At 61.9% G+C, this 56,203-nt stretch carries 54 protein-coding genes, 2 tRNA genes and 1 pseudogene (1 of these 57 cut by a window edge); 32 read left to right on the top strand and 25 right to left on the bottom strand.

What is annotated here, in order from left to right; all coding sequences use genetic code 11:
• The 4 genes from ABMA32_RS16830 to lptF form a co-directional block, all read right to left on the bottom strand.
• A protein-coding gene (locus ABMA32_RS16830) for a SurA N-terminal domain-containing protein (RefSeq protein ID WP_349014970.1) crosses the window boundary here: on the bottom strand, nt 1-471 show its start. It extends 471 nt beyond the left edge of the window; only the first 471 of its 942 coding nucleotides appear in the window; the start codon lies at nt 469-471; the stop codon falls past the left edge of the window.
• A 149-nt stretch (nt 472-620) separates the two neighbouring features.
• Nucleotides 621-3,014 (bottom strand): LPS-assembly protein LptD, encoded by a 2,394-nt coding sequence (locus ABMA32_RS16835; protein WP_349014971.1) that lies wholly within the window; start codon nt 3,012-3,014, stop codon nt 621-623.
• A gap of 39 nt (nt 3,015-3,053) precedes the next feature.
• Nucleotides 3,054-4,142, bottom strand: a complete 1,089-nt coding sequence (lptG, locus tag ABMA32_RS16840) for an LPS export ABC transporter permease LptG (protein ID WP_349015465.1) — start codon at nt 4,140-4,142, stop codon at nt 3,054-3,056.
• Entirely contained in the window at nt 4,139-5,335 is a 1,197-nt protein-coding gene (gene lptF / locus ABMA32_RS16845; RefSeq protein ID WP_349014972.1) for an LPS export ABC transporter permease LptF, read from the bottom strand. The genes lptG and lptF overlap by 4 nt, the downstream gene beginning before the upstream one ends.
• 368 nt (nt 5,336-5,703) lie before the next feature.
• Between lptF and ABMA32_RS16850 the strand changes: the two genes are divergently transcribed.
• Nucleotides 5,704-7,251, top strand: coding sequence for a leucyl aminopeptidase (locus ABMA32_RS16850; RefSeq protein ID WP_349014973.1), 1,548 nt, complete (start codon nt 5,704-5,706; stop codon nt 7,249-7,251).
• On the opposite strand, the gene ABMA32_RS16855 is transcribed toward ABMA32_RS16850, so the two are convergent.
• Complete coding sequence (locus tag ABMA32_RS16855; protein ID WP_349014974.1) at nt 7,239-9,125, bottom strand: acyltransferase family protein; 1,887 nt, start codon at nt 9,123-9,125, stop codon at nt 7,239-7,241. The genes ABMA32_RS16850 and ABMA32_RS16855 overlap by 13 nt on opposite strands.
• A 193-nt stretch (nt 9,126-9,318) precedes the next feature.
• On the opposite strand from ABMA32_RS16855, the gene ABMA32_RS16860 reads away from it, so the two are divergent.
• The 6 genes from ABMA32_RS16860 to ABMA32_RS16885 all read left to right on the top strand — a co-directional run bounded on the left by ABMA32_RS16860 (nt 9,319) and on the right by ABMA32_RS16885 (nt 13,195).
• A complete protein-coding gene (locus ABMA32_RS16860; protein ID WP_349014975.1) occupies nt 9,319-9,768 on the top strand; it encodes a DNA polymerase III subunit chi in 450 nt (149 codons plus the stop codon).
• A 35-nt stretch (nt 9,769-9,803) separates the two neighbouring features.
• The gene (locus ABMA32_RS16865) at nt 9,804-10,433 is read left to right on the top strand and encodes a hypothetical protein (protein ID WP_349014976.1); all 630 of its coding nucleotides are present in this window, start codon (nt 9,804-9,806) and stop codon (nt 10,431-10,433) included.
• Nucleotides 10,430-11,290 (top strand): 23S rRNA (adenine(2030)-N(6))-methyltransferase RlmJ, encoded by an 861-nt coding sequence (locus ABMA32_RS16870; RefSeq protein ID WP_349014977.1) that lies wholly within the window; start codon nt 10,430-10,432, stop codon nt 11,288-11,290. The genes ABMA32_RS16865 and ABMA32_RS16870 overlap by 4 nt, the downstream gene beginning before the upstream one ends.
• 61 nt (nt 11,291-11,351) lie before the next feature.
• Nucleotides 11,352-11,789, top strand: a complete 438-nt coding sequence (locus ABMA32_RS16875; protein ID WP_349014978.1) for a hypothetical protein — start codon at nt 11,352-11,354, stop codon at nt 11,787-11,789.
• Nucleotides 11,755-12,528, top strand: a complete 774-nt coding sequence (locus ABMA32_RS16880) for a ribonuclease T2 family protein (protein WP_349014979.1) — start codon at nt 11,755-11,757, stop codon at nt 12,526-12,528. The genes ABMA32_RS16875 and ABMA32_RS16880 overlap by 35 nt, the downstream gene beginning before the upstream one ends.
• A 70-nt stretch (nt 12,529-12,598) precedes the next feature.
• On the top strand, nt 12,599-13,195 hold the full coding sequence (locus ABMA32_RS16885; RefSeq protein ID WP_349014980.1) for a glutathione S-transferase family protein: 597 nt from the start codon (nt 12,599-12,601) through the stop codon (nt 13,193-13,195).
• Nucleotides 13,196-13,257: 62 nt separating this feature from the next.
• Here the strand turns inward: ABMA32_RS16885 and ABMA32_RS16890 are convergent, their stop codons facing one another.
• Nucleotides 13,258-13,929 (bottom strand): outer membrane protein, encoded by a 672-nt coding sequence (locus ABMA32_RS16890; protein ID WP_349014981.1) that lies wholly within the window; start codon nt 13,927-13,929, stop codon nt 13,258-13,260.
• Between the two features lie 400 nt (nt 13,930-14,329).
• Here ABMA32_RS16890 and ABMA32_RS16895 point away from each other — a divergent pair, with 400 nt between their 5' ends.
• The 6 genes from ABMA32_RS16895 to ABMA32_RS16920 all read left to right on the top strand — a co-directional run bounded on the left by ABMA32_RS16895 (nt 14,330) and on the right by ABMA32_RS16920 (nt 19,414).
• Complete coding sequence (locus tag ABMA32_RS16895) at nt 14,330-15,094, top strand: SDR family oxidoreductase (protein WP_349014982.1); 765 nt, start codon at nt 14,330-14,332, stop codon at nt 15,092-15,094.
• Nucleotides 15,091-17,163, top strand: coding sequence for an excinuclease ABC subunit UvrC (gene uvrC / locus ABMA32_RS16900; RefSeq protein WP_349014983.1), 2,073 nt, complete (start codon nt 15,091-15,093; stop codon nt 17,161-17,163). Before ABMA32_RS16895 ends, uvrC begins: the two co-directional genes overlap by 4 nt.
• A 97-nt stretch (nt 17,164-17,260) precedes the next feature.
• Nucleotides 17,261-17,851 carry a CDP-diacylglycerol--glycerol-3-phosphate 3-phosphatidyltransferase gene (gene pgsA / locus ABMA32_RS16905; RefSeq protein WP_349014984.1) on the top strand — a complete coding sequence of 197 codons (591 nt, stop codon included), beginning with the start codon at nt 17,261-17,263 and terminating at the stop codon, nt 17,849-17,851.
• A gap of 1 nt (nt 17,852) precedes the next feature.
• Nucleotides 17,853-18,107 (top strand): molybdopterin converting factor subunit 1, encoded by a 255-nt coding sequence (moaD, locus tag ABMA32_RS16910; RefSeq protein WP_349014985.1) that lies wholly within the window; start codon nt 17,853-17,855, stop codon nt 18,105-18,107.
• Between the two features lie 4 nt (nt 18,108-18,111).
• The gene (locus ABMA32_RS16915) at nt 18,112-18,576 is read left to right on the top strand and encodes a molybdenum cofactor biosynthesis protein MoaE (RefSeq protein WP_349014986.1); all 465 of its coding nucleotides are present in this window, start codon (nt 18,112-18,114) and stop codon (nt 18,574-18,576) included.
• 64 nt (nt 18,577-18,640) lie between these two features.
• Nucleotides 18,641-19,414, top strand: coding sequence for a YbaY family lipoprotein (locus tag ABMA32_RS16920; RefSeq protein WP_349014987.1), 774 nt, complete (start codon nt 18,641-18,643; stop codon nt 19,412-19,414).
• Between the two features lie 88 nt (nt 19,415-19,502).
• On the opposite strand, the gene ndk is transcribed toward ABMA32_RS16920, so the two are convergent.
• Nucleotides 19,503-19,925, bottom strand: a complete 423-nt coding sequence (gene ndk / locus ABMA32_RS16925) for a nucleoside-diphosphate kinase (RefSeq protein ID WP_349014988.1) — start codon at nt 19,923-19,925, stop codon at nt 19,503-19,505.
• A 94-nt stretch (nt 19,926-20,019) separates the two neighbouring features.
• Nucleotides 20,020-20,709: a glutathione S-transferase family protein gene (locus ABMA32_RS16930; RefSeq protein ID WP_349014989.1), complete on the bottom strand. Its 690-nt coding sequence runs from the start codon at nt 20,707-20,709 to the stop codon at nt 20,020-20,022.
• Nucleotides 20,710-20,774: 65 nt separating this feature from the next.
• Here ABMA32_RS16930 and ABMA32_RS16935 point away from each other — a divergent pair, with 65 nt between their 5' ends.
• Nucleotides 20,775-21,287, top strand: coding sequence for a DinB family protein (locus ABMA32_RS16935; RefSeq protein ID WP_349014990.1), 513 nt, complete (start codon nt 20,775-20,777; stop codon nt 21,285-21,287).
• Between the two features lie 5 nt (nt 21,288-21,292).
• On the opposite strand, the gene purN is transcribed toward ABMA32_RS16935, so the two are convergent.
• Nucleotides 21,293-22,006: a phosphoribosylglycinamide formyltransferase gene (purN, locus tag ABMA32_RS16940; protein ID WP_349014991.1), complete on the bottom strand. Its 714-nt coding sequence runs from the start codon at nt 22,004-22,006 to the stop codon at nt 21,293-21,295.
• Nucleotides 22,003-23,061 (bottom strand): phosphoribosylformylglycinamidine cyclo-ligase, encoded by a 1,059-nt coding sequence (gene purM, locus ABMA32_RS16945; protein ID WP_349014992.1) that lies wholly within the window; start codon nt 23,059-23,061, stop codon nt 22,003-22,005. Before purM ends, purN begins: the two co-directional genes overlap by 4 nt.
• Nucleotides 23,062-23,222: 161 nt before the next feature.
• Between purM and ABMA32_RS16950 the strand changes: the two genes are divergently transcribed.
• The 4 genes from ABMA32_RS16950 (at nt 23,223) to ABMA32_RS16965 (ending at nt 25,864) form a co-directional block, all read left to right on the top strand.
• Nucleotides 23,223-23,783 carry a CDP-alcohol phosphatidyltransferase family protein gene (locus tag ABMA32_RS16950; RefSeq protein ID WP_349014993.1) on the top strand — a complete coding sequence of 187 codons (561 nt, stop codon included), beginning with the start codon at nt 23,223-23,225 and terminating at the stop codon, nt 23,781-23,783.
• On the top strand, nt 23,752-24,966 hold the full coding sequence (locus ABMA32_RS16955; RefSeq protein ID WP_349014994.1) for an AI-2E family transporter: 1,215 nt from the start codon (nt 23,752-23,754) through the stop codon (nt 24,964-24,966). Before ABMA32_RS16950 ends, ABMA32_RS16955 begins: the two co-directional genes overlap by 32 nt.
• Before the next feature lie 8 nt (nt 24,967-24,974).
• The gene (gene hdaA / locus ABMA32_RS16960) at nt 24,975-25,670 is read left to right on the top strand and encodes a DnaA regulatory inactivator HdaA (protein WP_349014995.1); all 696 of its coding nucleotides are present in this window, start codon (nt 24,975-24,977) and stop codon (nt 25,668-25,670) included.
• Between the two features lie 117 nt (nt 25,671-25,787).
• Nucleotides 25,788-25,864: transfer RNA gene (locus ABMA32_RS16965), tRNA-Pro, on the top strand.
• 94 nt (nt 25,865-25,958) lie between these two features.
• Here the strand turns inward: ABMA32_RS16965 and ABMA32_RS16970 are convergent.
• Nucleotides 25,959-26,774, bottom strand: coding sequence for an FkbM family methyltransferase (locus tag ABMA32_RS16970; RefSeq protein ID WP_349014996.1), 816 nt, complete (start codon nt 26,772-26,774; stop codon nt 25,959-25,961).
• 292 nt (nt 26,775-27,066) lie between these two features.
• Here ABMA32_RS16970 and ABMA32_RS16975 point away from each other — a divergent pair, with 292 nt between their 5' ends.
• The 4 genes from ABMA32_RS16975 to ABMA32_RS16990 all read left to right on the top strand — a co-directional run bounded on the left by ABMA32_RS16975 (nt 27,067) and on the right by ABMA32_RS16990 (nt 28,752).
• Nucleotides 27,067-27,372 carry an ETC complex I subunit gene (locus tag ABMA32_RS16975; RefSeq protein WP_349014997.1) on the top strand — a complete coding sequence of 102 codons (306 nt, stop codon included), beginning with the start codon at nt 27,067-27,069 and terminating at the stop codon, nt 27,370-27,372.
• Nucleotides 27,373-27,409: 37 nt separating this feature from the next.
• A tRNA-Arg gene (locus ABMA32_RS16980) sits at nt 27,410-27,486 on the top strand.
• 300 nt (nt 27,487-27,786) lie between these two features.
• Entirely contained in the window at nt 27,787-28,047 is a 261-nt protein-coding gene (locus tag ABMA32_RS16985; protein ID WP_349014998.1) for a DUF2188 domain-containing protein, read from the top strand.
• A 447-nt stretch (nt 28,048-28,494) separates the two neighbouring features.
• Nucleotides 28,495-28,752, top strand: coding sequence for a DUF768 domain-containing protein (locus ABMA32_RS16990; protein WP_349014999.1), 258 nt, complete (start codon nt 28,495-28,497; stop codon nt 28,750-28,752).
• Nucleotides 28,753-28,763: 11 nt separating this feature from the next.
• On the opposite strand, the gene ABMA32_RS16995 is transcribed toward ABMA32_RS16990, so the two are convergent.
• Nucleotides 28,764-29,939 (bottom strand): cystathionine beta-lyase, encoded by a 1,176-nt coding sequence (locus ABMA32_RS16995; RefSeq protein WP_349015000.1) that lies wholly within the window; start codon nt 29,937-29,939, stop codon nt 28,764-28,766.
• 372 nt (nt 29,940-30,311) lie between these two features.
• On the opposite strand from ABMA32_RS16995, the gene ABMA32_RS17000 reads away from it, so the two are divergent.
• The 5 genes and pseudogenes from ABMA32_RS17000 to ABMA32_RS17020 form a co-directional block, all read left to right on the top strand.
• A complete protein-coding gene (locus ABMA32_RS17000; protein WP_349015001.1) occupies nt 30,312-31,340 on the top strand; it encodes an amino acid ABC transporter substrate-binding protein in 1,029 nt (342 codons plus the stop codon).
• A 63-nt stretch (nt 31,341-31,403) separates the two neighbouring features.
• The gene (locus ABMA32_RS17005) at nt 31,404-32,594 is read left to right on the top strand and encodes an amino acid ABC transporter permease (protein ID WP_349015002.1); all 1,191 of its coding nucleotides are present in this window, start codon (nt 31,404-31,406) and stop codon (nt 32,592-32,594) included.
• A 3-nt stretch (nt 32,595-32,597) separates the two neighbouring features.
• Complete coding sequence (locus ABMA32_RS17010) at nt 32,598-33,755, top strand: amino acid ABC transporter permease (RefSeq protein WP_349015003.1); 1,158 nt, start codon at nt 32,598-32,600, stop codon at nt 33,753-33,755.
• A gap of 9 nt (nt 33,756-33,764) precedes the next feature.
• Nucleotides 33,765-34,568 carry an amino acid ABC transporter ATP-binding protein gene (locus ABMA32_RS17015; protein ID WP_349015004.1) on the top strand — a complete coding sequence of 268 codons (804 nt, stop codon included), beginning with the start codon at nt 33,765-33,767 and terminating at the stop codon, nt 34,566-34,568.
• An 81-nt stretch (nt 34,569-34,649) separates the two neighbouring features.
• Nucleotides 34,650-35,237, top strand: a pseudogene (locus ABMA32_RS17020) (TIGR02117 family protein); the annotation flags it as partial.
• A gap of 32 nt (nt 35,238-35,269) precedes the next feature.
• On the opposite strand, the gene ABMA32_RS17025 reads toward ABMA32_RS17020, so the two are convergent.
• A complete protein-coding gene (locus tag ABMA32_RS17025; protein WP_349015005.1) occupies nt 35,270-36,484 on the bottom strand; it encodes an FAD-dependent monooxygenase in 1,215 nt (404 codons plus the stop codon).
• Nucleotides 36,485-36,493: 9 nt separating this feature from the next.
• Nucleotides 36,494-36,739: a zinc-finger domain-containing protein gene (locus ABMA32_RS17030; RefSeq protein WP_349015006.1), complete on the bottom strand. Its 246-nt coding sequence runs from the start codon at nt 36,737-36,739 to the stop codon at nt 36,494-36,496.
• Nucleotides 36,740-36,898: 159 nt separating this feature from the next.
• Here ABMA32_RS17030 and ABMA32_RS17035 point away from each other — a divergent pair, with 159 nt between their 5' ends.
• Entirely contained in the window at nt 36,899-39,106 is a 2,208-nt protein-coding gene (locus ABMA32_RS17035; RefSeq protein WP_349015007.1) for an RNA degradosome polyphosphate kinase, read from the top strand.
• A complete protein-coding gene (ppx, locus tag ABMA32_RS17040) occupies nt 39,103-40,614 on the top strand; it encodes an exopolyphosphatase (protein WP_349015008.1) in 1,512 nt (503 codons plus the stop codon). The genes ABMA32_RS17035 and ppx overlap by 4 nt, the downstream gene beginning before the upstream one ends.
• Here ppx and ABMA32_RS17045 read toward each other — a convergent pair.
• The 8 genes from ABMA32_RS17045 to groES form a co-directional block, all read right to left on the bottom strand.
• Nucleotides 40,536-41,021: a DoxX family protein gene (locus ABMA32_RS17045; protein WP_349015009.1), complete on the bottom strand. Its 486-nt coding sequence runs from the start codon at nt 41,019-41,021 to the stop codon at nt 40,536-40,538. The two genes, ppx and ABMA32_RS17045, sit on opposite strands and share 79 nt — an antisense overlap.
• 129 nt (nt 41,022-41,150) lie before the next feature.
• Entirely contained in the window at nt 41,151-41,567 is a 417-nt protein-coding gene (locus ABMA32_RS17050) for a DoxX family protein (RefSeq protein WP_349015010.1), read from the bottom strand.
• A 115-nt stretch (nt 41,568-41,682) separates the two neighbouring features.
• Nucleotides 41,683-43,080 (bottom strand): class II fumarate hydratase, encoded by a 1,398-nt coding sequence (fumC, locus tag ABMA32_RS17055; protein ID WP_349015011.1) that lies wholly within the window; start codon nt 43,078-43,080, stop codon nt 41,683-41,685.
• A gap of 184 nt (nt 43,081-43,264) precedes the next feature.
• Nucleotides 43,265-43,453, bottom strand: coding sequence for a CsbD family protein (locus ABMA32_RS17060; RefSeq protein ID WP_349015466.1), 189 nt, complete (start codon nt 43,451-43,453; stop codon nt 43,265-43,267).
• A gap of 211 nt (nt 43,454-43,664) precedes the next feature.
• Complete coding sequence (locus tag ABMA32_RS17065; RefSeq protein WP_349015012.1) at nt 43,665-44,411, bottom strand: hypothetical protein; 747 nt, start codon at nt 44,409-44,411, stop codon at nt 43,665-43,667.
• 31 nt (nt 44,412-44,442) lie between these two features.
• Nucleotides 44,443-45,081, bottom strand: a complete 639-nt coding sequence (locus ABMA32_RS17070; protein WP_349015013.1) for a hypothetical protein — start codon at nt 45,079-45,081, stop codon at nt 44,443-44,445.
• 169 nt (nt 45,082-45,250) lie between these two features.
• Nucleotides 45,251-46,900, bottom strand: a complete 1,650-nt coding sequence (groL, locus tag ABMA32_RS17075; RefSeq protein WP_349015014.1) for a chaperonin GroEL — start codon at nt 46,898-46,900, stop codon at nt 45,251-45,253.
• 54 nt (nt 46,901-46,954) lie between these two features.
• On the bottom strand, nt 46,955-47,251 hold the full coding sequence (gene groES, locus ABMA32_RS17080) for a co-chaperone GroES (protein ID WP_292772959.1): 297 nt from the start codon (nt 47,249-47,251) through the stop codon (nt 46,955-46,957).
• A gap of 309 nt (nt 47,252-47,560) precedes the next feature.
• On the opposite strand from groES, the gene ABMA32_RS17085 reads away from it, so the two are divergent.
• Genes ABMA32_RS17085 through ABMA32_RS17095 form a run of 3 tightly spaced genes read left to right on the top strand, consistent with a single transcriptional unit; the run spans nt 47,561 to nt 50,786 of the window.
• Complete coding sequence (locus ABMA32_RS17085) at nt 47,561-48,040, top strand: MarR family winged helix-turn-helix transcriptional regulator (RefSeq protein ID WP_349015467.1); 480 nt, start codon at nt 47,561-47,563, stop codon at nt 48,038-48,040.
• The gene (locus ABMA32_RS17090; protein ID WP_349015015.1) at nt 48,037-49,209 is read left to right on the top strand and encodes an HlyD family secretion protein; all 1,173 of its coding nucleotides are present in this window, start codon (nt 48,037-48,039) and stop codon (nt 49,207-49,209) included. Before ABMA32_RS17085 ends, ABMA32_RS17090 begins: the two co-directional genes overlap by 4 nt.
• A 35-nt stretch (nt 49,210-49,244) precedes the next feature.
• Nucleotides 49,245-50,786, top strand: a complete 1,542-nt coding sequence (locus tag ABMA32_RS17095) for a DHA2 family efflux MFS transporter permease subunit (protein WP_349015016.1) — start codon at nt 49,245-49,247, stop codon at nt 50,784-50,786.
• Nucleotides 50,787-50,810: 24 nt separating this feature from the next.
• Here the strand turns inward: ABMA32_RS17095 and ABMA32_RS17100 are convergent, their stop codons facing one another.
• The 3 genes from ABMA32_RS17100 to ABMA32_RS17110 all read right to left on the bottom strand — a co-directional run bounded on the left by ABMA32_RS17100 (nt 50,811) and on the right by ABMA32_RS17110 (nt 56,109).
• A complete protein-coding gene (locus tag ABMA32_RS17100) occupies nt 50,811-52,769 on the bottom strand; it encodes a TadE/TadG family type IV pilus assembly protein (protein ID WP_349015017.1) in 1,959 nt (652 codons plus the stop codon).
• A 33-nt stretch (nt 52,770-52,802) separates the two neighbouring features.
• Nucleotides 52,803-54,758 (bottom strand): pilus assembly protein, encoded by a 1,956-nt coding sequence (locus ABMA32_RS17105; RefSeq protein WP_349015018.1) that lies wholly within the window; start codon nt 54,756-54,758, stop codon nt 52,803-52,805.
• A 187-nt stretch (nt 54,759-54,945) separates the two neighbouring features.
• Entirely contained in the window at nt 54,946-56,109 is a 1,164-nt protein-coding gene (locus ABMA32_RS17110) for an EAL domain-containing protein (protein ID WP_349015019.1), read from the bottom strand.
• Between the last annotated feature and the right edge of the window lie 94 nt (nt 56,110-56,203).

Raw genomic sequence — 56,203 nt, forward strand, 5'->3', positions numbered from 1 at the left:
CTGCTCGGTTACCTTCTTGCCGCCGACGCTGCGGCCGCTGCGGCTGAGCACCTGGCTCCAGCCCATCTGGCTGCGGATGAACTCCTTGAAGTGCGCCTTGGTCACACCCGACTGGTTCATGATGCCGTCGAGTTGGGCCTGTGTCATCTTGTTCGACTTGGCGAAGTTGGCATAGGCGGCAGCCACCTGGTCGTCGGTGATCGTGATGCCCAGTCGCCGCATTTCTGCGATTCTCAAGGTCTGGTCGATCATCTGCTGTTGAGCCTCGGCGTTCGCGTTTCCGCCCCGGCGCTGCAGCTTCAGGAACGCCGCACGGCGCTGGATATCGTAACTCGTGATCGGAATGTTGTTGACGACGACCTTGATCTCGCTTGCCGACGCAGGCGAGGAGAAGATGACAAGGCCAGCCGGGGGGGCCGCCAGCGACAGCGCCAGGCTCATCGTCGTGAGGTATTTTCTTATCGAAAACATGAGGTTGTATTCCCGTCCTCTGTTTTGATCCGGTTTGAAGGCTCCATGCCTTCCCTATACGGCAAAAGAATGTCGTCCCGTAAGGGTACAACCATACACGTTGCCGCGATTGCAGATCGGGATCATGCGCTGCAGATCGGGATCATGCGTTAAAGGTCGGAGAACGAGTCCGATGCCGTGCCGAACGCACCCAGCGTGCGGAAGGAGACGTTGAAGCCGATGGTCGAGCTTGTCTCGCGGCTTTCGACGTCGCGATTCTGGGAATAGGTCATCAGGTAGGTGAAGCAGTCGTCGTCATAGGCAAAGCCGACAGCGCTCTTGGCCATGATGCTGTTCTCGAAATCGTAGGTGCCCGAGCCGAACGCGCGCCACGATTCGTGAAGGCGGGTAGAAGCGCCGAAGGACAGTTCGCGGCGATCCTCGTCGAAACCGTAGAGCTCCTGCGCCTGGATGAACGCGTATTTTGCACCGACGAAGACCCTGTCGGAGGAGTAACCCGCCTTCAGTTCGCCACGGCGAAGCTCGAGCGACTGTTCGTCCAAGCGAGCGCTGGCCGAGCCGGAGAAACCGTTCGGGGTCGCGAAGCCGAGCAGTCCCACAAAATCCGACGTATCGGTTTCCAGTCCGGAATAGGCGCCGACGTTGACGAGATCCGGATCGGAGAAGGAGTTCTCGCCTCCGAGGTGATAGGATTGGCCGACGATGCCGTTGGTGGTCCAGCCGTTGCCGAGAATGCCGGAATAGCGGAAGCCGACATTGGCGCGCGTGCCGCCCTCGATGCGGTCATAGCCAGCGAACTTGTCCCGTTCGAACAGCGAGGTGGCGTCAAACACGAAGCTCTGCGCGTCCTCGTTGGGCATGCCGAGCGTCTTGCCATAAGGCTCGTCGTTGCGAGCAAAGACCTGCGCCATCGGTTCGAGAACGTGGCTCGATCCTTCCGAGGCAAAGAGGAGCGGTAAGCGCAGCTCCAATCCGGCCGTCGCGAGCAAGCGGTTATAGGCGTCGCGGATATCGGTCATGAAGCTTCCGCCAGGATGGCTTGCCGCCATGTTCTGGATGGCTGCAACCGATTCCGAGGAATAGTCGACGCCCGTCGTGTCGGCCTGGAAGGCGAGCAGCGGCGTCATTACCAGGCCGCCGTCCGACACGAAGGAGCGTTTCCACTCGCCTTCTGCCGTCAGGCGAGCCGACGAATTCTTGATGCCGTTTACGGTCTCGATGTTGGTTGGTACGTCCGGATCGAAATATTGGATATCCAGCTTCTCACGCAGAATGACCCGCGAATTGACGTCGAAGCTCAACTCGCCGCCGAACACTGGCTGGTCGAGCGTCTTGGAATAATCGAAGCTGGGCAGGACCCACGGCTGTTCCTTGTCGCGAGCGTCAAAGTTCTCCGTTCCGTCGGGATTGGTATCAAGAGTCCGTTCCTGGACGTCGAAATGCATGCCGCGCAGGTCGAAATAGTTGCGGTCGTCGAGCCCCGTCAGGAACACCTCGGAGCGCTGGATAAAGTTGTTGTAGTTATCGATGCCATAGGTGCGCGAGAAATTCTTGTCCGTCTGCGCAAGGATGTTCCAGCCGAAGTCCCAACGTGAATTGATGGCGAAAAGACCCTTCGTCCCCATCATGGCGCGGAACTCGTTCGGATCACCGGCCGGTCCAGAATCAACCGTGTTGTAGTCGAATTTCTCCGGCTTGGCCTGGTTGATCGCAGCAAAGGTCACGCTGTACTCGCCATTGTTGAAACGCTGGCGCCACTCGGCTTCGCCAAGGAAGCCTTGTTGGGTGTATCCCGTGCCCGTGACCGTCAGGTCGTAAGTGGGCGACAGAGCGAAATAGTAGGGAACCGAGACACCCATGCCCAAGTCAGTTGTGAAACTGACCCCCGGGATGAGGAAGCCGGATTTGCGCTTCACGGTCGGGTCGGCGATCTCGAAAGACGCCAGCTTGCCGAGCGGCAGTCCGAAAAACTCGAAGGTCGAATCCTCGAAGCGAACCGTCTTCGTCTTGCTGTTCCAGATGATCTTCTTGGCCTTGATGCGCCATGTCGGCGCTTTGTCAGGCTTTTCGGCGCAAGGCTCGCAGGCCGTGTAGACGCCATTGTTCAGCGTGGTCAGGAACCCGCCGCGCCGCTCGCCGCTTTCGGCGGCGAAATAAATCTTGTCGGCGGTCTCGACGCGCAATGCGTTCACGAAGCCGTCACCGAAATCGTCGGTCACGTCGATCGTATCTGCGAAGACCTTGGTGCCGTCGGGGTTGATGACCTCGACATTGCCGGATGCGATCAGGCGCCGCGTACTCCGGTCGTAGCTCACTTGATTCGCGACGAGCTTGTTACCGCCATAATCGATCCGGACGCCGCCGGACGCCGTAACGGTCTCGTCGTTGTTATCGTAGACCAGCGTGTCGGCCTCGAGCAGCATCTCGCTGCCTTCAGGCACGGTCGACGCAATGTCTTCAAGGCCTTGCGCGAAAGCCGATTCGGGAAGCACCGCGGCGTAGACGAGGCAGGACAGGGCAGTCGCGCCAAGCAGGCGCGCCATTCTGGCCGATTTGCGGTCTGAATGTGCCGCAACCCCCAACTAACCGTCCTCCTTGTACAGCAGGAATGTTACCCCGAAAAACATCGCCACGACAACTGGAATCCAGGCCACGACGAAAGGCGGCACCAGTCCCGCATTGCCGAACGCTTTAACAAGAACAGAAACAACATAAAGCAGAAAGCCGGCGAGGACGCCACCCAGAATCATCGTCGCCGATTGCCCCATTCGCTGAAATCGCATCGACGTGGTTGCGGCGATGAGAGTCATTGCGACCAAAAGGAAAGGCAGCGCCATAAGTGTATGGAATTGCGTGGCGAAAGCGCTTGCCTTGAGGCCGAAAGATTGCGCCACCTCGATCTTCTCGGGAAGCTCGTAGAAGGGGATGGTTTCGGGCCGCGCCAGCCTTTCCTGTACGAACTCGGGCCGCAGGTTGGTCGCCACCCGGTCGGTGTCCATGTGCGGCAGCTGTTCGCCGGCGCGAATGCTGCGCACGTCGTGCAACTCCCAGTAGCCGTCGCGCAGGTAGGCGCGCGCTGCGTCGCGCCGCTCGAAGATGTTGCCGTCGCTATCAAGCGAAAACATCGTGACGTCCGCCAGTTCCAGTCCCTGGTTCAGGACGGTGCGGGCGCCGATGATCGTGTCGGTGTTGCCGGTCTTCTGCCGCAGCCAAGGCGCGGCGTCGCTGGACGTCGCGCCGGCTCGTCCCGCGCGGAACTCGTTTTCCAGGCTTTCGGAGCGCGAGACGGCATGCGCGGCCAGGGGGTTCAGGACACCCACCGTGAACAGCCCGAACAGCAGCGCGCCAATACAGCAGGGCAGAAGGAACTGCCACGCCGAGATGCCGGCCGCCCGCGCGATCACTAGTTCGGACTTGCGATTGAGGGAGACGAGCGTCGTTATCGCGGCCACCAGTGCCACGAACGGCACCGCCTGCTGCATGATGATCGGCACCCGCAGCGCCGACACCGTGAACGCCAGCCGAATGCTGTAGCCCGGAAGCCCGACGGTGCGGCTCGAGAACTCGGTGAAGTCGATCAGCATGATCAGCGCGTAGATGCCGACGAAATACCAAACCGCGATCGTCAAGTAGCGGAAGAGGAAATAGCGGTTGAGCGTCCAGCCCATCAGGCGGACCCTCCCGATGCCGCGTCGGGCCGGCCGGTGCGCATCATCATCATGCGGTCGCCAATCGCCCGGAACAGGGAGATAAGGCGGTCGGCCCAGGCGACCGGCAGTTCCATCGGCCGGTTGGTGGCGATGAACCAGATCGGGATCGCCGAAAAGACCAGCGGGACCGCATAGACCAGCGGCCACACGGCCGGCGCCGCCTGCACTTGGTTTGCCGCGACATAACCCAGCCAGCGCACGATGAGCGCGATGATGACCGTGGTCGCCAGCGGGTTGAGGCGGCTGTCACGGTGAGACCGCGCATTGCCGATCACCGCCAGTGCAATCAGGCCGAACACGGCCGGATAGGTCCAGTCGGTGAAGCGGCGATGCAGCTCGGCGCGAATCGACTGCGGATTGTTCTTGTAGAAGGAGTCGTCCGGATCGGGATCGAGCAGATAGCCGATCGTGCGGTCCTTCGGATGCAGCGTCGGCGCCTTTGATGAAGCCGTGAAGGCGGAAAGGTCGAAAGCGTAGGATGAGAAGCGGATGATCGAGATCTCGTTTCCATCCATCTTCCTCTGGATCTCGCCCTCGTCCATGACCAGCACCGTACCGGCTTCGCCTTCGCTGACCTGGCCGTACTTGGCGTAATAGATGAGGTCGGTGCCTTCGGTGCGCGAATCAGCGACGAAGATGCCCGAAAGCCGCCCGTCAGGCAGCCTTTCGCTGATCTGGATGTAGAGCCCTTCCTCAATCTTTCGGAACGTTCCCTCCTGGATAACCAGAGACAGGAAGTCGGCGCGCGCGGCGGCCACCAGTTCGCGGCCTCTCTGGCGGGCGTAGGGCTCGGCCCCGTTGTCGATGGCGAAGCTGGCGATGGAGGCGACGATCGCCAGTGTCATTACGGGGCGGATGACGCTTCTGCGCCCGGCGCCGGCAGCGCTCATGACCACCAGTTCCGAATCGTTGTTCATCACCGTCAGCGTCTGCGCAATGGCGATTACCGTGGCGAACGGGATGACTACCGGCAGCACCGACGGCAGGATCAGCGCGGCGATCTCGAAGAACGCAAGCGCGGACTGGCCGCTGTCGGTGACCAGGTTGATGCGGGTCAGCACCTGCGTGGTCCACACGATCGCTACCGTCCAGATGAGCGAGGCGAGGAACAGCATCAGCGTGCGCCGTAGGATATAGCGTTCGAAGACCTTCATGCGGCGCGGAGGTGTCCTCGGGCAGGATGGATGACCGTCATACGGCCTGTTGGCCCGCCTCCTACGGAGCGGGAAGTTGAGGCACTAGTTAATCGCACACGACGCGGCGCACAACCTTCAGGGTGTTACGTTTTATTCGGCTCCGCACGTTCCCGCCACGCCTCACCATGCGGCCGAACGGCTAACGAATCGCCAAGAAACACAGTAAACGCCTCCATCATGGCATATCCGTGCGGCGTTTCGCTTGCCAAATGCCTGAAAACCGCGAAATGTCCGCACCGAAATTTCGGCACTCCGAGAAACAGATCGGAGAACGCAGACATTCAAGACAAATACGTGCCGCAAGGCCCCAAATCCGCAGGACGATCATGGCGACCAGACCCGCAATCAGCTTTGCCAAGTACTCCAGCCCAAAGAAGGGCGTCGTCGTTCTGCTCGCCGCGGACGAGGGCAAGCTCGGCAAGGTGGCGGCCGCCTATGACGAGGCGAAAACGTTCGCGCGCGTCTTCAAGATCGCTGATTTCTCGGGCAAGGCGGGCTCGTCGGTGGACATCGTCGCGCCGCAGGGTTCCGCGCTCGACCGTCTATTCGTCGTCGGCGTCGGCAAGCCGGCCGCGTTGAAGGAATATGACTGGCTGAAGCTCGGCGGTTCGATCGCGGCGCAGGTCCGCAAGGCCGCTGAGGTCGCCGTCGTGCTCGACCTGCCTGGAACGAGCGTCGGCGCGACCGAGGCAGCCGGTGTTGCATCGGGCATACTCCTGCGCGCTTACGCCTTCGACAAGTACAAGACGAAGAAGGACGACGCCGACGCCAAGGGCGGCGACGAGGGCGCGCCTGCGAAGGCGGCCAAAGCGCCCGCTGCGAAATCCACCGAGCGCAAGCCATCGAAATTCGTGATCCAGTGCGCCGATCCGGCCGCCGCGAAGAGGGCGTTTGCTGCCGCCGAAGCCATCGCCGACGGCGTCATGCTGGCCCGCGACCTCGTGAACGAGCCGGCCAACAAGCTCGGCCCGGTCGAATTCGCGGCCGTCGCAAAGGATTTGACGAAGCTCGGCGTCACCGTCGAAGTGCTGACCGAGAAGGAGATGACGAAGCTCGGCATGGGCGCGCTACTCGGTGTCGCGCAGGGTTCGCCGCGCGGCGCGCGCCTCGCGGTCATGCAGTGGAACGGCGGCAAGGCCAAGGACAAGCCGGTCGCCTTCATAGGCAAGGGCGTCACCTTCGATACCGGCGGCAACTCGATGAAACCCGCTTCCGGCATGGAGGAGATGAAGGGCGACATGGGCGGTGCTGCCGCCGTCACCGGCCTCATGCATGCGCTTGCCGCCCGCAAGGCCAAGGCCAACGTGGTCGGCATCATCGGCCTTGTCGAGAACGCGGTCGATGGCAATGCGCAGCGGCCCGGCGACATCGTCACCTCGATGTCGGGCCAGACCATCGAGATCCTGAATACGGACGCCGAGGGCCGCCTCGTGCTGGCCGACGCGCTCTGGTACTGCAACCAGCGCTTCGAGCCGAAATTCATGATCAACCTCGCCACTCTGACGGGCGCGATCATGGTGGCGCTGGGCCAGAGCCACGCCGGTCTCTTCTCCAATAACGACGAACTGGCCGGCCGCCTGACCGAGGCCGGGCTCGCCACGCAGGAAAAGCTGTGGCGCATGCCGATGGGCCCGGAATACGACAAGCTGATCGATTCCAAGAACGCCGACATGAAGAACATCGGCGGCCGGTACGGCGGCTCGATCACTGCCGCCCAGTTCCTGCAGCGCTTCGTCAAGGACACGCCCTGGGCGCATCTCGACATCGCCGGCACTGCCATGGGCTCGCCATCGAGCGAGATCAGCCAGTCATGGGCCTCCGGCTTCGGCGTCCGCCTGCTGGATCGTCTGGTGAAGGATCACTACGAGGGGTGAACGGCACGCGCTTGCGCGATGAGGTTTGCAAACAGTCCGTCGGACCGCAATTGCCTGACGACAAAATCCGCTCCCTCCGAGGTGAAGTGGTTGTCGTCGTACATGAGCGGGACGCCGGGAAAAACAGTCCTTCGGCATACTTTTTTCGGGCAGGTATATTCCAGGACGTCGTAGAACCTGGCGCTTGTTCCCTCGAGCGCTTCTTCCAGATTTCTTGACTTGTTGGCGACGAAGCGAAGCCGCTCGTTTTCGGAGACCAAGTCGACCCCGGTGATGCTGGAGCGCGCCAGAAGCGCCGGAAGCGGTGCTTCGTATTCAATGCTCGGTCCAAGCACGACAACGGGTGCATGCTTCGCGAGCGCAGCGACGCTGGCACCGATGGTCTCGCGGTCTTTGATGGACCGTCGCGCGGAGATGACAATCACCTCGAAGCCGTCAAGATATTGATCGAACGCGATTTTCATCAGTCGCGTGCAGCGTTCTGCGCCTTTGGCGGGAACAAGCGGGTGGCATCCCGACGCAGATGCCTGCGCAAACGAAATTTCGGGAAATATCCGCCTGAAAGCCCCCATGAAATGGGCCGCGTGGCTGTCGCCGATCACGAGCACATTCGGCTGGGAAGTGCTCTTCGCAAGGCATTTGGCTTCATCGAATGCGATCTCGGCCTTGGCGGTCCATGTCGTAAGCAGGCATCCCGTACGTTCGGCTGCTTGCGACTTGCGGTATCTGTCCAGAGACTGGATTTCTGCCGAGAAGCGTGTCGGGAGGCCATCGGTGAGAGCCAAGGGCAGGGCGCATGCCGCGACGATAACCACTCCCGTCGCGCCTGCCGCGAGCCCGGCGCCCCGGCGTGGACGCCAGCGCCTGAATGGTTGCTCGATGAAGCGCCAGGAAAAAACGGCGAGAACGAATGTGAGGGCGATGAGAACGGCTTGCTCCCCGGTAGTCAGCGTCTCATCCATACTAACGTGTCTGTAGAGCGCAAGAAGCGGCCAATGCCAAAGATAGAGGGAAAAGCTGATCGTGCCGACGAAAACCGCGCCGGAGATTCGCAAGGGCAAGGTAGCAACTGGACCGAACGTCTTGGGCCATACGATGAGCGCGGCTCCCACGGTCGGCAAGGCTGCGATCCATCCCGGAAAAGCGTATTTCGGATGGAGGTACAGGATCGAAAAAACGATCAAGATCGCGCCGCCGAGTGCGGCTGCCTCGCCGATAGGGCGGTGCCCGATCTTGGGCGCGAAAACGAGGATTGCCCCCAGCGCAAGTTCCCACGCGCGGGTTTGTGGCAGATAGAATGCGGCGTGCTGGTTGTCGGGCGTCGCGATGACTGATGCCGCGAAGCTTACGGCGATCAAGAGCGCCAAGGTGGTTGCGGCAACGCGTGCAGAGCCCTTTGAAAGCGCCACTATTCCGAAAAGCAGCAGGGGCCAGAGGAGGTAGAACTGTTCCTCTATGCCGAGCGACCACATGTGTAGGAGTGGCATCAGATCGGACGAATTGTCAAAGTACCCCCCGCTATTCCAAAGAAAATAGAAATTTGCGAAGCCCGCGGCCGAGGCAACGGCGCTGCGCCCGAAGTCTTCGAAGTCCGAGGGTAGAAGGACGAAATATCCCGCAATACCGGTGACAACGATGGTCGCCAAAGTTGCTGGCAGGATGCGGCGGATCCGGCGGTCGTAAAAATCCAGGAAGGAGAATGTCTCGGCCTGCATGTCGGCGAAGATGATCGATGTGATCAGGTAGCCGCTGATGACGAAGAATATATCGACCCCGACGAAGCCGCCGGAGAATGGGTCGATACCGTAGTGGAAAAAGATAACGGCCAGAACCGAAACAGCGCGTAATCCGTCGATCTCGGGTCTGTAAGCCAAGACTGTGCCTGAATTCTAGAATTCATGAAACTTCTAAAGTCGCCGCTGCTGCGAATCCACCCGGAATTAAAAAAAGTCTCGATCTCGTATGGAGAGCCGTGAGCGAGTCGTCTCGGAAACGACGCGTGGCAATGATGAAACTTGCCCCCCAAGACGGTGGAAGCGAAACGCAAAGCGGCATAAACACGAGGCTATGGCCGAAGTTCTCTTCTACCACCTGACTGAATCGACGCTTGAGGATGCGCTGCCGGGCTTGCTGGAGCGCAGTACGGCGCGCGGCTGGCGGGCGGTGGTGCAGGCGGGCAGCGAGGAGCGGCGGGATGCGCTCGATCAGCATCTCTGGACGTTTCGCGACGATTCCTTCCTGGCGCACGGCACAGACCGCGAGCCGTATGCGGCCGAGCAGCCGGTGCTGCTGACCGTTACCGACGCCAATCCGAACGGCGCGGCGATCCGTTTCCTCGTCGACGGCGCGTCGCCATCCGATCTTTCAGCCTATGAGCGCGCCGTCTTCCTGTTCGACGGACACGATGCCGGGCAGGTCGAGGCCGCGCGCGAGCACTGGAAGACGATGAAGGCCGGCGGGCACGCGGTCACCTACTGGCAGCAGAGGCCGGACCGCCGCTGGGAACGCAAGGCCTGAATCGTCCGCAAGCTGCCGGGAAATTGGACCATACGATGCGCACATTCTTCCTCCTTGTCCTGATCGCTGGCGTCGCTGCCGGGTTCGGCTATCCCTGGGCGGTCACCAATTTTTCCGGCCGCGAACTCGGGACATGGCCGGTTTACGAGCGCGGCAGCGGCTTCAGGCCCGTCACCACGCGGCTGACGGAGGCTGACGCGCCGGTGCGGGTGCTGGTCGACCTGACCTCGCTCGGTCCGGTCGAGTTTGCGCCGCGAAGCACGGTTCTCACCGTCACCGCCTCGACCGGCGGCCGCACCGTGCTTGCCGACACGCTGACCTTCGCCGAGGCCAAGCCGCAGGAGCGAAGCCCGCAAATGCGCGACCGCATCTATCGCGACGAGGGCGGCGTCATCACCGATATCGAGGACGGCGACTACATCTTTGTCATCGGGCCGGGTGACGCCGACGGCATCGAGATGAGCGCCGTCGACCTTGTCCTGCGTGCTAGCGCGGTCTCCGTCGACCGGCGCGTGCCGCCGATCGGCTACGCCGCCGCCGCGATTGGCTTCATCGGTCTGGTGCTGTCGCTCCGGCGGCGCAGGCGCGACCGCGCCGCCAGCACAGAAGCGCTGCCGCCGCGTTGGGGCCGGAGTGGCGATGGGCGTGACGGTGGGGCGCGATGAATTATCGCCATGCCTACCACGCGGGCAATTTTGCCGATGTCGTCAAGCATGTCGCCCTGTCGCGGCTGGTCGAGTATCTGAAGCTCAAGGACAAGGCGTTCCGGGTCATCGACACCCACGCCGGCATCGGCCTCTACGACCTGTCGTCGGAGGAAGCCCAGAAGACCGGGGAATGGCGTGGCGGCATAGGCCGGCTTCTGAGGGCCGACCTTTCGGCTGAAGCGCGCGAACTCCTCGCGCCCTATCTCGGGGCGGTCATGGCAGCCAATCCGGCCGGCGCGATCGAGAGCTATCCGGGGTCGCCGCTGATCGTGCGCCATCTGCTGCGTCCGCAGGACAGGCTTTCGGCAATCGAACTCCATCCGCAGGATTTCGGCCGACTGCGCGGGCTGTTCGCCGGCGATTTCCAGGTACGGACGATGGAACTCGACGGCTGGCTGGCTCTTGGGGCGCACCTGCCGCCCAAGGAGAAGCGCGGCTTCGTGCTGGTCGATCCACCCTTCGAACAGGCCGGCGAGTTCGACCGGTTGGTCGACGGACTCGCCCGCGCGCACCGTCGCTGGCCGGGCGGCATCTACGCGCTCTGGTATCCCGTGAAGAACCGCGCCGCCGTCGCGGAATTCCGCGCGGCGCTTAGGCAGGTGGGTATTCCGAAGATCCTCGACGTGGTTTTCGAGGTTCGCGCAGCCTCTGCGGAAGGCCTCTTCGACGGTACGGGATTGGTCGTCGTCAACCCGCCCTTCGTCTTCGAGAGCGAGATGCGCGTCATCCTGCCCGAGCTGATGAAGGCGCTTGGCGAGGACGCCAAAGCGCGCTGGTCGCTGGAATGGCTGGCGGGAGAGCATACTCCCGCTTGACCGGAGCGCGCCCGGAAACGATTATGGGACCGGCGGATGCCTGCCGCCCGGAGAGATGTCCATGTCACGCCTGACCCGCCCGATCCTTGCAGCGCTTCTGGCCGTTTCCGCCTCGATCGGGGCGGTGCCGTCGCTCAAGGCGGCGGACCTTGGCGGATATGTCGGGGATTCGGGCGTGTGCGGAAAGGCTTGGGTGCTGAACCGCATCACCAGCCGCTTCGCCTATCAGGTAAGGCATGTGCCCAACCTTCCACAGGTGGCGATCACCGATTTCCAAAACATCCAGGAGCGCCGTTATCTGCCCGCGCAGGAGGATCGCCCGATCGGCCGCACCTATTGTGGCGCGCAGGTGGTTCTCTCTGACGCGAGCAGCCGCGACATCTGGTACCTGATCGAGGAAGGGCAGGGCTTTGCCTCGGTCGGCGACAATGTCGAGTTCTGCGTCTCCGGCTTCGACCGCTGGTATGTCTACGACGGGCGCTGCCGCGTCCTGCGCTGATTTCCGTGACATGATGCGGTGCGGGCTGTTTGCGGCGTTTGCCGCGATTCTTCTCGCCGCCTGCAGCCAGGAAAGCGAAACACCGGCGTCCGACACAAAGCCTAACACGTCCATTGTCCAGACAATGCCGGCTGGCAAGCCGACATCGCCGACGGTGCCGGTCGGGTCGGGCTTCGATTTCTATATCCTGTCGTTGTCCTGGTCGCCCAGCTATTGCGAAGCCGAGGGCGGAGAGGCCAACCGCCAGCAGTGCGAGAGCGGCCGGCCATACGCCTTCGTTGTGCATGGGCTGTGGCCGCAATTCCAGCGCGGCTTCCCGGAAAACTGCCCGACCGACGAGCGGGACGTGTCGAACGCCACCCTGCGGTCGCTCTACGACCTGATGCCGTCAGCCGGCCTGATCCGCCACCAGTGGCGCAAGCACGGCTCCTGTTCGGGGTTGGACCAGGACGACTATTTCGCGGTCTTGCGCGCCGCCCGCGAAACCGTCGCCATCCCGGCGCGCTTCCGCCGTCCAGACGGGTATATGACTCTCGATCCAGATGAAGCTGAACGCGCCTTTCTGACGGCTAATCCTTCGCTTCCGAACGACGCCGTCGCGGTCACCTGCGACCGGCACTATCTGCGCGAGGTGCGCATCTGCATGAGCAAGGACCTGAAATTCCGCTCGTGCCCCGAAATCGACCGGCGCGATTGCAGGCTGCCGAACGTCGTCATGCCGCCGGTCAGGGGCGGATAGACCAGGCAATTTGTCCACGCAGTCGCGGGCCGGATTATCCTGTGCTTGCGGCCCAATTAGAGGAACCCCGATGCCGAAAGTCCTTGTCTCGTCCGCTTCGCCTTATAGCTGCAAGGTCCTCATGGCGGCTGCGCATGCCGGCATCGCGGTCGAGGCCGTAGCGACGGAGACATCGAACCCGACCGAGGAATTCCTCAAGGCCAATCCGCTGGGCAAGATACCGGTTTTGCTAACCGACGACGGCGAGACGATTTTCGACAGCCGCGCCATCACCCAGTATCTGAACCGCGTCTCGGGGAACAAACTTTTCCCGCGCAATCCGGCGAAGCGCACGGAGGCGGAGAGGCTGGAGGCGCTGGCGGACGGCATCTGCGATTGCGCTCTCGCGCATGTCTATGAACGCCGGGGACGGCCGCAGGAAATCGTCCATCAGCCATGGCTCGACAAGCAATGGGGCAAGGTGCTTCGGGCGCTCGACGTGCTGAACGCCAACCCGCCGAAGCTTGGCAGCAAAATTAACACCGGCCACATCGCACTGCGCGCCGCGCTCGGCTACCTCGAGCTTCGCTTTGCCGGACAATGGGAGAAGGGCAGGGCGCGTCTCAAGCGCTGGATGGCGCGCTTTGACCAGAAGCACCCGGAACTGAGGGCACTGCTTCCGCGCTGATACCTGCGCACAAAACAAAACCGGGCGCCGAAGCGCCCGGTCATGTCGAAATGCAGTCGGTATCAGAACTTCATGCCGAGGCCGACGGAAATGCGATGATCCTTCGCGTCGACCTCGGTCGGCAGCGTCAGATTGTAGGTGTCGCTGCCGAAGTCGGTGTAGCGGTATTCGACGCGACCGAAGACGTTCTCCGTAACCATGACGTCCGCACCGGCACCGGCAGTCCAGCCGATCATGGTATTCTTGTCGTTGGCGCCGAAGCTATCGGAGACCTCGAGGCTCTTCGCTGCGCCACCGGCCGTGGCGTAAAGAAGGACGTTCGGCGATACGACGTAGCCGAGACGGGCCCTCAGAGAGCCTTCCGCGCCGGCATCAGATGTTGCGCCGGCGTTCGAGCCGTCAGCCCAGTTGTAACCTGCGTCGCCTTCAACGCCGGCGACGATGTTGCCGGCCTGCCAGTTGTAGCCGGCGAAGCCATTGAGCAGGAAGCCGTCGGTTCCAATCGTGTTGCTTATACCGTCGTTCAAGTCGGTATCGCCGGAGAAGGCGTAACCGAGAGACACACCAGCATAGGCGCCGGACCAGGTGTTGAGCGGGGGCTCAACCATCGGCGCTGCAGGGGCCTCCGGGACTTCCATGACGGCGTCTGCGGCGTGGGCGGGGATCGTGCCGAGCAGGGCCACCAGCCCGAGAGCGGCGACGGCCGGACGGGCGAACTTGCGATTATTCTTCATTCTTAACTCCATGACCACAGGACACGTGGCTTCCAATAGGCATCAGTCCGAGGCGGGAGAAACGGACCGGGTGCCTGACAGTTCCGAACTTGCTTGCGAATTGTGGCTCCAAGGAAGATGAAATGGGGTCATTGCCCGGCACGATTGAGGCTGAAGCTTGGCGTTGCGGTCCTGCAACAGTCCCTGTCAGGAGTGATTGCCCGAAAAGGCTGCAGGCCGCTTGGTGCAAGGCGTTGCGCGTCCTATATAGTCTATGCCTGCGCATGATGCCGAAGCGTATTCCGCAGCGGCACAAAAGGGCATTTCGCCACAAAGCCGTCAAAAGAAAGAACGGATTTTAATAAATCGCCCGGATGTCGGTTCGCGGCGAGCTCCGGATGGAAGCAACAGGGATTGACGCATGGCGGGAGCACCGAAGACTGCACTTGTGACGGGCGGGGCAAGGCGCATCGGTCGGTCGATCGTCGAAGACCTTGCCGCGCATGGCTTCGCCGTCGCGATCCATTGCAGCAGGTCGCGCGCCGAGGCCAATTCCCTGGCCGAGGATTTGCAGAAGGCAGGCGCAAGGACGGCAGTCGTTCAGGCGGACCTGATGGACGCCCGAGCCGTCGATGGACTGATCGGCGCGGCTTCGGCTCTGCTGGGCGACATCGGCCTCGTGGTGAACAACGCTTCGATCTTCGAGGACGATTCGATAGAGACCTTCGATCCTGTAGTCGCCCAAAGGCATTTTGCCGTTCACGTCGTCGCGCCCGCCATGCTGGCGCGCCGGTTTGCGGAAGCGTTGCCTGAAGGAAAAGAGGGGCTGATCGTCAACATCATCGACCAGCGCGTTTGGCGGCCGACGCCCCGCTTTTTTTCCTATGCGCTCTCCAAATCGGCGCTGTGGAGCGCGACGCAGACGATGGCGCAGGCGCTTGCGCCTCGCATCAGGGTGAATGCGATCGGCCCGGGTCCCGCATTGGCCAATGTGCGGCAGGACCCTCACGACTTCGAGGCCCAGGTCGACGGGCTGCTGCTGCGGCGCGGGCCGGAGCTTTCCGAGTTCGGAGCGACGATCCGCTATCTCTGGGACGCCCGATCCGTCACCGGTCAGATGATCGCCCTCGACGGCGGCCAGCATCTTGCGTGGCAGACGCCTGATGTGACAGGCATGGTGGAATGAGTCCGAGACCCAGACCGGAATACGGCGACGACGCCGAGGCAGCGGACGACATTGCGGGCTTCATAGCCGGCGATGCGGCCAGTGACGACCTGGGCGACGAGGATGGCGCTGCCGAGGAGGTCGTGGAGCAGTCTCCCGCCATCGACGCCGCCTTCACCGCGATCGACTGGAGCGCGCATGCCGGCGATGCTGATGGCAAGGTCGGCCCGGAGGTCATCCAGACGCTGGTGAAGCGCCTGCCCAACGCGCCGGGCGTCTACCGCATGATGAACGCCGCCGGAGACGTGCTCTATGTCGGCAAGGCGCGCAGCCTGAAGAAGCGCGTCACCAACTACGCCAACGGTCGGTTCCACACCAACCGCATCGGCCGCATGGTGCGCGAGACGGCGACGATGGAATTCGTCGTCACGCGCACGGAGATCGAGGCGCTTCTGCTGGAAGCCAACCTGATCAAGCGGTTACGGCCACGCTTCAACGTGCTTTTGCGCGACGACAAGTCGTTTCCGTACATCGTCCTGACAGGCAACCATCCGTCGCCCGGCATCTTCAAGCACAGGGGTGCACGCTCGCAAAAGGGCGACTATTTCGGACCGTTTGCCTCGGCCGGAGCGGTCGGCCGCACCATCAATTCGCTGCAGCGTGCATTCCTGCTCCGCACGTGCACGGATTCGGTGTTCGAGACCCGCACGCGCCCCTGCCTGCTCTACCAGATCAAGCGCTGCTCCGGCCCCTGCACGGGCGAGATTTCGGCCGGCGACTACGACGAACTGGTCGTGGAGGCGAAGGACTTCCTGTCGGGCCGCAGCCAGAAAGTGAAGTCCGAGATTTCGGAGCAGATGCAGCAGGCGGCGGAAGACCTCGATTTCGAGCGCGCGGCTGTCTATCGCGACCGCCTCGCCGCGCTCAGCCACGTCCAGAGCCATCAGGGCATCAACCCGCAGGGCGTGGAGGAGGCGGACGTCTTCGCCATCCATCTGGAAGGTGGCCACATCTGCATACAGGTCTTCTTTTTCCGCACCGGCCAGAACTGGGGCAATCGCGCCTATTTCCCCAAGGCCGATCCGGCGCTGGAGGCGCAGGAGGTGCTCTCGTCCTTCCTGGCGCAGTTCTACGACGACAAGCCTTGTCCGCGTACGATCATGCTGTCGCACAAGGTGGAAGAAGAACACCTTCTGGAGCAGGCGCTCGCCACCCGGGCCGGGCACAAGGTCTCGATCATGGTGCCCCAGCGCGGCGAGAAGAAGGATCTCGTCGACCAAGCACTGCAGAATGCCCGTGAAGCGCTCGGGCGGCGCTTGGCCGAAACCTCGACGCAGGCGCGGCTGCTCGACGGATTCGCACAGACATTCGGTCTGGCCGCTATTCCACGCCGCATCGAGGTCTACGACAACTCTCACATCATGGGAACGAACGCCGTCGGTGCGATGATCGTGGCGGGGCCGGAAGGCTTCGTGAAGAACCAGTACCGCAAGTTCAACATCCGCTCGACCGACATCACGCCCGGCGACGATTTCGGGATGATGCGCGAGGTCATGCAGCGCCGCTTCTCGCGTCTGATCAAGGAACATGGCGACGAGCCGGCCGGCGGGGAAGATGAGGAAAAGGCGGCGTTCCCGGCTTGGCCTGACGTTATACTAATCGACGGGGGGCAGGGGCAGATGACGGCCGTGCGCCAGATGCTGTCCGAACTGGGGGTCGAGGATCGCGTGGTGGCGATCGGCGTCGCCAAGGGGCGCGACCGTGAGGCCGGCCGCGAACAGTTTTTCACGAAAGGCAAGGGCGGGTTCACGCTGCCGGTGCGCGATCCCGTGCTCTATTTCGTGCAGCGGTTGCGCGACGAGGCGCATCGCTTCGCGATCGGCTCACACCGCGCAAGGCGCAAGAAGGAGATGACCAAAAACCCGCTGGACGAGATCGCCGGAATCGGTCCGACTCGGAAGAGGGCATTGCTGCTGGCCTTCGGCACCGCCAAGGCGGTGCGCAATGCCGCGATCGACGACCTGATGGCCGTGGACGGGATATCTGAGACCGTCGCGCGTATCGTCTACAACCATTTCCACGAAAATTGATCGATTTCCGCGGCAAAAGGGCCTTGTCCATCGACTTTGACCAGTTGACCCCCTACATCGCGATCTGATTTCAGTACGGCTGGATAGAGCGGAACACATGGCCAAACAGGCGTTCAACCTGCCGAACATGCTGACCTACGGACGGATTCTTGCCGTTCCGCTGGTGGTGCTTTGCTTTTTCCTCGAGGGAAAGCTGCAGTCGAGCGACTTCGCGCGCTGGTCTGCACTGGTGATCTTTATCGCGGCGAGCATCACCGACTATTTCGACGGCTATCTGGCGCGCGCCTGGCAGCAGCAATCGAATATCGGTCGCATGCTCGATCCGATCGCCGACAAGCTGCTGGTCGCCACCTGCCTGCTGCTGCTGGCGGCCGACACCGACCGCACAATCGCCGGCTGGACGCTCTGGGCCGCTATCATCATCCTGTGCCGCGAAATCCTCGTTTCCGGCCTGCGCGAGTATCTGGCCGCGCTGAAGGTCAGCGTTCCCGTCACCCAACTCGCCAAATGGAAGACGGCCATCCAGATGATCGCCATCGCCGTGCTGCTCGCCGGTCCGGCGCTGGACAAGATCGTTCCCTATGCGACGGAAACCGGAATCGTCCTGCTCTGGATCGCCGCTATCGTGACGCTCTACACCGGCTACGACTATTTCCGCGCCGGCGCCAAGCACATCATGGACGAGTGAGGTGACGAAGCTCGTCTATTTCGCCTGGGTGCGCGAACGGATCGGCAAGCCGGACGAAACGGTCGAGTTGCCGGCCAATGTCCAGACGGTCAGGGACCTTCTGCTCTGGCTGAAGGGGCGGGGCGAGGAATACGAGCACGCGCTTCGTCACCCCGAGGTGATCCGGGTCGCCATCAACCACGAGCATGTCGATCATGACACACGCATCGCCGGTGCCGGCGAGATCGCGCTGTTTCCGCCGATGACGGGCGGCTGACAGCATGGCAGTCGTGCCGGTCGTTCGCATTCAGGCGCAAAACTTCGACGTTGCCGCCGAGATCGACGGTCTGCGGCAAGGCAATGCCGACATCGGGGCGATCGTCACGTTTTCAGGCATTTGCCGGGACGAGGCCGGAACGCTCGCCGCGCTCGAACTCGAACATTATCCTGGCATGGCCGAGGCCGAGATCGGCCGAATTGCGCTGCAGGCTGTGGAGCGCTGGCCTCTGGAAGGACTGGTCGCCATTCATCGCCACGGCAAGGTCAGGCCGGGCGAGAATATTGTGCTCGTCGTGGCCGCATCGAAGCATAGGCGGGCGGCTTTCGAGGCGGCGGAGTTCCTGATGGACTACCTGAAGTCCAGCGCGCCCTTCTGGAAGAAGGAGCATCTTGTCGATGGCGGCGAGGGAGGCTGGGTGGATGCACGGATAAGTGACGACGTGGCCGCGCAACGCTGGAGAAAATAAGCGTATGCGGCCACGGAACAGACTCAATCGTGGGTGACCGTTGGGCTGGATAGGAGGAGTGAGCATGCTGGGAAAATTGGCGGAACTGATCCTTTTCGGCATTGCGCCTCTCGCGCTCGGCGGCTTGCTGATGCCGGGAGCGGCCCTCGCCGAGGAGGTGGAGATCGTCGGAGAGGTTTCCTATCGCGAGCGGATCGCGCTGCCACCCAACGCGGTACTTACCGTACAACTCGCCGACGTTTCGCTGGCCGACGCGCCCGCGTCGGTGATCGCCGAGCAGACGATTGATCCTGCCGGGCAAGTGCCGATCAAGTTCAAGCTGCTATTCGACTCCGCAGTTATCCGGCCGCAGGTAAACTACGCCGTCCAGGCGCGTATCACCGTCGATAACAAGCTGTGGTTCATCAACGACGAGCGCCATTCGGTCGATCCCACCAAGCGCGAACCGGTGCAGCTTGTACTCCGGAAGGTCGACCAGGATGCCGCCCCGCCACCAGCGCCAACGCTGTTCGACACCACGTGGCTTGCAGAAGACATCGGCGGCAAGGGCGTCATCGATGATGCGCAAACGACGCTGAGCATAGCCGAGGACGGCAGCGTTACCGGTCGCGGGGGCTGCAACGGCTATTTCTCGCAGGCGACCATCGATGGCGAGAAGATCACCTTCGGCAAGGCTGGCAGCACCATGATGGCCTGTCCGGATGCGATCATGGATCAGGAACGCCGCTTCCACGAAGCGCTCGAAAAGACCGCGAGCTTCCGCTTCAACGATGAGGGGAAGCTCTTCCTCGTCGATGCCCAGGGCAAGGATCTGGCGCGCTTCTCGAACGAAGGCTGACACAAGTCAGGACAAAAAAAGCCGGCGATCACCGCCGGCTTTTTTCGTTCTGGATCAGCCGCTTGGAGCGGCCGACGGAATCAATACCTCAGCCCACGATCTCGGTGTCGGAGAACCAGTATTTGATCTCCTGAGCAGCGGTTTCCGGCGCGTCCGAGCCGTGCACGGAGTTCTCGCCGATCGAAACGGCGTGGACCTTGCGGATGGTGCCCGCATCGGCATTGGCCGGGTTCGTCGCGCCCATCACTTCGCGGTTCTTGAGGATGGCGTTCTCGCCTTCCAGGACCTGAACGATCGTCGGGCCGGACGTCATGGTCTCGACGAGCTCGCCGAAGAACGGGCGTTCCTTGTGGACTGCGTAGAAGCCTTCGGCCTCGCGCTTGCTCATCCACACGCGCTTGGACGCCACGACGCGCAGGCCTGCATCCTCGAGCATCTTCGTGATCGCGCCGGTGAGGTTACGCCGGGTCGCATCCGGCTTGATCATCGAGAAGGTGCGTTCGATCGCCATGTTGTATTCCTGTGTTGTTGGGAAAGGTGGCGGCTCTATACAGGCAGCCGCCAGCCTTGCCAAGCGCGGGACCCTGCGTCGCAAAAGCGCCGGTTCAGGCCGCCGCGACGCTGCGCCCGAGGCCGCCATGGAAATCGAGCAGGCGTTCGAACCAGTGGGTTACAGGATCGCTGCCCTCAAGCACCTTGAACGGTGACATGATGCGCACCCACTGGAAGGCGCCGAATACCACGTAGTCGGGGTAGAGGGGCGCCTCACCGCCAATGAACGGCTGGTAGGTCAGCATGCTGCGCAGCGGCTCTAGCGATGCGCGGAAGGCAGACAACCCTTCCTCGCGCGGAGCTGCGACCGCCTCCAGCGTTTTGCCATAGCGGCGCTCGCGGCTCTCGCGGAAATAGGCCTGGTCGACTGGCGCAAGGCGCGCATGAATGTCGGTCAGCGCAGACGCTCCCAAATAGGGATGGATGGTTAGCTGCGACCAGCGCTCGATGAAGCGCGCCATCGCCTCTCCGCCCTTGCCGCCGAAAAGCGTTGGGCGGTCGGGATATGTGGCGTCGAGGTAGAGCGCGATATCGAACGAGTCCGCCACTACCGTGTCGCTGTCGCGGATAACCGGGATCGTTTTGGAGACGCCGCCCTCGACCGACGGGACGGCGGTGAACGGCGTCGGCACGCTACGGAACGGGAGGCCCTTGTGCGCCAGCGACATCGCTGTCTTCCAGCAATGTGGGCTGAACGGGCGCGCATGGTCTTCGCCGACGAGATCGTAAAGCAGGATTGTCATTGGCTCGGCATCCATAGGGTTCTAAGAACAATACTATTGCGAATGCGCGCGGGGAGAGGAAGCCTTTGAAACAGCATTTCACGATGTTTGCCGCCTACAACGCCTGGGCCAACCAGCGCGTGTACGAGGCGGCCGGTGCGCTGACCAAGGAGGAATTTGCCCGCGACGTCGGCGCTTTCTTCAAATCCATGCGCGGCACGCTCAACCATCTCCTGGTGACCGACCGCATCTGGCTGAAGCGCTTTACCGGCGAAGGTGAGGCCCCCTCGGCGCTCGACACCATCCTCTACATCGATTTCGCGAAGCTTCGCGTCGCCCGAGAAGCGGAAGACAGGCGCTTGGCCGACTGGATCGGCTCGCTGACCGAAAAGCAGATGGCCGGGCGCTTTACCTACATGACGGTGACCGACATGCGCACGATCTCGCAGCGACTGGCGCCGGCGCTGGCGCATCTTTTCAATCACCAGACCCACCATCGCGGCCAGGCGCATTCGATCCTGACGGGCCTGGGCAAGGATGCGCCTTCGCTTGACCTGATCTATTTCCAGCGGACGGAAGAGGGCCGGGCTTTTGCCTAGCACGCTCAGGGCGTGAAGCGGGCCAGAGCCTCGAGGTCCAGGTCTTCGCCCCATGAAGCGGGAGAGAACAGGCGGGCACTGCCGTCCCGCGCCCCTTCGTTGAAATTGGTGAAGACGGTACGGCCATCGGCCATCGCCACCTTGCCTTCGGCGACCAGCTTCAGGGCAAGCGGATAGAGTTCGTGCTCGGCCTTCAGCACGCGAGCCGCAAGGTCTGACTCGGTGTCGCCTGTGAGCACAGGCACAGCGGCCTGCGCGATGATCGGGCCGCCATCCATTTCGGCAGTGACGAAATGCACCGTGCAACCATGGATTCGAACGCCAGCCTCGAGCACCCGGCGATGCGTGTCCAGCCCCTTGAAAGATGGCAGAAGGGCGGGGTGGATGTTGATGAGCCGGCCTTCCCAGGCTTCGACAAAGCGGACCGTCAGGAGGCGCATGTAGCCCGCAAGGCAGACGATTTCGGCGCCAATGTCGTGCAGGTTCGCATCGATTGCCGCGTCGTGCGCTTCCTTGCTGGAATAGCCGCTGCGCGGGATCGATGCGGTCGCAATGCCCTTGCCGGCGGCGAAGACCAGCCCGGGCGCTTCGGCCACGTCGGAAATGACGGCGACGATCTCGGCCGGATAGGAACTGTCAGCGGAAGCTTCGATCAGCCGCGCCATGTTGGTTCCGCGGCCGGAGATCAGGATCGCGACGCGTTTGCGCTGGCCGGTCATAGGACGATCGATCCCCGATAGATGACACCGGTGTCGCGCCGGGGAACGATACGGCCGATCGGCGTGACGGTTTCGCCGGCTTCCTGCAGGACCGCTGCGACCTGCGCTGCCTGTCCAGCGGCCACCGCGAGCACCATTCCGACGCCGCAGTTGAAGGTGCGCATCATCTCAGTTGCCGAGACGCCGCCAGTCTTCGCCAGCCAGCCGAATACCGGCGGAACAGGAATCATGTCGAGGTCGAGTTCGGCGGAAAAGTCCTTGGGCAGAACACGCGGGATGTTTTCCGGGAAGCCGCCGCCCGTGATATGCGCGAGAGCCTTGATGCCGTGCGTCCCGCGGATCGCCTGCAGCAAGGGTTTCACGTAGATGCGCGTCGGCTCAAGCAAGGCCTCGCCGAGCGTCTGTCCATCTGCGAAGGGCGCGGCATCCGACCACTTCAGCCCGGACATCTCGACGATGCGCCGGACGAGCGAAAAGCCGTTCGAGTGAACGCCGGACGACGCCAGCCCGAGCAGCACGTCGCCCTCGACGATATCGTCTGTAGGCAGAAGCTGGCCACGTTCGGCGGCGCCGACGGCGAAGCCGGCGAGGTCGTAGTCGTTGCCGTGATACATGCCGGGCATCTCTGCCGTCTCGCCGCCGATCAGCGCGCAGCCGGCCTGACGGCAACCCTCGGCGATGCCGCCGACGATCGCGGCACCCTGCTCGGGATCGAGCTTGCCCGTGGCGAAATAATCGAGGAAAAACAGCGGCTCGGCACCCTGCACGACGATGTCGTTGACGCACATCGCGACGAGGTCGATCCCGATCGTGTCATGCTTGCCCGCGTCGATTGCAATCTTGAGCTTGGTGCCGACACCGTCATTGGCCGCCACGAGGACGGGGTCCGAGAATCCCGCAGCCCTCAGGTCGAACAGACCGCCGAACCCGCCGATCTCTCCGTCTGCGCCAGGGCGTCGCGTTGAGCGCACGGCGGGCTTGATCTTTTCGACCATGAGGTTGCCGGCATCGATGTCGACGCCCGCTTCGGCATAGGTGAGGCCGTTCTTGATCATCGCTCCAGTCCGTTGGATCGTTGTCGCGGCTCTTCGCATGAACGGGACACACCCGCAAGAAGTCAACCGCCCCAATCCCGTGGAGAGGCGCCGAACCTTGCGGCCACGGGCAACCCGGACCATGTATCTGGATGCACCGCGCGGGAAGGAGGACCGGAGGCGTGACCGTACCCAACATGATCACCGTCGCGCGGTTCCTGCTGGTGCCGGCCGTGGTCTACTGGCTGCTGACCGGGGAGTGGATGATGGCCTTTGCCGGCTTCGTGATCGCCGGCATTTCCGACGGCGTGGATGGTTTAATCGCGCGACGTTTCAACCAGCGTTCGAGGCTCGGAAGCTACCTCGACCCGGCCGCCGACAAACTGCTTCTGGTCAGCGTGTTCGTGGTGTTGGGTGTTCTCGGCCAGTTGCCGCTATGGCTGGTGGTCGCTGCGGTGAGCCGCGACGCACTTATCGTGCTGGCGATTTTTCTGTCCTCGCTGATGGGCAGTCCAGTCGAAGTTCGGCCGCTGATGGTCTCCAAGGTCAACACCGCTGCCCAGATTGCATTGGCCGGTGTCGTTTTGGCGGAACTGGCCTTCGCGACCACTTTCGGACCAATGAGGCCGGCGCTGATAATCGTCTCCGGTATCTTGACCGTGGCTTCGGCGGGGGCCTATCTCGTAACCTGGTCGAGGCACATGAACACCCATGGCGAAGGCGGTCCACAAGCCGGACGATGAGATGGACGAGATCGCCGAGGCGATGGTTGCCGCGAATTTTCGGCGGCAGATTCGTTTCTGGCTGATCGTTGCCGCGCTTCTGACAGCGTTTCTCTACCTGTTCAGCAACATTTTGCTGCCGTTCGTTGCCGGAATGGCGCTTGCCTATTTCCTTGACCCTGTCGCCGACAGGCTGGAGCGGTTGGGTCTTTCGCGGACGGCGTCGACCTTCCTGATCCTGCTCGCGTTTATCGTGGTTTTCGCGACGGCAATGGTGATTCTCGTGCCGGTACTAGCGTCGCAATTGGCCGATTTCCTCGAAAAGCTGCCTTACTATCTCACGCAGTTTCAGGGGCTGATCACGGGCTTCAGCCCGCAATGGCTCGAACAGCGTTTCGGACTTGATGCCGAGAGCCTGCAGAATGGATTGAATTCTCTCGTAACGGCGAGCATGGGCTTCTTCACCACGATCTTCCAGTCGATCTGGAATTCCGGTGTCGCCCTGTTCAGCATCGCTGGCCTGTTCGTGGTGACCCCCGTCGTCGCGTTCTACATGCTGCTCGACTGGGACCGCATGGTCGCAAAAGTCGACAGCTGGGTGCCGCGCGACCATGTCGAGACGGTTCGCACAATTGCGACTGACATCAACGCCGCGACCGCTGGCTTCGTACGCGGGCAGGGCACGCTCTGCCTCATACTCGGCATCTTCTACGCGATCGGCTTGACGCTGACCGGCCTGAATTTCGGCATCCTGATCGGCCTCTTCGCCGGGCTGATCAGCTTCATCCCCTATGTCGGCTCGATCGTCGGTCTCGTGCTGGCAGTGGGCGTGGCATTCGTCCAGTTCTGGCCGGACTGGATCATGGTCGCGGCGGTTGCCTGCGTTTTCTTTGCCGGGCAGTTCATTGAGGGCAACATCCTCCAGCCGAGGCTCGTGGGTAAAAGCGTCGGGCTGCATCCTGTCTGGCTGATGTTCGCGCTTTTTGCTTTCGGCGCGCTCTTCGGCTTCGTCGGCCTTCTTGTCGCTGTGCCGGCGGCGGCGATCGTTGCCGTTCTCGTACGCTTCGCCCTTTCCCGCTATCTGGAGTCGCCGCTCTACACCGGGCACCCCGAGCCGGTTGAAACGCCTGACATCGACGTGGTCATCGTAAAGCCCAAGCTGCCGGTGAGCCGGAAGGCCTCCGTCAAGGCCGACAGGTCCTGACCCAGGAAATGCCGTCCGACCCGCCCCGGCAAATTCCACTCGACCTGGCTCACCGCCCAGGCCATTCACGCGAAGAACTGGTCGTCTCCGACGCCAACAGGCAGGCGGTCGCTCTCATCGACGCATGGCCCGACTGGCCGGTGCCTGTGGTAGTGCTTGCCGGTCCTGCAGGGTCCGGAAAATCGCACCTCGCCTCCATATGGGCTGATGCCGCCAATGCGGTGTTTATCGACGCCGACCGCATTGAAGCCGAACTGGAAGAGGCGCAGCTCGAACATCCGGTCGCCATCGACGATGCGGACATGGCGCTCGACGAGCACGGTCTCTTTCACCTCATCAATGCCGCTCGCGCCGCCGGGACACAGGTGTTGCTTACGTCGCGGCGTTTTCCGTCCGCATGGGGCGTGAAACTTCCCGATCTTGCCTCCAGGCTGAAGGCGGCTGCGACCGTCGAAATACTGGAGCCGGACGACCATCTGCTCGCCGCCGTCATCACGAAACTCTTCGCCGACCGGCAGGTGCAGGTGGAGCCGCATGTCGTCCAGTTTCTGGTCAGGCGCATCGAGCGGTCGCTGTCTACCGCGATCGATGTCGTGGAACGGCTCGACAGGGCGGCGTTGGAGCAGAAGAGCCGCATCACGCGCGCATTGGCTGCGCAGACGGTAACCACCCTGGATAGCGGGCAGGGTGACCTCGATCTCTAGGAACCGAACTGTCGGCACGGCAGCGGCGAGACGACGAATCGTAACATCCTCTCCCGTGCCACGCTTTTCCGGTTGCGTTCCTGGTCCGAAAACTCTAGGCACTGCGCACCCACGCGACGGAGTGTAGCGCAGCCTGGTAGCGCACCTGATTTGGGATCAGGGGGTCGCAGGTTCGAATCCTGCCACTCCGACCATTGCCGGATACGGTTTGCGGCGCTTAGCTCGAAGAACCAAAAATCGCCTTGGCGCCGCGGTGGTATCTTGGGTTTTCGGAGCTTTCACGGCCGGTCATTCAGCACTGTACCAGTTTGCGGACAGCACGAGGTCGGGACGCGAGCCAACATTCTTGACGTCCAGAGGGTGAGGGAACGGTCCGCGGCAATAACCGCCCACAGGCCGATCCCGCCGATAAAGCGTCATTTCCAGGATGTGCGGAAGTTCGACGCCATCGACCTTGATCGAGCCGCAGCAGTTGTTCGGATGGATATGAACGACATGGTGATTGCGTAGCAGCTTCGCGAAGAAAGCCTGGAACACGAAGAACCGACCTCGCTCGAAGAGCCGTCCGACCTCATGCAGTTCAAGGACGATGATCCTCATCTGCTTCAGCAGGGCATCGTCCGTATTCATCAGAACCTCATACTCGAAGCCCTCTATGTCCATCTGGAGCAGGAGGTCGCCGGCATGGTCGCCCACCGACGACCGTACCCAATCCGCCAAGGTGATTTGTGTGGGGGTTGTATAGCTACCGAGGAATTTCTTTACGAAGTTGAAGCGGGGGTGATCCTGCGCGGGACCATCGACTGAATAGTCGGCCATGAAGACGTCCACGCCGCGTTCAGCCAGGTCGACCTCAAATCCTGATTCCCTGTCGACACCCGGCGAGAAGGCGTAGTCGATGCCGTCCAGATCGTCCGGGACGAGGTAACCTCCGTCACCTTGGGGCCCGATCCTGATCAAATCGGCTACGGGGACCACAGGCCTAAGGATTTTCAGAAGATCCTGCACCGCCGAAGCGTCGGTGCGGCCTAACACGTCGTATACGCGCGGCATGATGCCGGTGCGGCGGATATTCCTTGCAACCTTCTGAACAAAGTCCGGCATGCATGCCCTCGTCGGTCGCAATCACATCGTCACATGAGGGTTAACTACGGGGCCACACAATTCCGTGCCCACGTACATCGACAGCAGTGCCCGGGGTGGGAGGTGCATAGGCAGCCTGATGCGAAGCACGCTCGCGCCAGCCGCGCTGGACATTTCCGCTTTCATGGATGATATGAGCCCGAATGGTTGAAGCGGTACGATATGTGATCCGTCATACCAACCCGACCACATTTTTTACCGGTACGAAGAATCATTTTGCCAGTACAGTCAACGCCTGGTTAGGAACGCAGCCATGTCAGCCCGCATCTTCAGCCCCGCAAAGACCGCCATGCAGTCGGGAAAGGCCAAGACTGGTCTTTGGGTACTGGAATTCGATCCCGAGACGCCCCGCAAGATCGATCCCCTGATGGGCTACACCTCCTCGCGCGACATGAAGAGCCAGATCAGGCTGACCTTCGAGACGAAGGATGAGGCCATCGCCTACGCCGAGAAGAACGCGATTTCCTATCGGGTGCAGGAGCCCAAGGAAACCAAGCGCAGGCAGATTTCCTACTCGGACAATTTCCGTTATGACCGCAGGACGCCCTGGACGCACTAGAGTACGTGCCGCCTTGGGCCGGGAATAGCCGATAGCCGGTCCCGTAGCTCAGCTGGATAGAGCGCCAGCCTTCTAAGCTGGATGTCGCAGGTTCGAGCCCTGCCGGGATCGCCAATAACCTTCCTGTTGGAATACTTCTCCCACTCTTCCTCCGTCGGGACGCTCGCTTCCACACGCGGACGAATCGCTCCGCGGCCGATGCCCCAATTTGTTCCCGGACGATGTTTTTCGGGGATCGTTGGTGAGTAATTGTCGGTCCTCCGGGAGCGCCGCTTCTTCGGTCGCATTCTTTATTGTGCATAGGGTGCGCTGTGGGAATTCGGGAGGCGGCAAATTACTGATAAGGATGGGTCTTGGCGCAACTGGACGGCAGGCAGGACATATGTAAACTGGCTGCAGGGACATGAGGGTGGATTGATGCAGCGCATGGCGTATGTGGTCATGCCGGACGGCTTGAATTGGAAAGTCAAATGCAATGGCGTTGACTATCCATTCTATTCGACTCGGGACGAGGCCGTGGGCGCCGCCGTTCCTGCTGCCTATGAGGCCGGAAAGCTTGGCTACGAGGCCTTGGTCCTGATCCAGGATGCCGAGGGACGTGTTCAGGTGGAATGGACCTACGGCCATCGACCGAAAAATCTCGCGGCCGACTGGCGGCATCGCCAGGCCGGTTGAATTGCAATACCGTCCCTTTGAAAGGGCAATACAATGCGCTCCTTTATCTCCCTGACAATGTTCGCTGCGGTTCTGACGCTGTCCGGCTGCCAGTCCGGAGGCTTGTTTTACCAGGCGCCTCCGCCACCGATGATGAGCACCGGCGCACCATGCGGTTGGCGTGCCGTGGACGCGGGAATTTGCCCCAGAGTGGGCTACAGAGTGCCTGCGGGAGCGAATTACTGACAATTCCCCGACGGCATGACCGCTTGACCAAGTAAACAGTGTTTCAAGCGGAATGCCCCCTTTCAACCGGTCGGCTAACCCCTTATATGACCGCGATCTCCACGACATTCCCGATATTCGTTGCATCGAAGACGATGCCGGGCGCGCGTAATGGAGCATCCTTTTTGCGCCGAAAGCGTTGATGGCGCAGGTTTTTGGGCTCGCTAGGGGCCAGAGGCAGAGATGACCGAAAAGGCAATCGAGTTTTTGCAGGAATGGATCAGCGAGAAGGTCCAGCCTCCGCGCGATCCCGGCGCTGTCGAGCCCGTCGAGCAGAAGGCTGGAATTCTGGCCAAGGAATGCGCCGAACAGGCCGCGAGCGCGGGCGTTCGCATCGAGGATATCGAGGAAGAGGTCGGTGACCTCGAAGACCTGATTGCTGCCAAGCTCGAGGACGCGGCCGAGGACCAGGCGCACAACACGAGCGCCGACGCTTCGTAGCGCGTTTGATTTCAGGCGGCGTTGCGTGCCGCCAATAATCCAAGCGCAAGGTCTGCTTTCAGATCCTCTACGTCTTCGAGGCCTATCTGCAGGCGAACGAGAGGTCCCTCATACGGGCCTTTGGCGAGCGTCCGATCCCTGATCGACACAAGAGTGGCCAAGCTCTCGTAGCCACCCCAGGAATAGCCGAGACCAAACACGCCAAGCGCGTTCAGGAACGCATGCGCTTCCGCCTGTCCTCCTCCTTCCAGGACGACCGAAAGCAGCCCGCTGGAGCCTGAAAAGTCCCGTTTCCAGAGCGCGTGGTCCGGATGGCTTTCCAGCGCCGGATAGAGGACGCGAGCCACGCCTTCCTGTCGCTCGAGCCAGCGGGCGATCTCAAGTGTACTCTGCTGGTGGCGCTCGAGCCTGACCCCCATCGTCCTGAGGCCGCGCAGCACCTGGTAGACATCGTCAGGCCCTGCCGAACAGCCGAGCGTCAGGAACGTCTCGTGCAGGCGTTCCCAGCATTTCTGGTTCGCCGATGCCGTGCCGAGCAAAACGTCCGAATGGCCGGCGGGGTATTTCGTCGCCGCGTGGATGACGATATCCACGCCGAAGTCGAGCGCCTTGAAATAGAGCGCCGTGGCCCATGTGTTGTCCAGCATCACGACCGCACCGCCTTCATGGGCCGCCTGCACGATCGCCGGGATATCCTGAACCTCGAAGGTGTTGGAGCCCGGCGATTCCGTGAACACGACCTTGGTGTTGGGCTTCATCAGCGCGGCGATGCCGGCACCGATATGCGGGTCGTAATATTCGACATCGATCCCGAAACGACGCAGCATCGTGTCGGCGAAATGCCGTGTGGGATAGTAGACCGAATCGACGATCAGCAGGTGATCGCCTGCTGACAGGAAGGATAGCAATGGGACGATTACCGCCATCAGCCCGGATGGGACGATGACGGTACCGGCCGACCCTTCGATCTCGTCTATGGCGGCGGCCAGCGCGTCTGTCGTCGGCGTGCCACGGGTCCCGTAAGTGTATTTCTGTGCTCGTGACGCGAGCGCGGCGGCATCCGGGAAGAGGACGGTCGAGGCATGCACGACAGGCGGGTTTATGAAGCCGAAGTAGTCGAGCGGATCGTTGCCGCCGTGCGCCAGGCGCGTGTTTATGCCGGCGTTCTCCGGGATGCGTTTTGCCATGCTGTTGTCTGCTCCTTCGACGGGGATCGGCACAGGACGTAGAATGGAGGGAACGCCGGCGCAACTGTCCCGAACGGTTTAAACTTTAGTCAAAGACTGGTCCTGTGGGGGCGATCACGATGACGCGACTTCCTTTGCACCGATCATTGGCTGTTCGATGCTGAATTTGCCCTTGCGGCAAGGAAATCCTTTCTTTTCGAACGCTTGTCGGGGTTTGTCATTGTGCTTGACCTCGTCGGAATAATCGCCTTCGATGCAAATATGCGTGGGTGGGCGTCATCGCAGCACAAGCGATGCTGATCCGGAAATGGGCCGGACCAGGACCGACCCGCGGTAAGGGCTCGTACCGGATAACAACAAGGGTAGAGGGTTATGAAACATATCATCACAGGCATTCTTGGCGCTGCGGCATTCGGCTTGGCGGCTTCCGCCGCATCGGCTGACACCCTCGACGATATCAAGGCGAAGGGTTTCGTTCAGTGTGGCGTCAACACCGGCCTGGCCGGCTTCTCCTCGCCGGACGACAAGGGAGACTGGACGGGTCTCGACGTCGACTTCTGCCGCGCCGTGGCTGCGGCCGTCTTCGGCGATGGCACCAAAGTAAAGTTCACGCCGCTCAGCGCGAAGGATCGCTTTACCGCGCTCCAGTCCGGCGAAATCGACATCCTCTCGCGCAACACGACCTGGACCATCAATCGCGATACAGCGCTTGGCCTGAACTTCGCGGGCATTACCTACTATGACGGCCAGGGCTTCATGATCAACGCAGCCAAGCTGCCTGGCGTGAACTCCGCGCTACAGCTTTCGGGCGCATCGGTCTGCGTGCAGTCCGGCACGACGACGGAACTCAACCTCGCGGACTACTTCAAGGCGAACAATCTCGAATACAATCCGGTGGTCTTCGAGAAGATCGAGGAGGTCAACGCAGCCTATGATTCCGGCCGCTGCGACGCGTACACGACCGACCAGTCGGGTCTTTACGCCATTCGCCTGACCTTGGCGTCGCCGGCCGACCACGTGGTCCTGCCCGAGATCATCTCCAAGGAGCCCCTCGGCCCGGCCGTGCGCCAGGGCGACGACAAGTGGTTCGACATCGTGAAGTGGACCTATTTCGCGCTGCTCAACGCGGAAGAACTCGGCGTCACCAAAGCAAATGTCGAGGAAATGAAGAATTCGGCGAATCCCGAGATCAAGCGCATCCTCGGGACCGAGGCCGAGACCAAGATCGGCACAGACCTCGGCCTGACGAATGACTGGGTCGTCAACATCATCAAGGCGACCGGCAATTACGGCGAGATCTTCGAGAACAATGTCGGTTCCGGCAGCCCGCTCAAGATTTCGCGCGGCATCAATGCTCTGTGGACGAAAGGCGGACTGCAATACGGTCCTCCGATCCGCTGATCCAACGCAAAGGCCGGGGCGTCAATCGCCCCGGCCTTTGAGCTTTGGAGAAGGGGAACCTCTATGGCTGCTCAAGACGTGACGCGGGCGCAAGAGTCCAACAGGACCTCGCTCCTCTACGATCCAAGGGTTCGAAGCATCTTCTTCCAGGTGCTGCTCGTCCTGCTGCTCGTGCTCGGCATTTGGTGGATCGTCGACAACACCATCGAGAATCTTCGCCGCTCGAACATCTCGACCGGCTTCGCTTTCCTGCGCGGACGCGCGGGCTTCGACATCTCCACCAGCCTGATCCCGTTCACCTCCGACTCGACCTATGGCAGGGCTCTGGTAGTCGGCATCCTGAACACACTGGTCGTCGCAATCACCGGCATCATCACGGCGACGATCCTCGGGTTCCTCATTGGCGTCGCGCGCCTGTCCCGAAACTGGCTCCTGCGCAAGATCGCGATGGTCTACGTCGAGATATTCCGCAACATCCCGCCGCTGCTGGTGATCTTCTTCTGGTATCTCGGCGTGCTGTCGATCCTGCCCGCACCGCGCGACAGCATCGTCTTGCCCTTCGGCTCTTATCTCAACAGCCGCGGCTTCTATTTCCCGCGCTTCATCTGGGAGCAGGGCGCTTGGCTCGTCCTCGCAGGCCTTGCCGTCGGCATCATCCTTACGTGGTTCGTGGCGCGGCGCGCGAAGGCTCGGCAACTGGCGACAGGCCAGCAGTTCCCTGTCTTCTGGACCGGTCTTGGGCTGATTGTCGGCTTCCCGCTGCTCGGTTTCGTGCTGGCAGGCTTTCCGCTGACGCTTGACTTCCCGCAGGCCGGGACCTTCAACCTGACTGGCGGCTTCAACGTGAAGCCCGAGTTCCTGTCGCTTTACCTGGCGCTGTCCTTCTACACCGCAGCGTTCATCGCGGAGATCGTGCGTGCCGGCATTCTGGGCGTCAGCAAAGGCCAAAGCGAGGCCGCGTCGGCGCTCGGCCTGCATCCCGGAAAGGTGCTCCGTCTTGTCGTGATTCCCCAGGCGCTGCGCATAATCATTCCGCCGCTCACCAGCCAGTATCTCAACCTGACCAAGAACTCGTCGCTCGCCGTCGCAGTCGGGTATCCGGACCTCTATGCGATCGGCGGGACGATCCTCAACCAGACCGGCCAGGCCATCGAGATCGTCGTCATCTTCATGGTCATTTATCTCAGCATCAGCGTTGTGACCTCACTGTTCATGAACTGGTTCAACGCGAAGATGGCGCTGAAGGAGCGGTGACCCATGCAGGAACATGACATGTCATGGGTTCGCACCGAAATGGCGCTTGCCGAAGCGCCGCCCCGGACGGAGGCTGGCGTCGTCGCCTGGATACGCAAGAACCTGTTCGCAACGCCGCTCGATTCGCTGCTGACCGTTTTCTGCGCGCTCGTCGTCGCCTGGATTCTTCCGCAGGTCCTGGGCTGGTCGGTATTCAATGCCGTGTGGACCGGCACTGATCGCACGGCCTGCCTGACCGTTGACCAGGGCGGGGCACTGCCATCCGGTTGGTCTGGAGCCTGCTGGGCATTCGTCAATGCGAAATTCGGTCAGTTCATGTTCGGGCGCTATCCAATCGAGGAGCGTTGGCGGGTCATCCTGACCGCCGTCATCTTCACGGCGCTATTGGCGCCGCTGCTGATCCCGAGCGCGCCTTACAAGAAACTCAACGCGATCCTGTTCTTTGGGGTATTTCCCTTTGTCGCCTTCGTTCTGCTGGTAGGAGGATTCTTCGGACTTCCCTATGTCGAGACGTCACTCTGGGGTGGCCTGCTCGTCACACTGGTGATCTCCTATGTCGGCATCGTGGTATCTCTGCCGCTGGGTGTCATCCTGGCGCTCGGACGACGCTCGAAGATGCCAATCATCAAATTGATCTGTGTGATTTTCATCGAGACCGTACGCGGCGTTCCGCTGGTCACTGTGCTGTTCATGGCAAGCTTCATGCTGCCGCTGTTCGTGCCGCCGGGCATGAACTTCGACAAGTTCCTGCGGGCGTTGATCGGCGTGGCTCTTTTCGCGTCGGCCTATATGGCGGAGGTGGTTCGCGGCGGGCTTCAGGCGATCCCGAAGGGCCAGTACGAAGGCGCGGATTCGCTCGGCCTCGGCTACTGGCAGAAGATGGGGCTCATCGTGATGCCTCAGGCCCTGAAGCTGGTCATACCGGGCATCGTCAACACATTCATCGGCATGTTCAAGGACACAACGCTGGTGCTCATCATCTCGATGTATGACCTTCTGGGCATCGTCAAGCAGAACTTCACCGACGCCAACTGGGCTACGCCGCAGACGGCCAGGAGCGGGCTTATCTTCGCAGCCATCGTGTTCTGGTTGTTCTGCTTTGGGATGTCGCGTTATTCGATCTACATGGAACGCCGGCTCGACACCGGCCACAGACGATAGGGATTTTCGATGTCAACCGAGAACGCTGTCAGCGCCGAAGAGATCAGGGTCGATGCCCAGAAGATGCACATCTCGGATACGGATGTGGCCGTCGAGATTGTCGGCATGTCCAAGTGGTACGGCGAGTTCAACGTGCTGAAGGACATCAATCTCAAGGTAATGCGCGGCGAGCGCATCGTGATCTGCGGGCCGTCCGGCTCCGGCAAATCCACAATGATACGCTGCATCAACCGGTTGGAGGAACACCAGAAGGGCCGCATCATCGTCGACGGCAAGGAACTCACCAATGACCTCAAAAAGATCGACGAGGTGCGGCGCGAGGTTGGGATGGTCTTCCAGCACTTCAACCTCTTCCCGCACCTGACTATCCTCGAGAACTGCACGCTGGCGCCGATCTGGGTGCGCAAGATGCCGAAGAAGCAGGCTGAGGAGATCGCCATGCATTTCCTCAAGCGGGTGAAGATTCCCGAGCAGGCGAACAAATATCCCGGACAGCTTTCGGGCGGCCAGCAACAGCGCGTGGCAATTGCCCGCTCGCTCTGCATGAACCCACGCATCATGCTTTTCGACGAACCCACATCGGCGCTCGATCCCGAGATGATCAAGGAAGTGCTGGAGACGATGGTGAGCCTCGCCGAAGAAGGCATGACCATGCTGTGCGTGACGCACGAAATGGGCTTTGCGCGCAAGGTCGCCAACCGCGTCATCTTCATGGACGCAGGCCAGATCGTCGAGCAGAACACGCCGGCCGAATTCTTCGACCATCCACGCCACGAGCGGACGAAGCTGTTCCTGAGCCAGATACTGCACTGAGCGGCTCAGTACCGCCAAGGCGACCGACGGGCGATGAAAGCTGTGCGTTGGCTTTCGGTCGCGATTGGTGTCATATTTTTGATGGTCGCGCTTGGGGCTCTTGTGCCGCGACCATTATGGCCGGTGTCCGATATAGGGCCGGTAGAGCGCAGAATCCTCGTTCTTTCGAACCCGATCCATACCGACATCGCCATACCGTTGGACGCCGAGACGGTGGAGCGTCTCTCGCCTCTGGTTGGCGCTGACCTGCCGATCGAGCTTCCCGGGGTCCGATACCTTGTGTTCGGCTGGGGCAGCCGGGCCTTTTACATCGAGACGCCGACATGGAGCGAACTGAGGGCAGGGCCAGTATTTCAGGCGCTGACGGTCGACCACTCCGTCATGCATGTCGGCATCGCGGGGGCTATCGAAGAATCCGGTTTCCCGGTGCGCGCCTTCGACCTGACGAAGGACGAGTTTGAACGGCTGCTCGCCTTCATCGAGTCAAGCTTCCAGCGTGGCGGGGACGGACGCCCCGTTGCCATCGAGGACGCGGCCTATGGTGCGCACGACGCCTTCTTTGAAGCGACCGGTCGTTTCAACGCGCTTCTGGGCTGCAACACCTGGGCGGCGGAGGCGCTTCGAGAGGCTGGTCTGCGCACAGGCTGGTGGAATCCGCTGCCGCAATCGCTCGGCCTGTCGCTCGACCTGTGGAACAGCGCTCAGCGTTCCGGCGGCGTCCAGCCGTACAGCCAGTCCAGGCTGGACGCGAGCTTTTCCGGCTTTTGCAAGCGCAGCGCCAGATTGCGGGCAACGGCGACCGGTCCAGCGGCGTGCCAGGTGAAGCGATTGAAGCTTCCACGACGCGCGACCTTTTCTATCCGCTTTCTGCGTTCGGTTTCCCAGCTTGCGAGCGCTGCGGACAGGCTGTTGGGCCGAGCGAGAACATGTCCGGCAAGGGTTTCCGCATCCTCGATCGCCATCGCCGCCCCTTGCGCCGCGTAAGGGGTCATGGCGTGCGCCGCGTCGCCGACCAGCGCGATGCCAGAGGGCGCGGTCCATGGGCCTGACGGCATGCTGTAAATCGGCCAGACGGTCCACTCGCCGACATCCTCGGCGAGGGCGAGCAATGCCGGCGCTGTGTTGCGCATCGCGCTTTTCAACACCGCATTGTCCATCGTGGCCGCCCAGGTCTCGGTGGCGAGATGGCCGCTGGTGAAGGCAACGATATTCAGCGCGCTGCCCGCCTTGACCGGGTAGGTAATCAGGTGGAATCCGGGCGCGAGGAACGCGTTGACGACGCCTCCCGCACCAATCGCTGCGAGAGCACGTCCGGCGGCGCTATCCGCCCGTATGGTGCGCCGCCACGCAACTTGTCCCGCAAAGCTACTCTTCGTCCGCGCACCGGCAAGCCGCCGAAGATCGGACCAGACGCCGTCGGCGACGACCAGCATCATGCCCGAGACCTTCTCGATCTGACCTGCCGTTTCGACGGAAACAGTGACGCCGAGTGGGTGAGGGGCGGCATCTCGAACCGTGGCACCGGTGACGAACTGGATGCCTGGCTCGCGCAGCACGTGCGCCAGAAGCGCGCCCTGCAGGTCGGACCGGTGGGCGGTCAGGTAGGGTGCTTTCCAGCGTATTTCGGCAGCCGCGCCGAGCGGCACCCTGCCAAGCTCGGCCAGACTTGCCGCGTCACGCAGGACCACCGCTTCTGGCCGGACAGCGGCTTTCCGAAGCCCGGACAGTACGCCAAGTCGATCGAGAATGCATGTCGCGTTAGGGGAAAGCTGCAGGCCCGCGCCGACTTCGTCCAGACGCGGGGCGCGTTCGAACACGCTGACGGGATAGCCGCGTATCGCGAAGGAAAGAGCCGCCGTTAGTCCGGCAACGCCACCGCCTGCAATGATGACCTGCCGCGACCGTGCCTCAGCCATGAAATCCGGTCAGGCGGCCTGATCGAGATAGAGACAGTTCGCCGGCCGCGTTTCGTCGGCGTGAAGGGAGTGGTCGAAGCGGTATAGCGTGGAGCAGTAGGGGCAGACCTTTTCCGCATCCGCGCCCATGTCCAGAAAGACGTGCGGATGGTCGTAGGGCGGGTTGGCCCCGACGCACATGAATTCCTTCACGCCGATATCGATCGCCGGATAGCCGCCGTCGTTCTGGAAATGGGGAATGGTTCCGCCAGCCATGGGATGCTCCGTCAGCCTGTGCCGCCAGTTCGTTCGGCAGCGTTTGTCGCATATCCTTATGCTTTACAAGCCTTTTGAAATCAAACTGTCGCAAAAGCCTGTCAGAGGGTAGATTGCGCCAGAACCGGCGTATTCGGTGAAGCAGGGGCTGCGGACGACATGAGTGAATTGAAGCCGGCTCAGAGCGAGTTCACGGCGGTTGCTGCTGCCGAAGGCGATGGGGTGACCGGCAACCCGGACCGTTTCGTCAACCGTGAATTCTCGTGGCTCCAGTTCAACCGGCGCGTCCTGGAGGAATCGCAGAACCCGCATCATCCGCTGCTGGAGCGCGTTCGCTTCCTGTCGATCTCGGCCGCCAACCTCGACGAATTCTTCATGGTGCGCGTGGCTGGTCTCGCCGGGCAGGTGCGCGAGGGGATAAAGCTTCGCAGCCCCGATGGGCGCACTCCCGAACAGCAATTGGAACAGATACTGGTCGAGATCGGGCGCCTGCAGGAGGACCAGCAGAAGAGCCTCTCGGACCTTTTTGCGCTTCTCTACAAGGAGGGGATCGAAAGCATCTCGGCAAGCCAGTTGTCCAAGGACGAGCTGGCGTGGCTAGAGGACCATTTCCTTGAGCAGATTTTCCCGGTGCTGACGCCGCTGTCCATCGACCCTGCCCATCCCTTTCCGTTCATTCCGAACCTCGGCTTTTCGATCGCACTGCAGCTGCGCCACCTGAAGGACGGGCAGGGGATGACCGCGCTCCTGCGTCTGCCGACCGCGCTTCGCCGCTTCATCCGCCTGCCGGATCGCAAGTCTGAAATCCGCTTCATCCCGATCGAGGAGACGGTGAACCTGTTCATCGGACGACTTTTCCCCGGTTACGAAGTCAAGGGTTCTGGAACGTTCCGCATCATCCGCGACAGCGATATCGAGGTGGAAGAGGAGTCCGAAGACCTCGTGCGCCTTTTCGAGACGGCACTGAAACGCCGTCGGCGCGGCTCGGTGATCCGCATCGAGTTCGACAGCCAGATTCCCGAAGAACTGCGCGATTTCGTGTCGGGAGAGCTTGGCGTTGCTGGCAACCGCATCAGCGTGCTGACCGGTCCGCTGGCGGTCAACCAGATATCCGAGATCGTTTCCATCCCGCGCGACGACCTGAAGTTCACCCCCTACAATCCGCGTTTCCCCGAGCGCATTCGCGAACATGGCGGCGACTGCTTCGCGGCGATCCGCGAGAAGGACATCGTCGTCCATCACCCTTACGAATCGTTCGACGTTGTCGTGCAGTTCCTGCGCCAGGCCGCGAGCGACCCGGAAGTGGTGGCGATCAAGCAGACGCTTTACCGTACCTCCAACGACAGCCCTGTCGTCCGCGCGCTTGTGGACGCGGCCGAGGCCGGCAAATCTGTCACGGCGCTGGTGGAGTTGAAGGCCCGCTTCGACGAGGAGGCCAATATCCGCTGGGCGCGCGACCTCGAGCGCGCCGGCGTGCAGGTCGTATTCGGCTTCATCGAACTGAAGACGCACGCGAAAATGTCGCTGGTCGTGCGGCGCGAGGACGGCAAGCTGCGCAACTACGTGCATCTTGGCACCGGCAACTACCATCCCATAACGGCGCGCATCTATACCGATCTGTCCTTCTTCACCAGCGATCCGAACCTGGCGCGTGACGTGGCGAAGATATTCAATTTCATTACCGGCTACGCCGAGCCGACGGTCAACATGAAGATCGCCGTGTCTCCGCTGACGCTCAGAAGCCGCATTCTCGGCCACATCAGCGACGAGATCGAGCACGCAAGGGCGGGCCGGACCGGCAAGATCTGGATGAAGATGAACTCGCTTGTCGATCCCGCGATCATCGACGCGCTCTATGAAGCGAGCCGTGCCGGCGTGGAGATCGATCTGGTCGTGCGCGGCATCTGCTGCCTGCGGCCGCAGGTGCCCGGACTCTCCGAGAACATCCGGGTCAAGTCGATCGTCGGGCGCTTCTTGGAGCACAGCCGAATTTATTGCTTCGGCAACGGTCACGGCCTGCCGTCCGACGAGGCGATCGTCTATATCGGGTCGGCCGACCTGATGCCGCGGAACCTTGACCGGCGCGTCGAAACGCTCGTTCCGATCACGAATCCGACTGTGCACGAGCAGATTCTCGGCCAGATCATGCTCGGCAACATCATGGACAACCAGCAAAGTTATGAAGTATTGCCGGACGGAACCTCGCGGCGCATCGCGCTGGACGAGGGCGAGGAACCGTTCAACGCGCAGGAATATTTCATGACCAATCCGAGCCTTTCCGGACGTGGCGACGCGCTGAAATCGCATGCGCCCAAGCAGATCGCCCAGTTCAAGCGGCGCAAGAAGGCGGCGTCCAAGGCCGGATGATTGCGCTTTCCCAGGGGCGGCTGCAGGATCGCAGGCCGCTCTCCGTCATCGACATCGGGTCGAACTCGATCCGTCTCGTCATCTATGAGGGCGTCGCCCGCTCGCCGACCACGCTCTTCAACGAGAAGATGCTGGCCGGCCTCGGGCGTGGGCTGGTCACGACCGGCAGGCTGGACCCCGAAGCGGTGACCCGCTCCATGGAGGAGTTCCGGCGGTTCAGAGCGCTTTCCGAACAGGCGGGCGCGCAAAACCTCTACGTTATCGCCACGGCGGCTGCCCGCGAGGCAGAGAACGGCCCCGATTTCATCCACCGCGCCGAAGAGGTTCTTGGCACCCAGGTCCGGGTCCTGTCGGGTCGCGAGGAAGCCTATTATTCCGCGCTCGGCGTGATTTCCGGCTTCCATCCGGCCGACGGTATCGCCGGCGACCTCGGCGGCGGCAGCCTTGAGCTGGTCGATGTCGACGGCGAGGCGATCGGGGAAGGCATTACGCTGCCGCTGGGCGGATTGCGGTTGCAGGACATGGCGAAGTCCTCTCTGGCTACCGCGGCGAAGATTGCGCGCGAGCAGATCGCGCGTGCCGACCTGCTGCACGAAGGCGAGGGCAGGCCGTTCTACGCGGTCGGCGGCACCTGGCGAAACCTTGCCCGCCTGCACATGATCACCACCGGCTACCCGCTGGCGGTGATGCATCATTACGAGATGAATATCGCGAACGCCGTTCCCTTTCTGCAGAAGGTGGCGCGCGGTGACATCGACAAGATCAAGGGCATCGAAGGAGTATCCAAGGTACGACGCGCGTTGCTGCCCTATGGTGCGATCGTTCTTCTGGAGATCATCCAGGCCATGCGGCCGTCCGAAATCGTCGTGTCGGCGCTCGGCGTGCGTGAAGGGTTCCTCTATTCGCTGCTGAGTGAGGAGGAGCGGCGCAAGGACCCGCTGATTTCCGCTGCGGAAGAACTGGCGCTTCTGCGTGCTCGTTCGGTGACGCATGCCCATGAACTCGTCGAGTGGACGACCGAGACCCTGCGCGCTTTCGAGATCGCCGAGACGGAGGAGGAGGCGCGTTACAGGCATGCTGCCTGCCTGCTCGCCGACATCGGCTGGCGCGCGCATCCGGAGTATCGCGGCACGCAATCCCTCAACATCATTGCGCATGCTTCATTCATCGGGGTCGATCATCCCGGCCGGCTGTTTCTTGCGCTGGTCAACGCATTCCGCAATGACGGGCTTTTCAACGACGGGATTGCGCCGGAACTGAAGGCGCTGGCGACGCAGCGCTATCTGGACCGCGCGCGGCTTCTGGCGGCGATGATGCGGGTCGTCTACCTGCTGACGGCGTCGATGCCTGGCGTCATGCCGCGGTTGCGGTGGGAGAAGCGCGCCGATGGGACGCTGGTGCTGGTGATACCGTCGGACCTTGCGGGTCTCTACGGAGAGCGGCCGGTCGGCCGCCTTGCGCAACTGGCAAAAATCTCCGGCAAGAAGCTTGAGCTTATCGTCGCCTGACGTGCGTCAGTGCCGCAGGGCATCGATCGACCATGGACCGGACCGGCGACGGCAAGCGCCAGCAGCCCGCCTGCGATCGCGGCGTCCTTCATCAGCGCTTGGCTGTGCATGAAGGCCAGCATGGGATCGCCGACGCTCTGTCCGTAGTGTCCGATGAAGGCGGCCGCGATGCTGAAAGCCGCCAGGGCGATTGCAGAGAGACGCGTCTCGAAGCCGAGCAGGATCGACAAGCCCGCCACGATCTCGAAGATGCAGACGGCCCAAGCGACAAGGGAAGGGGCGGGGAGGCCGAGTGAGGCGAAATAGCCCGTCGCGCCTACGACGTCGGCGAGCACCGAAATGCCGGATGACAGGAAGATGAAGGCGAGGAGCAGCCGCGCTGCCAGAAGTGCTGCATTGACAGGCATCGGGACCTCCGTTCGAGGCGGCTGCAACGCTTCCCACCATAAAGCCAAACGGACCGGCGTGGACAAATTCTTTGTGCGCAAAAAAGCCCGGATCGCTCCGGGCTTTTCCGTGTTCGCGGGGTGAACCGATCAGGCGCGGCGCGCGTCGATCGAGTAGGCGCCGGCGCCGCCAGCGGCGAGCGCCAGGAAGCCGCCGGTGATGGCGAGGTTCTTCAGGAAGAACAACTGCTGGACCTGGTCGGCGAGGTTGGTATGGGCGATCAGCGTGGCGGCGACCGTGAACACCGCCAGCACAAGGGCTGCGATACGGGTCTGATAGCCGACGAGGATGGCGAGGCCGCCAACGAGTTCGACAAGGCCGACGACGACGGCCGTGACGGTCGGCACCGGCAGACCGATGCTGCCGAACCAGCCGGCGGTCGCGCCGATGGCTGTCAACTTGCCGAAGCCGGCGACGATGAACATGATCGAAAGAAGGACACGGCCGATGAGGATCGCCAGCGAGTTGCTGGATGTTCCGGTGTGGGTGGCGGTAGCGGTGGACATCTGGATTCTCCGTTAAGGGCAGGACTTAGTGAGCGACATATACAATCAGCTTGTCGTTCACTGAAGATGCAGATTCCCAGACACTTCGTTCACAATAGAAGAACATTCCAACGCGTCAGCCAGGATGGGTCATATCCTCCGGGCGTACCAGACGGTCATAGTCCTCCGGTGTGACTAGGCCGGTCCTGAGCGCTTCCTCGCGCAGCGTCGTGCCGTTCTTGTGCGCAGTCTTGGCGATCTTGGCCGCGTTGTCATAGCCGATGGTGGGCGCAAGCGCGGTCACCAGCATCAGCGAACGCTCGAGTGCGGCCTTGATGTTGTCCTCGCGCGGCACGATTCCAACGACGCAATTGTCGGTGAAGGAGACGGCAGCGTCCGACAGCAACTGCACCGACTGGAGGAAATTGTAGGCCATAAGCGGATTGTAGACGTTCAGTTCGAAATGGCCCTGGCTGCCGGCAAACGAGATCGACGAATTGTTGCCGAACACCTGGATGCAGACCTGGGTGAGCGCTTCGCATTGGGTCGGGTTGACCTTGCCGGGCATGATCGACGAGCCGGGCTCGTTCTCCGGCAGAGCGAGTTCGCCAAGACCGGAACGCGGGCCGGAGCCGAGCAGGCGAATGTCGTTGGCGATCTTGAAGAGCGATGCGGCCACCGTGTTGATGGCGCCGTGCGAAAACACCATCGCGTCATGAGCGGCAAGCGCCTCGAACTTGTTGGGCGCGGTGGTGAAGGGGAGGTGGGTGATCGCGGCGATGTGCTGCGCCACCTTTTCGGCGAAGCCGACCGGCGCATTGAGCCCGGTGCCGACCGCGGTGCCGCCCTGGGCCAGTTCCATCAGCGCGGGCAGGGTCTGCTCGATACGCTTGATGCCGTTCTCGACCTGCTGGGTGTAGCCGGAGAACTCCTGGCCGAGCGTCAGCGGGGTGGCGTCCTGCGTGTGCGTGCGGCCGATCTTGATGATTTTCGTCCACGCCTGCGCCTTGTCGTTCAGCGCGTTGCGCAGCTTCTGAAGCGCGGGCAGCAGGCGATGGTTGATCTCCTCCGCGCAGGCGATGTGCATGGCCGTCGGATAGGTGTCGTTGGACGACTGGCTCATGTTGACGTGGTCGTTGGGGTGGACCGGCTTCTTGGAGCCCATCTCGCCGCCGAGCATCTCGATTGCGCGGTTGGAGATCACCTCGTTGGCGTTCATATTGGACTGCGTACCCGATCCGGTCTGCCAGACGACAAGCGGGAAGTGCGCGTCGAGCTTGCCCTCGATCACTTCCTGCGCGGCCTTGACGATGGTCTCGCCGATCTTCGGATCGAGCCGGCCAAGCTCCATGTTGACCTCGGCAGCTGCGCGCTTGACCACGCCGAGCGCACGGACGACGGAGGCCGGCTGCTTTTCCCAGCCGATCTTGAAATTACCGAGCGAGCGCTGCGCCTGCGCGCCCCAGTAGCGCTCGGTCGGAACCTCGATCGGGCCAAATGTGTCGGTCTCGGTCCTGAAAGTCTGCTTGGCCACGCGGGAAGTCTCCGGATTGCTTCGTCGGGCATGGGCCTATCCCTTTGGCGGGACGGCTTCAAGCTTTGCGAAACAAACGCACCGGAACCAAATCGATTCAATGCCTTCTGCAAGAAGTTATTGCACACGAAAAAGGGGCGATCCGCAGATCGCCCCTTTCGCAGCTCCGAGATGGAGGAACGTCTCAGAGCGCGCGCTTGATCTTTTCCTTGGCGTCGCCAAAGCCCTTCTGGACCTTGCCTGCCGTCTTTTCGACAGCGCCTTCGGCTTCCATGCGGCGGTTGCCAGTCGCCTTGCCGGCGGCCTGCTTAACCGAGCCTTTCACTTCCTTGGCTACGCCCTTGACCTGATCCTTGTTCACCATATGCGCGATCTCCTGTGTCCGCCGCGATAAACGGAGCCGATGGCGCGCCGGTTCCAACGCGGAACGGAAATGTTTGGTGAAGGCCCAGCCGGTCGGTAGGACTGGCCGTAAACAAGAACGCCTCCCGCACCTGTTACAGTGCTGGAGGCGTCTTTTGTCATTGGCTGTCTTTTGAACTGCCTTGGACAACCCAATAATGCGCGGCGGCGCAGGTGGTTCCTTAAAATTCTGAAGTTCTTTTATCACTGATTTCACCGATAGACGCCAAGGTAGCCGTTCCTGATGTGGAAACTCGGATGTTGCGCGCGGTTCCCGATGCAGACATACCGATCCTGATCCCCTGAATGGCGCAGTTTCCATAGATGGATCTCGTAGCCACACAATCCTTTGCGATGGCTGCGTAAATAGTACGGCGCCTTGCGCTTGTGGTTCCTTCCGCAAGAAATGACAACGGTCGATCATTGAATGCGCCGTACTCGAGGTGAGCGACATCGAGTTGCATATCGCCCCGGTCGGGAAATTCCCCGAAATTGCCTTGCTGAACGAATTGCAGGGTGAATCGTATCTCGATCATGCCTTGAAGGGTCGATACACTTGCCTCGGAAAGTCGGCAGTGCGAGGCGAAGGCCTCCAGCAAGGCTCTGCATTCAGCACTTGCATACTTTGGTGCGGCTATGCGCGCGGCCCGTAGCTTGTCCGTCAGCGAGCCACCGTCAAATTTTTCCTCGTCCAGCAGGAGTTGAACGCTTGCCAGGCGCGTCGGCAGCAACTCTCCGAAGCGGTCGATCAGCAGCAAAGCCTGATCGCTGTAGTTTGGTCCATGCACGTTTCGATATTTCTTGCTGACCTCCATCAGTTCCTGCTGCCGTGGAGTTGCGCCCATGTGGAACAGCACGCTCAGCGCTGCAACGCCGAAGTGAAAGGCTATCGTCGCCACGGGCGCAGCAACGAATATCACGATGGCCATTATGATAACCGTACGACGCACAGATCGCAGCCTAGGACCGAAGCCCAAATTGCTTTCGACTGACCGGTTTGGGAGCTGACGGCCCCTGAGAGACAGCGGCAGCCGAGTCTGCAAAATTGCTGGGAACAAAAGCGAGCGCTGCGACCAATGCAAAAAAGGAATACTGCACCGCGTACCACATCGTATCGGAGAGCGCGGGATTCAGCACGCGAAGCGCAACGGGCATCGCGATTATTCCCCAGCCAACAGCCTGCGGCCAGCCGATATCGCGCAATCGAGCCAGCAACATCCATATCATGGCGAGCCAACTGACGACTCCCAGCGCTACCAACAGCGACATGAATACGGCCCCGACAGCGGAACTCTTCGCGCCCATGGCGATCGTGCCTGCCGTAAGGTCCGCAACTTGCAGCATTGTGCTGTCGAGCGCCTTTGTCCGTTCCTCTTCGCCCGTTGGGCGAGCGACGTTTGTGGACGTTGCTTCGATGGCCTCGAACTTCTGTCTGAGTTTTGCGCCGTCTGACTGGAAAATGTGGTCTTGGGCGACGTCTTTTGTGTCAAGAATAATATCCGTGAGGAACGGCTTTGAAAAATCAAATGCGATGAATGCGGCAAGAAAGACGGCGTACATCTTTCTCGAACAAGAGCCACCGTGCAGGAAAGACAGCACCTCACCCACCTCCGCGAATGTCTAGACGTCATATTACGCCGGTGGAATTAAGTGTTCTGTTGGTGAAAACAGGAAATTTGAACGAATTCGCCAACCCATCGTAAAACAAAAAGGGCGGCATCGCTGCCGCCCTTCCGTGTTGCCTGAGAAAGGCTGAGCTTTGGACTTGTTAGAAGTCCATGCCGCCCATGCCGCCCATGCCGCCGCCGCCGGGCATGCCCATCGGCGCGCCAGAGTCCTTCTTCGGAGCTTCGGCGATCATGGCCTCGGTGGTGACCAGCAGGCCGGCGACCGAAGCCGCATCCTGCAGCGCGGTACGAACGACCTTGACCGGGTCGACGATGCCCATGGCGATCATGTCGCCATACTCACCCGACTGGGCGTTGTAGCCGTAGGTCGCACCCTTGTTGTCGAGGATCTTGCCAGCGACGATCGAAGCTTCCGCACCGGCGTTGGCAGCGATCTGGCGGGCCGGAGCCTGCAGGGCGCGACGAACGATGGCGATGCCGGCAGCCTGGTCGGCATTGGCGCCTTCAGCCTTGACCTGCGAGGAGGCGCGCAGCAGGGCGACGCCGCCGCCTGCAACGATGCCTTCTTCAACCGCAGCGCGGGTTGCGTTCAGGGCGTCGTCAACGCGGTCTTTCTTTTCCTTGACTTCGATCTCGGTCGCGCCGCCGACGCGGATGACCGCGACGCCGCCAGCGAGCTTGGCGAGACGCTCCTGGAGCTTCTCACGATCGTAGTCCGAGGTGGTCTCCTCGATCTGCTGCTTGATCTGGGCAACGCGGCCCTGGATCTCGGCCTTCTTGCCGGCGCCGTCGACGATCGTGGTGTTCTCCTTCTCGATGCGCACGCGCTTGGCGCGGCCGAGCATGTTGAGGCCAACGTTCTCGAGCTTGATGCCGAGGTCTTCGGAGATGACCTGGCCGCCGGTGAGGATCGCGATGTCCTCGAGCATGGCCTTGCGACGGTCACCGAAGCCCGGAGCCTTGACGGCGGCGATCTTCAGGCCGCCACGCAGCTTGTTGACGACGAGCGTGGCCAGAGCCTCGCCCTCGACGTCCTCGGAAATGATGAGGAGCGGCTTCGAGGTCTGCACGACGGCCTCGAGGACCGGCAGCATCGCCTGGAGGTTGGAGAGCTTCTTCTCGTGCAGGAGGATGTAGGCGTCCTCGAGCTCGGCAACCATCTTGTCGGGGTTGGTGATGAAGTAGGGGCTCAGGTAGCCGCGGTCGAACTGCATGCCTTCGACGACTTCAAGTTCGGTCTCCGCGGTCTTGGCTTCCTCGACCGTGATGACGCCCTCGTTGCCGACCTTCTGCATCGCTTCCGCGATCATCTTGCCGACCGACTCGTCGCCGTTGGCGGAGATAGTGCCGACCTGCGCAACTTCGTCGGAGGTCTTGATCTTCTTGGCAGCCTTGCCGAGAGCCGCGACGACTTCGGTGACGGCGAGGTCGATACCGCGCTTCAGGTCCATCGGGTTCATGCCGGCGGCAACGGCCTTGTGGCCTTCCTGAACGATCGACTGCGCCAGAACGGTCGCGGTCGTGGTGCCGTCGCCGGCGATGTCGTTGGTCTTCGAAGCAACTTCGCGGACCATCTGCGCGCCCATGTTCTCGAACTTGTCCTCAAGCTCGATTTCCTTGGCGACGGTGACGCCGTCCTTGGTGATGCGCGGTGCGCCGAACGACTTGTCGATGACAACGTTGCGGCCCTTGGGGCCGAGCGTGACCTTCACCGCGTCGGCGAGGATGTTGACGCCGCGCAGCATACGCTCGCGGGCATCACGGGAGAATTTTACGTCTTTAGCAGCCATTTTCAGCTCCTGGGCCTAAGCCCTTGATTCAGAATGGGGATGATGAGCGGGTGATCAGCCGATGATGCCCATGATGTCGGATTCCTTCATGATCAGAAGGTCTTCGCCATTGAGCTTCACTTCGGTGCCGGACCACTTGCCGAACAGGACGCGGTCGCCAGCCTTGACGTCCAGCGGAACCAGCTTGCCGGCTTCGTCGCGGGCACCCGAGCCGACGGCGACGATTTCGCCTTCCTGCGGCTTTTCCTTGGCGGTGTCGGGGATGATGATCCCGCCCTTGGTCTTCTCTTCGGATTCCACGCGGCGAACGACCACGCGGTCATGCAGCGGCCGGAATTTGGACTTTGCCATTGGTTTCTATCCTCGTGCGGATGATTGATTCCTCCGTCCAGCCGGTGGCTGGACTGGCGTTAGCACTCACCAAAAGCGAGTGCTAACGTGCCGGTGAGATAATTTGGGTGATCCCAACTGTCAAGGATCCATATGAAGGGCGGCCGCGTCGATCTGTTGCCGCCGCCTCCTCCGGCCGGATCTGCGGTACCGCCTGCGCCTGCGGCAACCCCGCCGGTCTAAGCGAAGATTTTTCCGCCCTGTTTTTATTTTGCAGCTGGCTTGTGACGCCTCTTGAAATGATAAGCATGCTTATAATATATGCTGCTTATGGTTTCTGATGGCATCGAACGGCTTGGCTTTCTTATCCACGATTCCGCGCGCCTGCTGCGCAAGCGGTTCGAGGTAAGAGGCGCGGCGTTTGGCCTTTCGGCCGCGCAATGGCGGCTGATGGTGCGGCTCGTGAAGGAAGAAGGCGTGGCGCAGGCGCGTCTTGCCGAACTCCTTGAAATCGAGCCGATCAGCGTTTCGCGTTTGCTCGATCGCATGGAAGAGGGTGGCTGGATCGAACGCCGTCAGGACGCCAGCGACCGCCGCGTCCGAATGATCTTCCCAACCGACAAGAGCCGCGCGGCTTTCGCCGAGATCAAGAGCGTCGCCGGCGAGGTCTACGAAGTCGCGCTGGTGGGACTAAGCGCCGAAGAGCGCCAGACGCTGGTCAAGGCGCTGAACACGATCATCACCAATCTGTCCGACGGCGAAACGCCCGCAGCCGAGCAGACGAATACCTTGAAGGGCAATGCAGCATGAACGCCGTGGCAAAGATCAAGACTGACGTTTCCGAGAGCAAGCCGTCGACGCCCGTCGTGACGCCGGCGCCGGTTGCGCTGGCGCCCGAGCCGGCCCCTGCAACTCCCGCAGCAAAGCCGAAGCGCAGCAGGCGAACCGTGCTGATGCTGGCCGTGCCGCTCGCGCTGGCTGCTGGCGGCGGTTACATGTGGCTGGCCGGCGGGCGTTACGAGGAGACCGAGAACGCCAACCTCAGGCAGGCCAAGGTGACGGTCGCTGCCGAGGCTGCAGGGCGCATCGTCGAGGTCGATATCGCCGACAACGCATCCGTCAAGGCTGGCGACAAGCTGTTCGTGGTCGACCCGGAGCCGTACCGTATCGCGCTGGCTCAGGCCGACGCCGCGCTTGCAGCGGCTCGGCTGAACGTCGAGCAGCTTCGGGCTGCCTATGGGCAAGCTGTGGCACAGGACGCCGTTGCGGCGAGCGAGGTGACGTATCTGAAGACGCAATACGACCGCGCTGCCGATCTCGCCAAGAAGGGGATCAGCGCGCAGTCTGCGCTCGACGAGGCGCAGCGTGACCTTGAGCGCGCACAAGAGCAGCGCCGGGCGTCCCAGCAGGGCATCGAAAGCGCGCGCGCTGCCCTTGGCGGCGATCCCGACATCGCGACCAACAGCCACCCGGCAGTGATGGCAGCCCAGTCCGCGCGCGACAAGGCTGCCTTCGATCTGGCGCAGACCACTGTCAGCGCCCCTTCCGACGGCGTCGTCAGCCAGGCATCGTCGTTCAAGGTCGGGCAGTATGTGGCCAAGGGCACCGCGCTGTTCAGCCTCGTGGAAACCGGCGACACCTGGGTCGAAGCGAACTTCAAGGAAACGCAACTCACCAACATGCGCCCAGGCCAGACGGCCGAGGTCGTGCTGGACACCTATCCGGGCGTGACCTTCGAGGCGACCGTCGACAGCATCGGCGCCGGCACCGGCGCGGAATTCTCGCTGCTGCCGGCGCAGAACGCGACCGGCAACTGGGTGAAGGTTACGCAGCGCATCCCCGTCCGCCTCAAGCTCGAAACCGAAGGCAAGGACGTGCCGGTGAAGACCGGCATGAGCGCGACGGTGACGGTGGATACCAAGGTCTCGCATAGTTTCGCCAGCCTGTTCGGCTTCGGCGAGGCGAAGGCCGCGGACTAAGAAGCTTCGCGTAAGGCGAAGCTGAGGCAAAAGCCATGTTCGAAGTCAGGGCGATAGACCCTCACAACGTGCCGCATCGCGGCCTAATCACCATTTCGGTGATGCTGGCCACGATCATGCAGGTGCTCGACACGACGATCGCCAACGTGGCGCTGCCGTCGATGACGGGCGACCTCGGCGCGTCGGCCGACACCATCAACTGGGTACTGACGTCCTACATCGTGGCGGCGGCCATCATGACGCCGGTGACGGGCTGGCTGTCCGACCGGGTCGGGCGCAAGGAGCTGTTCCTCGTCACGGTTGTGGGCTTCACCGTGATGTCGATGCTGTGCGGCCTCGCCTGGAGCCTGGAGAGCATGGTGCTCTTCCGCGTGATGCAGGGCCTGTTCGGCGCGGCGATCGTGCCGCTGTCGCAGACCTTCCTGCTCGACATCAACCCCAAGGAGCGCCACGGCTCGGCCATGGCGCTCTGGGGCGCGGGCATCATGGTCGGCCCGATCATCGGCCCGACGCTCGGCGGCTGGCTGACCGACAGCTTCAACTGGCGCTGGGTGTTCTTCATCAACCTGCCGGTCGGCATCATCGCCTTCCTCGGCTGCCTGGCCTATCTGCCTGCCATCGCCAAGCGCGCGCGCGGCTTCGACTTTTTCGGCTTCGCCATGCTGTCGCTCGGCGTCGGCGCGCTGCAGCTCATGCTTGACCGGGGCGCTGAAGTTGACTGGTTCTCGGCCTTGGAGATCTGGATCTATCTCGGCCTGACACTGTCGGGCTTCTGGGTCTTCACCGTGCATACGATGACCGCAGAACACGCTTTCATTGACCCCAAGATATTCGCGGACCGGAACTTCGTGACCGGACTGGTCTTCATCTTCGTGGTGGGCATCATCCTGTTGGCGAGCCTCGCGCTCCTGCCGCCCATGCTCTCCCACATCTTCGATTATCCGACGGTGACGACAGGCCTCGTCATGGCGCCGCGCGGCGTCGGCACGATGATTTCCATGATCGTGGTGGGGCGCATCATCCACCGCGTCGATCCACGCCATCTCGTCGTGCTGGGCCTCGTCCTGACGGCGTATTCGCTCTACGTCATGACCGGCTTCACGCCACAGATGGACAGCTACTTGATCATCGAGACCGGCATCGTGCAGGGGCTCGGCCTCGGGCTGGTCTTCGTGCCGCTTTCGACGGTCGCCTTCGCCACTCTGGACGTGAAGCACCGTACCGATGCGGCGAGCCTGTTCAGCCTCGTGCGCAATCTCGGCTCCTCGATCGGAATATCGATCGTGACGGTGGTGCTGACGCGCAACGTCCAGATCAACCACGCCGAACTCAGCGCTGCGATGACGCCCTTCAACCAGACCCTCGCAGAGACTATGCCTTCGGCGGTAGCCGGAGATCCGACCTCCCTTGTGAAGCTCGACGGGCTGGTCAACATACAGGCGCTGATGATCTCATACATCGCCGACTTCAAGCTGATGATGCTCGTGACGCTCTGCGCGATCCCGCTGGCATTGTTCCTGAGGAAGCCGGCGAAAGCACCTGCGGCGGGCGATGCACCTGCTGCGCATATGGAATGATACAGAACGTTGACGCGTGGCGCGTCAGCCGACGATGCGCAGGTTGGACAGTTCGTCCGCGATTTCCTTGAACTTGTCGGCGAGGTTTGAACCGGACGCGTTCCAGTAAAGCTTGGCCGGCTTGGTGGGATCGACGGCGTCCTTGCGGAATCGCGAATCCGACGAGCACTTCTTCAACGCCTCGATGGCCTTGTTTTCCGCGGTGACCGTTGTGCTGAGATCGAGCGAGACGGTCATGACGAGTACGCCGGCAGCCTTGGCGTTGTCGCAGACCGAGACCATCTGCTCGTCAAGTGCTGCGGTATAGTTCGACGTCGAATAGTTGTATTTCCCGATCGCGCTGCTCGTCCCCATGAAGAGACGCGTGGTCCCTGTGCCGTTGTATCCGAGACCCGCATACCCGTAGGCCGAATAGACCGACTTGTTGGATGCGGGATCCGAGCCGCCCTGCGCACCGTAGACATTTGCTCCGTCGGTCAGAACGATGATGACCTTGTCGTTGCCCTTTTCCGACTCCGGTCGGCCCTCTGCGAAGGGGGGCGTGCTGGTCAGCGTGCGCCAGCCCCAGGCGGTGCCCTCAGGCACGTTGGTGTTGCCGTTGGCCGTCATCTTGTCGATCGCGTCCTTGATCGTCGTCAGGCCGGCCTCGGTCGTCACGTCCATCAGCGGCGTGATCGGCGTCGTGGTGCAACTATAGTTCGGTCCGCTGCCCTTCGGCGAGGTGGCGCCGTAGGGACGAACTTCCAGATACTTCTTCATATTCTTTTGGCGCGCGCTTCCCGAGCTGCTCTCGGTGCCGTCGTTCCACCAATTGTTGGACGCGTTGTAGTTGTCCTGCGTCTGCCCCTCGACCGCCCAGCGGTCCCCCGGCTCGTCGGGCGCGAACATTGGCACGAACATGGTCGCCGGATCGCCGAAGCCGATGCCCGTATTGGCGGTGCCGCCTTGCGCAGGCGTGTCGATGACGTTGTATGGATAGGGGCGGGCTTCTACACAACCCTGCCAGCTGGAGTAAGTCGTGACCGTCTCGTCGTAATAGCCGGTCTCGCGCCAGTAACCTTCGCGGCAGGAACCGTTGTTGCGGTAGCGTGTGCAGACATATTCCTGGCCGGTCGCGACCCACTCGCGGTCGCTGACATGCTTCATGTCCTGATAAAGGGAAAAGCGCGACAGGATGCCGTTTTGCGTATCACCCCAGTCGCTGCCCCGCTTGTACCAGATGCCGCCCACCTTCTCCGCGCGCCTGTTCGTGTCGGTGAGCTTGGTCCAGTCGAAATTCTCGTGATGTACTGGGGACAGGCCCTCGGTATCGATCCACGAAGCGCCGGCGTTTTCCGGGCCGACATTGACCGAGGCGGCAAACGGTACGAGCGAGAACTGCACGGGCTTTTCGATCTGCTTGATCTGGCCGGCCTGCAAGGCAAGCGTATCGACAAGCTGCTTGGCTGCTGTCTTCAGCAGCGCCAGCCGCTTCTGCCCCGAGCCCGAGCCGGTTTCGTCCATCGAGCCGGAATTGTCCAGGACGAGGGCGACTTCGAGCGTATTCTTCAGCCGGATTTCGCTGTCGGTGAGGAAGCTGATTTCCTTGTTGCGCTCATCAGGCGGCGTGCCGAGAAGCCCGAAAAAGGCTGGAAGGAAATACGGCTTGTAGTTGAGGACGGCAGACATCTTCAGCGTGCCGCCGCCGTGCTGGTTGCTGGGGAGCACCACGGTCAGCTCAGTGTCAGCGGGATCGACCGATCCGAGGTTGGCCTTGAAGAACTCGTTGGCATAGGCGATCAGTTCGGCGTCCGACGCGCCGGTCACCACCTGCCTGGCTGTCGCGAGCCCCGCTGCGTCGAGTGCGCTGGCGGTCGCCTGCTTCTGCCGGTTCATCTCGCTATAGTCGACGGCGATCGCGACGCTGCCCATGATCGGCAGCATGGCGATCGCCGTAAGCATGGCATAGTTGCCACGACGGTCCCGCAGGAACCTGTTGATCATTCTCTGCGGCCCCCGCCGCGTCTACGTATGCTGTTACCCGACGATGCGCAGGTTCGACAGTTCGTCCGCGATTTCCTTGAACACGGTCGAGAGGGTCGCGCCGGTCGCGTTCCAGAAGAGCTTGGCCGCCTTCCCGTCCGATCCCTTGCGGAAACGCGAGTCGGAGGCGCAGCTCCTCAGTTCGGCGATCTGCTTCTTGTCGGCGGTCTTGGTCTCGTCGAGATCGAGCGCCACCGTCATCATCAGGACGTTGGAGTTCTTTGCGTTGGTGCAGATCGCACGCATGTGCTCGTCGAGCGCGGCCTGGTAGTTGGTAGAGCTGAAAGTCGTCTTGGTTACGGTCGTTCCCTTATAGAGTCGGCCCGTCGGTTCGGTGGTGTCGAACTTCTGGCCGGCATAGCCGTAGGCCGCATAGGTCGACTTGTTGCCCGCGCCGTCGGTACCGCCCTGGTTGCCATAGACGTTGGCGCCGTCAGTCAGGACGATGACGACCTTGTCGTTACCCTTTTCGCTGTTGTCGCGGCCTTCCGTGAACGGCTCGTTACTCGATACGACGCGCCAGCCCCAGGCCGTACCTTCCGGCACGTTGGTGTTCCCGGTCGGCTGCATCGCGTCGATAGCGTCGGTTATCGTCTTCTTGCCCGCAGCGATCGTTACATCCGTAAGGGGCGTGATCGGCGCCGTCGTGCAAGATGCGTTCGGGCCTGTTGAACTGCTGGAGCCATACGGTTTCACGCGGAAATACTTGCGTGCGTCCTTCTGGCGGTCGAGGACCGTGGGCGTGTAGTTGAGCTCCCAGTCGGCCCACCAGCTGTTGCTGTAGCCGAAGTCGGTATTGTTGGCTGTAAGGTCGTTCGTGCCGTCATGGTTGAGATCCTGCCAGCGGTTGCCGGCCTCGTCCGGTGCAAACATGGGCACGAACAGAGTTGCCGGTGTTCCGCTTGAGGGCGTGGCGTCATTCTGGTTGTACGGATAAGGACGGGCTTCCACGCAACCCTGCCAGGACGCATATTTCGTGGTGATGTAGGTGTAGTCGGGCGTGGTCCAATAACCGGCGGTGCACTTGCCCTTCTTGTCGGTCTTTGTGCAGATATATTCCTTTGTGTTCGGAACCTCTTCGCGACCGGACTCGATCAGCATGTCGGCATAAAGACTGAAGCGGGTCAGCGGTTGGTCCTTGCTATCACCCCAGCCGGCGCCACGCTTGTACCAGACATCGCCGACCTTCTGCGCCCAACGGTCGCCGAGTTCGTCCTTGCGCGCCTCGGTCATTCTCGACCAGTCGAAATTCTCATGGTGCATCGGCGACGTACCCCGAGTGTCCATCCAGCTCTCACCATCCTTGTCCGGTCCGATGTTGACGGATGCTGAGAAAGGGACAATGCCGAACTGGACAGGCTTGTCGATCTGCTTCATCTGCGATGCCTGCTTGGACAGCGTCTCGACCAGTTCCTTCGCGGCGGTGCGAAGCAGTACGATACGCTGGTCGTTGGTGCCCGTACCCTTTTCGCTCATGGAGCCGGAGTTATCGAGTACAAGCGCGACCTCAAGCGTGTTCTTCAGCCGGATTTCGGCTTCAGCCTGCACATTGATGTTCGGATCGCTCGATACCCTGTTCACCATAGCGGCCGCGGCCGGCAGGAAATAGGGATGGTATGTCAGGTCGGCGATCAGCTTGAGCGTGCCCCCGCCAAAGTTGTTGTTGGGCAGGATTACTGTCAGGGCCGTGTTGCTGGGCTTCACCGCGCCCAAATTGGCCTCGAAAAAGTCCTTCGCGTAGGTCTTGACGTCGGCCTCGCTGGCTCCCTCGGCGATACGCCTGGCGGTGGCGATACCGGCGGCGTCGAGGGCTGCCTTTGTGATCGCGCGCTGCCGCGACAGTTCGGTGTAATCCACCCCGATCGCAAGCCCGCCCATAATGGGCACCATCGCGATGGCGGTCAGCATCAGATAATTGCCGCTGATGTCATTCCAAAACCGGCGGAACATGGTCAAGCACCCCTGCCTAACTGATTTAGTAGCGGGGCACCTTCCCACAAATCCTTAAATTACCGGTTTTCAAGATGGCTCTAAAATCACGTAGGGCCTTCAGGGTGGATTAACCAAATCGGCGGTCTGATTTACGAACCGGCAACCATTCCGTCCGACCGCGCCGCCTCCTGGACCCTAACTGTTGCTAGATTTTCAGTCGGCGGGGGGCGGCAAGACGGTCGCCGGTCATCAGGTCTACGCCCATGTCGATCAGCGCGACCGCATCCTCTTCGGACTGTACGTCAGTCGCGATGATCTCCAGCCCGGCGGCACGGGCCGCTTCGACAAGGGCAGAGCCTTCGGATGCGGCCTTCCGGCCTTTACCCTTGTCGAGCAGGCGGTCGGCGGCGATCTTTACCTGCCCGATGCCTGCCTTTTTAAACTGTTCTCCCTGCGCTCCGGACCAGTTCTCCGCGGCAAAGCGTATGCCGAGGCCAGAAAGCAACTCTACAGCGGCTGTGTGCTGCCCCGATTCGGCGATATCCCCCGGTAGCGAAAGGACAATGGAACGTGCGAGCGAAGGGTGCAGCTTGAAGATGTCGAGCACCGTGGCAAACTCGAAGCCGTCCTGCAGGAGCGCCGATGAAACTGCGACGTGCAATGGCTTCCTTTCGCTGACCTCGCCGAAGCGCTTCCGCACAGCCTCTGTCGCCGAAACCATCGCCATGCGCTCCAGAGCGGCAGGGTCGATGTCCGCCACCGGCCTGTCGAGACGCCTTATATCGATCGGCTTTCCCTCCTCGGGCTGGACGTGGAGATGCGCTTCAAAGCCGCCTGCCTCGCCGCGCCCCGCCGCGATTATGGGCTGCACACTGAAATCTGCCACGCCGCCAGCGACCATGCGCCTGATCGCGGTGTCGATCGCCCCAGTTTCCGGATCGACCGGCGTAGCCGGGCCGGTAGCGCCTGTGACAACCGTTCCGTCGCCAAGACTGTCAGCTCCGACCTCGCGATCCTCCGAACTGCGTTTTACGGCCTTTCTGCCGGAGAGGGCATCCAGCCTGCTGGACACCGTAGCGCTCAAATCGCCGAGCTTGGCCGCTTCGCGATCGCCACGAAGGGACAAGTCCTTCATCGCCGCGTCCATCGAGCGGGTCAGGCGTTCGAGTTCCGTTGCAACGAGATTTGCCCGGTTGAAGGAGCGATAGGCCAGCGCCGCAGCTCCGAGCGCAAGGAGCAGTGTGGCCGCAGACGTGAAAAGTACGATGTCTGTGGTAGCTGTGCCGCCCGCGACGGCTAGCTGAAGCAGAAACGTTGCCGCCGCGCAGAAGGCGGCCGCACCGGCTATGGCCAACAGGATGCGCTGCATTTTACCGGACCATCCCCCCTTCCACCATTATGTTGACGTGCGTTGCCCAAAGCAATCGCCCGGTTCTGTTTGAATGTCGATTGGTCCTGAACGG

It is taken from the genome of Mesorhizobium quangtriensis (assembly GCF_040081925.1).
In the GTDB taxonomy this organism is placed as follows: Bacteria; Pseudomonadota; Alphaproteobacteria; order Rhizobiales; family Rhizobiaceae; genus Mesorhizobium_K; species Mesorhizobium_K quangtriensis.

Coding starts and splice junctions, on each gene's coding strand:
- ABMA32_RS16850 (WP_349014973.1), top strand. CDS start 5,704: ATGGCGACCAGACCCGCAATCAGCTTTGCCAAGTACTCCAGCCCAAAG.
- ndk (WP_349014988.1), bottom strand. CDS start 19,925: ATGGCGATCGAACGCACCTTCTCGATGATCAAGCCGGATGCGACCCGG.
- lptF (WP_349014972.1), bottom strand. CDS start 5,335: ATGAAGGTCTTCGAACGCTATATCCTACGGCGCACGCTGATGCTGTTC.
- ABMA32_RS16955 (WP_349014994.1), top strand. CDS start 23,752: ATGGCGAAGGCGGTCCACAAGCCGGACGATGAGATGGACGAGATCGCC.
- ABMA32_RS16890 (WP_349014981.1), bottom strand. CDS start 13,929: ATGAAGAATAATCGCAAGTTCGCCCGTCCGGCCGTCGCCGCTCTCGGG.
- ABMA32_RS16930 (WP_349014989.1), bottom strand. CDS start 20,709: ATGACAATCCTGCTTTACGATCTCGTCGGCGAAGACCATGCGCGCCCG.
- ABMA32_RS16835 (WP_349014971.1), bottom strand. CDS start 3,014: ATGGCGCGCCTGCTTGGCGCGACTGCCCTGTCCTGCCTCGTCTACGCC.
- ppx (WP_349015008.1), top strand. CDS start 39,103: ATGATTGCGCTTTCCCAGGGGCGGCTGCAGGATCGCAGGCCGCTCTCC.
- ABMA32_RS16970 (WP_349014996.1), bottom strand. CDS start 26,774: ATGCCGGACTTTGTTCAGAAGGTTGCAAGGAATATCCGCCGCACCGGC.
- ABMA32_RS16915 (WP_349014986.1), top strand. CDS start 18,112: ATGGCAGTCGTGCCGGTCGTTCGCATTCAGGCGCAAAACTTCGACGTT.
- uvrC (WP_349014983.1), top strand. CDS start 15,091: ATGAGTCCGAGACCCAGACCGGAATACGGCGACGACGCCGAGGCAGCG.
- ABMA32_RS16865 (WP_349014976.1), top strand. CDS start 9,804: ATGCGCACATTCTTCCTCCTTGTCCTGATCGCTGGCGTCGCTGCCGGG.
- ABMA32_RS17010 (WP_349015003.1), top strand. CDS start 32,598: ATGCAGGAACATGACATGTCATGGGTTCGCACCGAAATGGCGCTTGCC.
- ABMA32_RS17100 (WP_349015017.1), bottom strand. CDS start 52,769: ATGATCAACAGGTTCCTGCGGGACCGTCGTGGCAACTATGCCATGCTT.
- pgsA (WP_349014984.1), top strand. CDS start 17,261: ATGGCCAAACAGGCGTTCAACCTGCCGAACATGCTGACCTACGGACGG.
- ABMA32_RS17045 (WP_349015009.1), bottom strand. CDS start 41,021: ATGCCTGTCAATGCAGCACTTCTGGCAGCGCGGCTGCTCCTCGCCTTC.
- ABMA32_RS17065 (WP_349015012.1), bottom strand. CDS start 44,411: ATGGCCATCGTGATATTCGTTGCTGCGCCCGTGGCGACGATAGCCTTT.
- ABMA32_RS17035 (WP_349015007.1), top strand. CDS start 36,899: ATGAGTGAATTGAAGCCGGCTCAGAGCGAGTTCACGGCGGTTGCTGCT.
- ABMA32_RS17030 (WP_349015006.1), bottom strand. CDS start 36,739: ATGGCTGGCGGAACCATTCCCCATTTCCAGAACGACGGCGGCTATCCG.
- groL (WP_349015014.1), bottom strand. CDS start 46,900: ATGGCTGCTAAAGACGTAAAATTCTCCCGTGATGCCCGCGAGCGTATG.
- ABMA32_RS17110 (WP_349015019.1), bottom strand. CDS start 56,109: ATGCAGCGCATCCTGTTGGCCATAGCCGGTGCGGCCGCCTTCTGCGCG.
- ABMA32_RS17085 (WP_349015467.1), top strand. CDS start 47,561: ATGGTTTCTGATGGCATCGAACGGCTTGGCTTTCTTATCCACGATTCC.
- ABMA32_RS17095 (WP_349015016.1), top strand. CDS start 49,245: ATGTTCGAAGTCAGGGCGATAGACCCTCACAACGTGCCGCATCGCGGC.
- purM (WP_349014992.1), bottom strand. CDS start 23,061: ATGATCAAGAACGGCCTCACCTATGCCGAAGCGGGCGTCGACATCGAT.
- groES (WP_292772959.1), bottom strand. CDS start 47,251: ATGGCAAAGTCCAAATTCCGGCCGCTGCATGACCGCGTGGTCGTTCGC.
- ABMA32_RS16990 (WP_349014999.1), top strand. CDS start 28,495: ATGACCGAAAAGGCAATCGAGTTTTTGCAGGAATGGATCAGCGAGAAG.
- ABMA32_RS16885 (WP_349014980.1), top strand. CDS start 12,599: ATGCCGAAAGTCCTTGTCTCGTCCGCTTCGCCTTATAGCTGCAAGGTC.
- ABMA32_RS16875 (WP_349014978.1), top strand. CDS start 11,352: ATGTCACGCCTGACCCGCCCGATCCTTGCAGCGCTTCTGGCCGTTTCC.
- ABMA32_RS16860 (WP_349014975.1), top strand. CDS start 9,319: ATGGCCGAAGTTCTCTTCTACCACCTGACTGAATCGACGCTTGAGGAT.
- ABMA32_RS17090 (WP_349015015.1), top strand. CDS start 48,037: ATGAACGCCGTGGCAAAGATCAAGACTGACGTTTCCGAGAGCAAGCCG.
- ABMA32_RS17000 (WP_349015001.1), top strand. CDS start 30,312: ATGAAACATATCATCACAGGCATTCTTGGCGCTGCGGCATTCGGCTTG.
- ABMA32_RS16975 (WP_349014997.1), top strand. CDS start 27,067: ATGTCAGCCCGCATCTTCAGCCCCGCAAAGACCGCCATGCAGTCGGGA.
- ABMA32_RS16995 (WP_349015000.1), bottom strand. CDS start 29,939: ATGGCAAAACGCATCCCGGAGAACGCCGGCATAAACACGCGCCTGGCG.
- ABMA32_RS16880 (WP_349014979.1), top strand. CDS start 11,755: ATGTCTACGACGGGCGCTGCCGCGTCCTGCGCTGATTTCCGTGACATG.
- hdaA (WP_349014995.1), top strand. CDS start 24,975: ATGCCGTCCGACCCGCCCCGGCAAATTCCACTCGACCTGGCTCACCGC.
- ABMA32_RS17015 (WP_349015004.1), top strand. CDS start 33,765: ATGTCAACCGAGAACGCTGTCAGCGCCGAAGAGATCAGGGTCGATGCC.
- ABMA32_RS17105 (WP_349015018.1), bottom strand. CDS start 54,758: ATGTTCCGCCGGTTTTGGAATGACATCAGCGGCAATTATCTGATGCTG.
- ABMA32_RS16895 (WP_349014982.1), top strand. CDS start 14,330: ATGGCGGGAGCACCGAAGACTGCACTTGTGACGGGCGGGGCAAGGCGC.
- ABMA32_RS16920 (WP_349014987.1), top strand. CDS start 18,641: ATGCTGGGAAAATTGGCGGAACTGATCCTTTTCGGCATTGCGCCTCTC.
- ABMA32_RS17005 (WP_349015002.1), top strand. CDS start 31,404: ATGGCTGCTCAAGACGTGACGCGGGCGCAAGAGTCCAACAGGACCTCG.
- purN (WP_349014991.1), bottom strand. CDS start 22,006: ATGACCGGCCAGCGCAAACGCGTCGCGATCCTGATCTCCGGCCGCGGA.
- ABMA32_RS16870 (WP_349014977.1), top strand. CDS start 10,430: ATGAATTATCGCCATGCCTACCACGCGGGCAATTTTGCCGATGTCGTC.
- ABMA32_RS17025 (WP_349015005.1), bottom strand. CDS start 36,484: ATGGCTGAGGCACGGTCGCGGCAGGTCATCATTGCAGGCGGTGGCGTT.
- ABMA32_RS17050 (WP_349015010.1), bottom strand. CDS start 41,567: ATGTCCACCGCTACCGCCACCCACACCGGAACATCCAGCAACTCGCTG.